This is a genomic window from Streptomyces orinoci, from assembly GCF_003121295.1.
In the GTDB taxonomy this organism is placed as follows: domain Bacteria; phylum Actinomycetota; class Actinomycetes; order Streptomycetales; family Streptomycetaceae; genus Streptomyces; species Streptomyces orinoci.
Map to the genome: position 1 here is coordinate 1 of NZ_PHNC01000038.1, position 55453 is coordinate 55453.

Consider the following 55453-nt stretch of genomic DNA (forward strand, 5'->3'; position numbering starts at 1 on the left):
GTGCGGGACGCGGGCGAGGCGGTGCACCGCACCGTGCAGCTGGTGGCCGACTCGGTGCCCCGGGCCATCGGCGTGCCCGCCGACCGCACTCAGGTGATCACCCCGGGCCATGGCGGCGCCGTCGGCACCCGGGCGCTGAACGCCGCGCTCAAGCAGCGGCTCAACCCCGGGCCCGGCCGCTTCGGCGGCTTCGACCCCGGCGACCGGATCGCCTATGTCCCCGCCCCGGGCCGGATGGTGCCCGGCACCGTGGTCTCCGCCGACGCCGAGGGGCTGCGGCTGGACTGCTCCGGCACCCCGGTGCTGGTCCCGCCCGCCCAGGTGGCCGCCCGGGTGCGGCACGGCTGGGCGGTCACCGCCCACCAGGCGGCCGGGACCCGCTGGCCGGCCGTGGTGGTGGTGCTGCCGGGCGACGCCGCCCAGGCGCTGACCCGGTCCTGGGTCTACACCGCCTTCAGCCGGGGCGAGCGCCATCTGTCGGTGGTGCAGGGCGTGGGCCAGGCCCTGCCGCAGGCGGTGGCCCAGGTGCCGGAACGGGACCGGACCACCCGGCTGCGGTCCCTGCTCCAGGCGCAGAGCCGCCCCGCCGGGTGATCCACCACTCCGGGCCGGGTCAGGTCGCCCGGCCCGGAGCCCGGCCGTCCTCTTCCAGTTCCACCGGCTCCAGCTCGTCGTCGTCCAAGGGATCGACGATGCCGTCGTCCCCGTCGTCGATGGCATCGTCCATACCCTCGTCATCGATGCCGTCGTCGTCCAGATCGTCGAGTTCCTCGTCGAAGACCGCGCTGACATCGAAGCGGCAGATGACCCGCTGCGGATCCGCCTGGTCGAAGGGGGCAGCCAGCCACTCCCCCGGCTCGGCCAGCTCGTCCAGGGCCGCCACCCAGAGCGTGGAATCACCCTCCTCCAGCCCGAACTCCTTGTGCCGGGAGGCGATTTCATCCGGTTCGTACTCGCCGAAGAGCACCCCCAGCGCGGCATGCAGACTGCTGCCGACCAGTCCCGCGCCCCGGGCCGGCTCGGTGTCCAGGTCCGGAGCGTCCGGATCCAGATCGGCCACCCGCTGGGCCTGCGCCAGCAGCCGCTGCGGCTCGGCCACCGCGTAGTCCCGGCGGATCAGCACGCTCAGCGCACTGGGCTCCTCCGGGCCCGCATAGGCGGGCAGGGTGTCATCGCCCGGGATCTCGAAGGGAGTGACCTCGTCATAGGCGTCATAGAGCAGCTCGTCGTACGCCTCGGCTGCCGCGGCCAGCTCGTTGAACGCGGCGTAGACGGCCGGGTCCTCCTCCCCCGACCGGCGCTCCACGGCGTCCAGGTGGCGGTCCAGAGCGGCTTTGACCGCCTCGGCGGCGGCCCGTACCTCAGCGGCGGTTGGCTGCGCAGCATCAGACATAGTGCAGACGCTATCCGTACCGGGGCTGTTCCCGCACAATAGATGCGATGCCGGAATACGAATTCTGTGATGTGTATGTGCCGCGCGGGGTCTCCCGGGGCGCCACCACACGCCTGCTGACCGACCATGCCGAGTACGGACACTGGGAGTTGGACCGACTGCGCCTCTACCCCGACGGCAGCCGCAGAGTGCGGCTGAGACGGCGCATCATCCGTCAGCTGCGCCCCACCTGGTGAGCTTGTCCTGAAATGACGGAGCGGGCCCCGCCTTCGCGGGGCCCGCCGTCGTACGACCTGCCGTGGCGGGTCAGTTCTGCCCGGCGCGCGAGCGGCGGTAGAGCATGGTGCCGCCGAGCAGCAGCCCTGCGCTGGCCGCACCGGCCGCGCCGATCCCGGCCGCACCGGTGTGGGCGAGCTGGGTGGCGCTCTCCACCTCGGGGGCCTGCGGGGCGGCCCGGTGCGCGGCCTTCACCTCGGTGACCGGCACACCGGGCGCGGCCGGGGTGTGGTGGGCCGAGTGCACCGAGTGGTCCGCGGGCGGCGCGTGCTCGCCCTGGGGCGGGTTGTGGTGCTCAGCCGGCGGGTTGTGCTGCCCGGGGTGCCCCGGGTGGTGCTCCTCACCGTGGTCGCAGGGCGGCTGGTGCGGCCGCGGGTGCTCATGACCGCCGTGCTCCCGGTGGATCGTGCCATCGCCGTTGAGGCAGTCGTTGCCCATCGCGGTATTGCCGACGCCGACCACATTCACGGAGTTGCCGCAGGTGTTGACCGGGATGTCCACCGGCACCTGCGCCACATTGCCGGAGGCAACACCGGGCGAGCCCTCGGCCCAGCCCTCGGCCTGGTGGCCGGAGCCCCCTTCGTGACGGCCGTGTCCGTGGTGCCCGTGCCCCCCGTGGTGATGCCCCCCGGAACCGTTGGCGCACTGATTGCCGGATGCCTTGTTGAGCAGGCCGACCACGTTCACGGTGTTGCCGCAGACGTTCACCGGCACCTCCACCGGCACCTGCACGGTGTTCCCGGACGCGATGCCCGGGGAATGCGAGGCGACGCCGTTGGCGCCGTCCGCGTATGCGTACCCCCCCGTGGCGGCGAGCACGCTGCCCGCCGCCGCCATGGTCATCAGGCCCTTCTTGGTGACCTGTCGCATTACTTGCCCCTCCTGTGCTGCTTCTTGCCTATGGCTTGCCTAGCGGATTCCGCGCGGGCCCACAGCTCCGCACGGGAAAGTTCAGTCGAATAGCCTGTCGGCCCCGGGGCGCCTTCCGCGCTCTCCGGAGCCGACCGGGTCACTTCCGCACCGAATACCGGACAATGGGAAATCGGCACGGAACGACGTCACTTGTTGACGCAGACATTGCCAGTGGCGGGGTTCAGCAGCCCGACGACGTTGATGGTGTTCCCGCAGATGTTCACCGGCACCTCGACCGGGACCTGCACGACGTTGCCCGAGGCGACGCCGGGGCTGTGCACGGCAGCGCCCTGCGCACCCGAGTCGGCGGCGGCCAGACCGGCGCCCGCGAGCACCAGTCCTCCGGTGGCTGCCGCGGTGGCGACGACCTTCTTGAGCATGGGATTCCTCCTAGTTGGCATGCGGTCCCAGCCGCGGACCGCACATCTGTAACGACAACAGGGAAACCCGGCTACGTAACCGTCTGCCCGTTCACTCTTTCCGGTTAAGAAAACGCCAACTACGCACAAACCAGCGACAGTTCAGCACTCGTCCAGGAAGCGGTCGAGCACGCGCACCCCGAATTTCAGACCGTCCACTGGTACGCGCTCGTCAACTCCATGGAACATTCCGGCGAAGTCCAGCTCCGGGGGCAGCTTCAGCGGGGCGAAGCCGAAGCCGCGGATGCCCAGGTCGTCGAAGGACTTGGCGTCGGTGCCGCCGGAGAGCATGTACGGCACCGCCCGCGCCACCGGGTCCTCGGCCCGCAGCGCCGTCTGCATGGCGGCCACCAGGTCACCGTCGAAGCCGGTCTCCAGCGCCTTGTCGGCGTGCACATCCTCACGCCTGACCCGGGGGCCCAGGATCCGGTCGAGGTCGGCCAGGAACTCCTCCTCGTACCCGGGCAGGAACCGCCCGTCCACATGCGCCGTGGCCTGCCCCGGGATCACATTGACCTTGTAACCCGAGCCCAGCATGGTCGGGTTGGCGGTGTTGCTGAGGGTGGCCCCGATGAGTTTGGCGATCCCGCCGAGCTTGGCCAGGGTGGCCTCCATGTCGTCCGGGTCCAGCGGGATGCCCAGCGCGTCGGAGAGCTCGTCCAGGAAGGACCGCACGGTCTTGGTCACCCGGATCGGGAACTTGTGCCGGCCCAGCCGGGCGACCGCCTCGCACAGCTCGGTGATGGCGTTGTCGGTGTTGGTCATCGAGCCGTGTCCGGCGGTGCCGTCCACCGTCAGCCGCATCCAGTGCATGCCCTTCTGGGCGGTCTCGATCAGATACAGCCGCAGGTTCTCGTTGACGGTGAAGGAGAAGCCGCCCACCTCGCTGATGGCCTCGGTCACCCCCTCGAACAGACCCGGGTGCCGGTCCACCAGGAAGCGGGCGCCATAGGTGCCGCCGGCCTCCTCGTCCGCCAGGAAGGCCACCACCACATCGCGCGGCGGCTTACGGCCGGAACGCAGCCGCTCGCGGACCACGGCCAGGGTCATGGCGTCCATGTCCTTCATATCCACCGCGCCGCGCCCCCACAGGCAGCCGTCGGCGATCTCGCCGGCGAAGGGGTGGTACGTCCAGTCCTCGGCGTTGGCCGGCACCACATCGGTGTGCCCATGGATCAGCAGGGCCGGGCGGGACGGGTCCTCCCCCTCGATGCGGGCCACCGTGGAGGCCCTGCCGGGATGCGACTCGAAGATCTGCGGCTCCAGGCCCACCTCGGCCAGCTTCTCCGCCACATACTCGGCGGCCGCCCGCTCACCCGGCCCGGAGTGGTCGCCGTAGTTGCTGGTGTCGATCCGGATCAGGTCCCGGCACAGCTCGACGACCTCGTCCTCGGCACTGGGGTGCGCTCCCCGGCGGGCCGGACTCGACTCACTCACGCTTGCCTCCTGCTTGCTCGGTCCGCCGGCCCCTCGCCCCCGTGCCCGGCGGTTTCCCCGCCATCCTCCCCCCGCCGCGGCCCGCGCCCAAGGCGGGGTGATCGAGCACCGGTGGATGTTTGGTATTGTTTCCATGTCGCCGCGGGGAACACCCCGCCGAGACAGACACCTGGTCCGGGTGGCGGAATGGCAGACGCGCTAGCTTGAGGTGCTAGTGCCCTTTATCGGGCGTGGGGGTTCAAGTCCCCCCTCGGACACCACAAAAAGATACACACCAGATGCGGGTTGTGACTTCATGGTCACAGCCCGCTTTTGCGTTTGGCTTCCGTCGGCGCACACGGGACACCCGTGCCGATCCGCGCACCGAAGTGGCACAAGACATTCCGGGTTTCACGCCACAGTACCGCTGAATATCGGCCTTGATCCTCTGCTTTAAGCGTGGCTACAGTCGTGATCAAGCACAGGGAAAGCGTCACGGGGGACGCGAATTATGCCTGGGATCCAGGCAGTTGGGCGATGCACACGCTACCGCCCGCGTTTCCCGTGCAAGGAGTCACCACAGATCCGCCCTTCTCTGAGCTGCTAATTCCGGCGAAAGGGAGGTGAATTCAATGGTGAACGAAAAGCACATGGAAAACGGTGAGCTCCAGGCCTACGAGGCCCCGGAGATGTTCGAGTGCGGCTCCTTCCAGGAGGAGACCGGCATGCTCGGCGCTGTGGGCGGGGAGCCCTACTTCCCCATGCTCCACACCAAGTGGTGGTAGCCGTGGCCTGAAACGCAAAACCCGGTAAGGGGGTCGAAGTGGTCGGTGTCGGGACGCCATATTTCGTGGTCCTGCCGGACCAGGAATCCGCGGCCACGTCGGCCGGCCGGCTTCCGCCGGGCGTTGCGCAGGTCATAACGCACCGGTCCGGCCGGCCCTGGGTGGCCGGCCGGCTGGCCGGGCAGCACATCGTCCAGGCCGAACACGGGGACACCCGGCTCGTGGTCATCGGCCAGTGCTCGGTGACCGAAGCCGAGCTCGGCGCGGCGGCCGCCAGGGTCCAGGACCAGCACCAACTGGACCGGCTGGGCACCGCCTGGGCCGGCAGCTTCCATCTGATCGCCCTGGCCGGCGGCCGGCTGCACATCCAGGGCAGCGCGTCCGGGCTGCGCCGGGTCTTCCATGGGCGCCTCGGCGGCCTGACCTTCGCCGCCGACCGGGCCGATGTGCTGGCCGCCCTGCTCGACGCCCCGTTCGACCGGGCCGCACTGGCCCTGAGCCTGCTGCCCGCCGTTCCCCATCCGCTGACGGACCGGACGCCATGGAGCAATGTCTCGGCGGTTCCGCCCGGCTCACGTCTGACGCTCTCCCCGGACGGGCGGCGGCAGACCATGGCCCGCTGGTGGCAGGCCCCGGAACCGGTGCTCTCCCTGGAAGCGGGGGCGGCCCGGCTGCGCCGGGCGCTGGAGGCAGCCGTGCGGGTGCGCACCGACGGCGGCCGGACGGTCACCACCGATCTCTCCGGTGGCCTGGACTCCACCAGCCTCACCCTGCTGATCGCCCGGGAACGGGCCTCGCTGACCGCCTTCACCATGGAGAACCCGGACCGGGCCGACGAGGACCTGCGCTGGGCCAGGACGGCCGCCGCACATCTGCCGCAGCTGAACCACATCGTCTACCCGGCCCATGAACTCCCCGGCCATCTGGGCGGACTGGTCGGCGCGGACGGCGTCCCGCTGCCCTTGGACGCCCTCCCCGACGAACCCTCCAGCGCGGTGCTCGGCGCGCCCCGGCTGCGCGCCGCCACCGAGCGGGCCACCGCACACGGCTCACAGCTGCATGTGGACGGCTTCGGTGGCGACCAGCTGCTGACCGGTCACCCCGGCTATGAGCACGACCTGCTGCGCAGCCGCCCGCTGCTCGCCGTGCGGCGGCTGCGCGTCCTGCGGGAGATCACCGGATTCCCCGTGGGCCCGGCGCTGCGCGATCTGCTGGACGGCCGCTCCTACCGTCACTGGCTGACGGCCCAGAGCACCGCTCTGGCCCAGGGCCGGCCCCCGGCAGCGGGCCGGTCGGTCTTCGGCTGGGGCGGCTCCGCGCAGCCGCCCCGGTGGCTCACCGCCGAGGCCCGGCAGCTGATCACCCGGACGCTGCGGCGCACCGCCGCCGCGGCGCGGCCGCTGGCGCCGGCCCGGGGGCGCCATGGGGACCTGCTGGAGATCCAGAACGCCGGCCGGACCATCCGCCGGCTCCACCAGATGATGGCCGCGCCGGGCTTCGCCCCGGCCTCGCCCTTCCTGGACGACCAGGTGATACACGCCTGTCTGGCCGTGCGGCCGGAGGAGCGGATCACCCCCTGGGAGTTCAAACCGCTGATCAAGGCGGCCCTGGCGGATGTCATGCCGCCCGAGCTGCTGACCCGGCGGACCAAGGGCGACGGGGGGCAGATCACCGCCGAGGGGTTCGAGGAGCACCGGCGGGACATCGCCGCGGTCTGGGACTCCTCCGTCCTGGCCGGGCTGGGGCTGGTCGATCCGGATCCGCTCCGCGATCTGTTCCGCCGCCCGTACTCCCCCCGCCACCATGACGGAGCCCTGTCGGTGACCTTCGGCTGCGAGTTCTGGCTCCGGGCCGCCCGGCCGGCCGCGGCCGCCATCCGCGACTGAACTGCCGCCGCCCCGGCCGTAGGACGGGCCGGAAGCCGTGGCGCGAGACGACGAGAGCGATGAGAGCAAGGACGATGACACTGAGACTGCGACCCGATGTCTCCACGGCCGACACCGATTACGGAACGGTGCTGCTGGACGGAGCCGACGGCCGCTACTGGCAGCTCAATGGCTCGGCGTCGGTCGCCCTGCGGGTTCTGCTGGAGGGCGGGACGGTGGAGCAGGCGGTCCAGCGGCTGCTGGCCACCTATGACGTGGACGAGCCGCGTGCCCGTGCCGATGTGGAGCGCCTGCTGGCGAAGCTGGCCGGGGCGAAGCTGGTGCTTCGATGAGCGCGGTGGTGCCGCACCGGGTGCGGGTGCGGCTCTCTCCCGGGCGGCGGCTGCTCACCCTGGCCGCGGTGGCGGTGGCCAACCGGCTGGCCCGCCGCCCGCCGGCCGAGATCAAGGCCGTGCTGACCCGGCTGCGCAAGGGCGCCCGCCCCGCTCGTTATGCCGAGGCCCGGGCCGCGCGGGAGGCGGTGGTGGCGGTGAGCCTGCGGTGCGCTTCCGACCAGGGCTGTCTGCCGCGTTCGCTGGCCACGGTGCTGCTGTGCCGGGTCCGCGGCAGCTGGCCGGAGTGGACCGTCGGGGTGCGGGCCCGTCCGCCGTTCGGTGCCCATGCCTGGGTGGAGGCGGAGGGCCGGATGGTGGAGGAGGACGCGGACGCCTCCTATTTCCGCCGAATGCTCTCGGTGCCCCCGGTACGGCGGTAGGGCCGACGGGCCCTCGGCCCGGCCCCGGACGCCCACGGGAACCCCGGCTCAGGCGGGGTTCCCCGGCCCGGCCGCCTCGGCCAGCGCCTTCTCCAGCTGGAACGCCTCGTTCCCCTGCCCGATCCGGGCATGAACCTCCGGCCGCAGGAACTTCAGGGCCACTCCCAGCGCCAGCCCGGCGAGCAGTGCCGCACCCACGATCCCCGGCAGCAGCCAGCGCAGCGGGGAGCCGGCGCCAGAGCCCACCAGGACGTCGAAGTCGCGGACGGTGAGCACGGCGATCACGGCCAGCGCCAGTCCGGCCGTACCGGAGGCGGCCAGCCGCCAGGCCTGGGCGCGGGCGGCGCCCCGGCGGACAAAGAAGACGATCACCGCCGCGGAGGCGGCCGCCATCAGCACGATCACCCCCAGCGCGCTCACATTGCCCAGCCAGGTGGACAGATGCAGCACCGGTGCGGTCGGGTCGCCCGCCGGCCTGTCGTCGGTGACCGCGAAGGCCGCGATCACCAGCAGCGCCACCGCGCTCTGCAGCAGCGAGCCGTACGCCGGCGCCCCGCTGGCCCGGGAGGTGCGGCCGACCGCGGCGGGCAGCAGGCCCTCCCGGCCCATGGCAAAGGCATAGCGGGCCACCACATTGTGGAAGCTGAGCATGGCGGCGAACATCCCGGTGACATAGAAGACGTGCATCACATCGGTGAAGGCAACGCCCAACCGGTCCTCGGTGAGAGCGAAGAGCAGATTCGGGCCCTCCTTCAGGGAGAGGCCGGAGATCCGTCCGGGCCCGGCGGCCACGCTGAGCGCCCAGGCGCTGAGCGCGAAGAAGACCGCCACAAAGACCACCGCGAGATAGGTGACCCGGGCCACCACCACCTGGGGGCGGCTGGTCTCCTCCGAGTAGACCGCGGCCTGTTCGAAGCCGACGAAGGAGGCGACGGTGCCGCAGAAGGCGGTGCCCAGCCCGGGGCCGGAGAGGGTGGCCGGATCGAAGGCGTGCAACGAGACCCCTTCCCGGCCCGGTGAGCCGATTCCGGCCACATCGAAGGCGAGCACCATCACCACCTCGATCAGCAGCAGCACCCCCAGCACCCGCACATTGATGTCGATCTTCAGCCAGCCGAGCACCCCCACCACGGCGGCGGCCAGCAGCGCCGGTATCCACCAGGAGACGGTCAACTCCAGGTGTCTGCGCAGCAGTCCGGAGAGTTCGAAGCCGAACAGGCCGTAGATACAGCACTGCATGGAGCTGTAGGAGACCAGGGCCACCACCGAGGAGGCGGCGCCGGCCGTGCCGCCGAGGCCGCGGGCGATATAGGCGCAGAACGCACCGGCGTTGTGCACATGCCGGCTCATCTCCGCGTAACCGGTGCTGAACAGCAGCAGCACCACCCCGAGGACCACATAGAGCAGCGGCTGTCCCACCACTCCCAGAACCCCGAAGGTGATCGGCATGCCGCCGGTGGTCACCATCAGCGGAGCGCTGGCGGCGACCACCGACATCAGCAGTCCGGGGACCCCGATGCGGCCCGCGCGCAGCCTTCCGCCCTGTCCTTTGAAGGTGCTGATGTCATCCGTGGTGCCCATTGCCATGGCTGGTTCGTCCTTCCGTACGGAAAACTGCGGCCGGGTGCGCCCGGCTCATCCGGTGCCGAGGACCAGGCGGCGTGCGGCCCGCAGGGCCTGGCGCGGGTCCCGGTCGGGGTAGCTCCAGGGGGCCCGGGTGACATACGGGCCGATGCGGCCCAGCAGGGCCGCCGCCTCGGCCGGCCGGCCCTCGTGCAGCTTGGCGTGGGCCAGGTAGTTGAGGTCGATCTGGCGCCGGGGGTGGCAGGCGGCGTCGTCGGCGTCCTCGTCCCACTCCAGCCACCAGTCGAAGGCCGCCTTCATCACCTGGCGGGCCCGCCGGGTCGCCCAGTGCCCGGAGGCGGTGGGGTCGCGGTCGGCCAGTCCGGCCCGGGCCAGCACCCGGTAGCGTTCGGCGTGCGCCACCACCGGCAGCACCGCCAACGCCGAGTCGGCGGGCGCCTGTTCGGCCGCCCAGGCGGCGAAGTCATAGACCTCGTGCAGCGGGTCGTCGCGGTCGTCGCGCTGGTGCTCGGCCAGGCAGGCGGCCATCAGATGATGGGCATGGTGATGGTCCGGGTGCCGGGCGCGCACCTGGTCGAAGGCGCGGGCCCGCTCGTCGTCGGTGCCATGGGACCGGGCCAGGATGAGCAGCGCCAGCCAGGGGGTGGGGTCGCGCGGGGCCATCCGGGCGGCGGCCAGGCAGCGGTCCCGGGCCGCCTCGGGTGCGTCCTGGCCGCGTAACGCCCGGAAGACGGTGCCGCAGGCCAGCAGGGCGGCGGCAGCGGCGCTGTCCGGCTCGGCCAGCTGCCACTCCTGGGCCCAGGCCACGCTGGTGCGGACCTCGCCCAGCACGGTCAGCCTGTGGCCCCGGCGGTCCCAGTCCTCGCCGGTCTCGGCCAGCAGCCGGCGGGCGTCGCTCCAGCGTCCCTTGTGCAGGGCGTCACGGGCGGCGACCAAGGGCAGGTCGTCCAGCGCGGGGTCGAAGCTCGGTTCGCCCTTGCGCCGGGGGCGGCCCAAGGGCGGAGGCGTCATCGTAGAAAGGGGCCCTTCGCGGCGTACGTCCCTGACGGGCGCCGTTCCGGGGCGTCCGTGCGACCGGTGGTGCGATCGGGCCTGCTGCCACGATCACGCACAGCAAAGCGGTAGTCACAGCTTCGCGTCAAGGCCGGGCCCGGGTGCCGCGGCGGCGCTCCCGGGAACGGGCCGCTTTTGTCTGGGTGAACGTCCGAAAGACGGGTACTCGTCCGTCACACAGCCCACGGGGCGGCTATCGTTTTTGTGTCAAGTCTCCGACGACCGGCCGGTCTTGAGGTGCACGACGTGATGGTCTTCGCCTTCGCCGTGAGCGCGGCGTGTTGCCTGGGTGTCGGCTTCGTTCTCCAGCAGAACGCGGCACAGCGGGCCCCGATGAGCGACTTCCTCTCGCTCCGGCTGCTGCTGGACCTGGTGCGGATGCCGCGCTGGGTGGCGGGCATCGCGCTGATGGTGTGCGGCATGGTGCTGGGTGCCATCGCCCTCAACGAGGGCGAGGTCTCGCTGGTGGAGCCGCTGCTGGCGACCAATCTGCTGTTCGCCATGGCGCTCTCCCGCTGGCAGACCAAACAGCCGCTGGGCCGCACCGGCTGGGGCGGCCTGTGGCTGCTGGCGGGCGGGGTCACCGCGTTTATCGTGGCGGGCCGGCCGCACGGCGGCACCTCGGTCACCGATCCGCTGCGGCACTGGCTGATCATCGGGGTGATGGTGGGCCTGGCGATGCTGCTGACCGCGGCGGCCAAACGGCTGCGGATGAGCGCGGAAGCGGCACTGCTGGCGGTGGCCGCGGGCCTGCTGTACGGGGTACAGGACGCGCTCACCCGGGTCAGCGGGGGGCGCTTCGCGCACGGCGGGTGGGGCACCTTCCTGACCAGCTGGCAGCCGTATGGCGTGCTGGTCATCGGTGTCACCGCGCTGGTGCTGGTGCAGAGCGCCTTCGAGACGGCACCGCTGCGGATGTCACTGCCCGCGCTGACCGCCGCCCAGCCACTGGCGGGCATCGCCTGCGGGGTGGGCTTCCTGGGCGACCAGCTGCGCACCACGCCGGGGGCGCTGGCCTGGGAGGTGGCGGGGGTGGTGGCGATCGTGGTGGGCATCGTGCTGATCGGGCGGCATCCGGCCATGCCGGCCGGGGTGGCGGAGGCCCGGATGGAGGACCTCCAGCCCCACTGACAGGGGTCGGGTGCGGCTGCTGGAATGGGGCCATGAGCGATCAGGGCCCCGTGAGGGATCAGAGCTCCGCGAGCGATCAGGGCGAAGGTGGGGTGCTCTCCGCCGACGAGGTGCTGGACATCGTGGACGAGCGGGACCGGGTGGTGGGGCGGGCGCCGCGCGCCGAGGCCTATGCGCGCCGGCTGCGCCACCGCTGTGCGTTCGTCCTGGTACGGGACGCGGCGGACCGCATCTTCGTGCACCGGCGCACCGCGCGGAAGCTGGTCTTTCCTTCCCGGTACGACATGTTCGTGGGCGGGGTGCTCGGAGCCGGCGAATCCTACGACGAGGCGGCCCTGCGCGAGGCGGAGGAGGAGCTCGGCGTCACCGGGCTTCCGGCGCCTACGCCGCTGTTCCGGTTCCTGTACGAGACTCCGGAGCATGCGTGGTGGTCCGGGGTCTACGAGGTCCGCTGCGAGCTTCCGGTACGGCCGCAGGCCGAGGAGGTGGCCTGGCATGCGTTCCTCTCCGAGGAGGAGTTGGCGGTCCGGCTGGGTGAGTGGCCCTGGGTGCCGGATGGGTACGAGGCGTACCGGCGCTTGCGGGAGTGGTACGCGGCTCACCCCTGAGGCGGGGTTCCCCGCGTCGCCGGGAGGGGGCGCCTCCGGCGGTGAACGGCGTCTGCCTGCCCTTGTCATTCGGCCGCGGACCGCGGGGGGCTGATCGCGCAGTTCCCCGCGCCCCTGGGTGGGGTACGCCCCGGCGGCGAAAGCGGCGTCTGCCCGGTGACCCTCACCGATCGGCCGCGGACCGCGGGGAGCTGATCGCGCAGTTCCCCGCGGCCCTGGGTGGGGCCCCCGGCGGTGAAACCGGCGTCTGCCTGGCGATGCTCGTCAATCGGCCGCGAGCCGCGGGGGCTGATCGCGCAGTTCCCCGCGCCCCTGGAGGGGCGCACCCGGTGGCGGACGGGTGCGCCCGGGGCGGGGGTGCCCTCTAGGGGCGCAGGATGAGCTTGCCTCGGGTGTGGCCCTCCGCGCTGCGGCGCTGCGCGTCCGCCGCCCGCGCCAGGGGGTAGGCCTCGGCCACTTCGACGGACAGCACTCCGAGATCGGCCAGCTCGGCGAGGATGGTCAGTTCGGCCGCGTCCGGTCGTACCCAGAGCAGCCGCCCGCCGAGGCGGGACACCTCCGGGTCGGCGATGGAGACCAGCCGGGCGCCCGGCGCGGTCAGCTCCGGGGAGGTGTGGATGACGCCGCCGCCGACCAGGTCCAGCACCGCGTTCACGCCCTGGGGCGCCAGTGCCCGGACCCGCTCCGCCAGGCCGTCCCCGTAGACCACCGGTTCCGCGCCCAGCGAGCGCAGATAGTCGTGGTTGTGCTCACTGGCCGTGCCGATGACCCGGGCGCCGAAGTGCCGGGCCAGCTGGACGGCCATGGAGCCCACCCCGCCGGCCGCGGCGTGCACCAGTACCGTGTCGCCCGAGCCGGCGCCGACCGCCCGCAGCGCCTGGTAGGCGGTGAGGCCGGCCAGCGGAATGCCCGCCGCCTGCTCGAAGGACAGCCGCTCCGGCTTGCGGGCCAGGGTGCGCACCGGCGCGGCCACATACTCGGCATAGGTGCCCTGGGACAGGACGTCCTCCCGGACGTAGCCCATGACCTCGTCACCGACCTGGTACTCGGGCACGTCCGCGCCCAGCCGCACCACCACTCCGGAGACGTCCCAGCCGGGCACCACCGGGAAGACGCTGCGGATCATGCCGTCCAGATAGCCGGCCTGGGCCTTCCAGTCAACGGGGTTCACCGCCGCCGCCTTGACCTGGATCAGGACCGAGTCCGGGCCGACCACCGGCTCCGGCAGCTCGCCGTATTCCAGGACCTCGGGTCCGCCGTGGGCGCGGTAGCTGACCGCCTTCATAGCAAGCTCCTCGGGTAGCTCGGTGGTGCGGGTTACGCGGCCGTTTTCTCAGCGTCCGCCGCCGGTGCGGAGCCCGCCACCGCGACGGTGCGCAGGGTGTGGATCCGGCGCAGCCCCAGCGCGGCCACCACCGAGACCAGCGCGAAGGCGATGCCCGCGATCACAAAGGTGAGGCTGAACTGGCTCTCCGCGGGCAGCTTGGGCGCGCCCGGCGGCAGGTGCTCAATGCTCTTGGAGGCCAGCACCGTGGTGATCATCGCGGAGCCGATGGCGCTGCCGGTGGAGCGGGAGATGGAGTTGATGCCATTGGCGATGCCGGTCTGGTGGTGCGGCACACTGCCGACGATCACGGCCGGCATGGCGGCGTAGCCAAAGCTGATGCCCGCGCCGACCAGCATTCCGGCGGCGATCACCGAGAAGCCGTGCTTGTGGTCCAGGGCGATCCAGGCGAAGCCGGCGGTGCCGACCACCGAGGCCAGCAGCAGCACCAGGCGCGGGCCCTTGGCGCGCACCAGGCGGCCGCCGATGGGCGCGGCCAGCAGCGAGACCAGGGTGCTGGGCAGCAGGTACTCCACCGAGGCGCGCAGCACGGTGGCGTCAAAGCCATAGCCGGCGATCCTGGAGGGCATCTGCACCAGGTAGGAGACGCCGATGAACAGGGCGAAGGAGCCGAAGCCCACCAGCAGACCGGCCAGGTTGGCGAAGAGCACCGGGCCATGGACGAACATCTTCATGTCCACCAGCGGCTCGCGGACCTTGTTCTCCACCAGGGTCCACAGCGCGGCCATCACCACGGCCCCGGCGAAGCAGCCGAGGGTACGGGCCGAGGACCAGCCCCACTCATGTCCCTGGGTGATCGGCAGCAACAGCAGCACCAGAGTGGCGGCCAGGCTGAGCGCCCCCAGCACATCGGTGCGCCCGCCGGTGGTCTCCTTGGTGGCCGGCACCAGGAAGGCCACGGCCAGCAGCGCCAGCGCGGCCAGGCCGGTGGCCAGCCAGAAGGCGCTGCGGTAGTCGGGGTTGTCGCCGGAGGTCAGCAGGCCGGTGGCGACCAGCGCCAGGCCGCTGCCGAAGGCCAGGGTGCCGCTGACCATGGCCATGGCGCCGGGCAGCTTGGCCGGGCGGACCTCCTCGCGCAGCACCGACAGCGCCAGCGGGAAGATCGCGGTGGCGGCGCCCTGCAGGACGCGTCCGACGATCAGCCAGAGCAGCGAGTGGGTCACGGCGGCCAGCACCGAGCCGGCCACCATCACCACCAGCACGCCCACCAGCGTCTTCTTCTTGCCGTGCTGGTCACCGAAGCGGCCCAGCAGCGGGGTGAAGACGGCGGCGGAGAGCAGGGTGGCGGTGGTGACCCAGCTGACATTGGCCGAGCTGGTGCCCAGATCGCGCTGGATCAGGCCAAGGATCGGCACCACCAGGGTCTGCATCATCGAAACGACCATGGCCGCCAGGCTCAGGGCGAAGACGATGACCGTCTCGTTCCCCGGTTTGGTCGCGGGTGCTTGGGACGTCATGGGGCGGGGTTCCTCCGGGTTGCTTCACGACATTGATGCTTGAGGCCATCAAGCAACTGGGCAAAGCTAGCCGCAGATACTTCAGGTAGTCAAGTTAATGATTTAGGCGTTCAAGCTCTTGAGTAGACTGAAGCCATGACGGCCAGCAGCACTGTGACCAAGGCCCGGCTCCTGGAGCTGGTGGCCACCCTCGGCACCGCCCAGTGGCAGGACTTCGCGGCCGCCGCCGCCCGCCATGGCCTGACCTCGGTGCAGGCCAAGCTGCTGGCCCAGCTCAAGGGCCCGGTGCCGATGCGCGGCCTGGCCGAGCTGCTGGTCTGTGACGCCTCCAATGTCACCGGCATCGTGGACCGGCTGGAGGCCCGCGGCCTGGTCCGCCGGGAGACCGACCCCGCCGACCGCCGGGTGAAGAATGTGGTGGCCACCGAGGAGGGCCGGCGGACCATCGAGCGGGTACGGGCCGAGATGCAGGCCACCCACAGCGCGCTGGACGCGCTCACCGAGGAGGAGCGGGCCACCCTCTACACCCTGCTGGAGCGGCTCCGACCGGGCCTGGAGCACCGCGCCTGACATTCCGCCAGGCCTCGGTAGGGTGACCGGATGCCAGCCGAGACTCCATACACCGTCCCCCTCGCCCCCGGCGTCAGCGCCTATGTCCAGCCCGACGGCGGCTGGTGTCTGAACAACGCCGGATTCATCACCGACGGCAACCGCACCCTGCTGATCGACACCGCCGCCACCCTCCCCCGGGCCCGGGCCCTGCGGGAGGCGGTGCTGGCGGCCGGTGCCCCGGCGCCCTCCCTGGTGGTCAACACCCATCACCACGGCGACCACACCTATGGCAACTGCCTCTTCGCCCCCGAGGCCACCATCATCGGCCATCACGCCTGCCGGGAGCAGACCATCGCCGCCGGCCGCCAACTGCACGCGGTCTGGCCGGAGGTGGAGTACGGCGCGGTGGACATCACCCCGCCGACGCTGACCTACTCCGACACCCTCACCCTCCAGATCGGGGACATCGAGGTGCGGTTGATCCACCCCGGCCCCGCGCACACCGTCGGCGACACCATCGTCTGGCTGCCGGAGCAGCGGGTGGTCTTCACCGGCGACCTCGTCTTCAACGGGGGCACCCCGTTCATCATGATGGGTTCGCTGGACGGATCCCTGCGGGCCCTGGAGCGGCTGCGGGAACTGGACGCCCGGGTGGTGGTCCCCGGGCATGGCGCGGTCACCGACGCCGGGGCGTTCGACACCGTGGAGGGCTACCTCCGCCTTCTGCACCGGCTCGCCCGTACGGCGCGCGCCGAGGGCCGCACGCCCCTGGAGGCCGCCCGCGCCGCCGACCTCGGCGAGTACGCCCAACTCCAGGAGAGCGAACGACTGGTGGGCAATCTGCATGGCGTCTACGCGGCGCTGGACGGCGTACCGGTGGATCTGGCCGCCGCCTTCGCGGATATGTCGGCGCTCGCGGGACGCCCGGTGGCCTGCCACGCCTGAGCGTACGGGCGCCGGCGCACGGGCCGGGGAGTACTTGGCCTCAGCGCGCGCCCCGGGGCGTACGAGCGTGACCACCCGCCCCCGCTAAGGCCGCAGCGCCCGCAGCAGCAAGTCCGCCAGATGATCGGCCACTTGGCGCGGGGTGAGACTGCCGTCCGGGCGGTACCAGCTGCTGAGGTGGTGGACCGAACCGAAGTGGTAGTCCACCACCAGGTCCGCCGGGGTGGCCGAGGAGAACACCCCGGTGCGCTGCCCCTCCTCGATCAGCGCCCGGAACCGTTCGTGGTAGCGCCGCCGTTCGGCCCGTACCTGTTTGCGCTTCTCCGGGCCGAGTTGGTGCATCGAGCGGAAGAAGATCTTGGTGTCATCGAGGTTCTCGATGCTGGTGACCACCACATCCGCGGCCGCGTCCCGTAGCCGCCGCTCCACCGGGGCGTCGGCCTCGGCGAAGGCGTCCAGCCGCTCCTGCTGAAGCCGCAGCACCCGCGCATACACCTCGTGCAACAGGTCGTCCTTGGACCCGAAGTAGTGGTACAGCGCCCCCTTGGTGACCCCGGCCGCCGCCACGATCTCCTGTACGGAGGTGCGGTCGTACCCCTGGTCGGCGAAAAGCCGGGTCGCGGCGGCCAACAGCCGCCGCGGCACGGGTCTTTGCCGGCATCCCGTCGTTCCCGGTCCCGTCGTTCCCGGTCCCGTCGCTCCCGATTCCGTCGTTCCGGCCGTCTCGCCCCTCGTCATGGCCCCACCCCTCCACTCGTCCATGGCACCGCGTCCGGCACACGGCCCCCTTGCAGGATCTTGCCAGCTGCCCTGCCACCAGGGCGGGTTGACCCCGCGGCGGGTCCTGGGACCACGCCCCCGGGCCATGGTTCCGGCCACCCGGAAGAAGGCTGGACACGCCCCCTTGACGGCAGGACCATGCGCTTCACAGGAGCACAACCGGAGGGTCGCCATGACGGACATCGGCGTACAGCCGTACTGGGAGCTGGCCTTCGACAAGGACGGGCACATCGATCCGCGCGGGCGGGACGCGCTGCTGCGCGGCGCCGTCGAGCGGGACCTCACCGATCTGGTGGTCTTCTCGCACGGCTGGAACAACGACCACCGCACCGCGACCACCCTCTACACCGCCTTCTTCGCCCCCTTCCCCGCCCTGCTCTCGCACGCCACCGCCGGAGTGCGCGTCGGCTGCACCGGGGTGCTCTGGCCCTCGATGCGGTTCACCGACGAACCGGTTCCGGCCTTCCCGGCCCAGAGCGTGGCCGGCCCCGGACCCGGCCTCTCCCCGGAGACCCGGCAGGCCCTGGCCATGGTCTTCCCCGGCCAGGAGGCCGTGCTCGACCGGATCACCGGCCTGCTCCGCACCCGGCCGCAACAGCCCGCGGCACTGGCGGAGTTCCTGACCCTGGTCCGCACCCTGACCGGCGGCACCCCGCAGGGCGTCCAGGACACCGAGTGCGACCCGTTGGAAGCGGCCGTGTTCCGCCAGGATCCCGCGGCCGTCTGTGAACGCCTGGCCGACGCCCTGGAAGCCACCGGCGCCTCGGTGGCCGAGCTGTTCGGCGGTCTGGGGAGCCGGGTGTGGGGCGGCGCACTGGAGGCCCTGCGGCAGGCCACCTACTGGGAGATGAAGCGCCGCGCGGGAGTGGTGGGACGCCAGGGGCTGGGCCCGGCGCTCAACACCCTGGCCCGCGCAATCCCCGCCCTGCGCATCCACCTCGCGGGCCACAGCTTCGGGGCCCGGCTGGTCTCCTTCGCCCTGCCCGCCCTGGCACCCGGAAATGACTCCATACGCTCGGTCACCCTGCTGCAAGCCGCCTTCTCCCACTATGCATTCACCCCCCGCCTGCCCTTCGCCCCGGACCGCGCCGGAGTGCTCAGCGGGTCCCCGGACCGGGTGCGCGGCCCCCTGGTGTGCTGCCACTCCCGGCACGATCTGGCGCTGGCCGTTCTCTACCCGGTGGTCTCCGACCTGGCCGACGAGGACTCCTCGCTGCTGGTGCCCGACCAGGCGCGCTGGGGGGCGCTGGGCCATGACGGCATCCGCGCCCTGGACGGCTGCCGGGACACCGGCATGGGCGGCGCACTGCCCGGCACCGGCTGTGTGAATGTCGATGTCTCCGATGTGGTGCGGCATGGCGGGCCGCCCGCCGGGGCGCACAGCGATATCTGCCACCCGGAGCTCGCCCGGCTGATCCTGGCCGCCGGAGGGCTTGTGGGCTGAGTCTCCGTGCGCCCGGCGCACGACTACCCCGCCCGGACCGGGGGATCCGAATGGCGATGGCTTACGTCACTTCGATGTCGGTCCGAGTCCGCGTCGCCGGAGGTGGGATGCAGTGGCAGGTTTCAGAGCTCTCGCACGAGAGGTTCGCAATCCAGGGAATACCATCGCTCTGCGACGGACATGCCTGCGCAAGTGCCTGGAGCGCTTCGCCCCCTACGGACACCGGGCGACCTGGCAACACCTGTGCGCCCGGGCCGGTCTGAACCCCGAGGACCGCTCCCCCGACCCGGCCCGGCTGATGGCGGCCCTGGCCGAGCTGGAGGAGGCCCGGGAGGTGTGGCTGGCGTACGAGGCCGCCTATGCGGGGCGGCGCAGGCGGGAGAAGGGCGATGGCATCCGCCAGACCAGTCCGGTGGACGACTGGCACCGCAACACCTGGGGCGGCTGTGACATTGTGCCCTGTGCCAGCCCGGCCCTTCAGCCGGCCGAGCCGCTGGCCGAGGTGCTGCGGAGGGTGATCGCCGCCATGGAGGCACCGCCGGGCGACAGTTGCCCGGTCTGTGCGCAACGGCACATCGAATGGCGCACCGACCTGGAGCGCTACCCGCTGCAGGGGCCGGTGTGCGTGGACTGTGGGATCGTGGTGCCGCCGGCTGTACTCACCCCCGGCGCGCTGTCCCTGGCCCGGCGGCGCGCGGTGGAGGCCCGCTACGCCGTGGCCTGACGAGAGGCGGGCGGGTTCCGGGCCGTACCCCGCCCTTGAACCCGCCCTTGTTTCCCATGACTTGCCGGTTGCGGCCTACAGCTCCACTACGACGGTGCCCAGATGGTCGCCCCGGATCACCTCCAGCAGTGCGGTCACCGCGCGCTCCAGGCCCTGGACGCGCACCAGGGGAAAGACCATCTCGCCGGAGCGCAGCCAGCCGCCGAACCGCCGCAGCCACTCGGGGTGTCCGGTGGCGAAGTCGTCATCGGCGCTGTATCCCCGCATGGTGATCTTCTTCAGCAGGAGCTGGAAGGAGTCCAGCTCCACCGGGCAGGTCCGTCCGGCCCCATCCGGCGCCAACTGTCCGGAGAGCGCCCCCACCAGAACGAAACGCGCCCCCTCGCGGGCGGCGGTGACCGCACAACGCAGCTGCTCGCCGCCGGCGTTGTCCAGGAAGACATCGATCCCCCGGGCGCCGCCGTGGCCAGCTGCTCTGCCAGCGGCTCGGCGGCGCCGCGCACCACGGCCGCGTCATAGCCCAGCTCCGCCACCAGTGCCGCCGCCTTGCGCGGTGAGCCGGTGATGCCGATCACCCGCCCGGCGCCCAGCAGCCGGGCGATCTACCCGATGGCGCCCCGGGTGAGCGCGGCATAGGCGGTCCAGCCGTGCCCCAGCCGGGCCCCCGGGTCCGGCAGGTCCTCCGGCGGCAGCGGTACGCACCGCTCGGGGCCGAGCACGGCGTACTCGCGCCAGCCCAGGAAGTGCGAGACCAGCTCGCCGGGGCGCAGCCCGCTGTCCTCCGGGGCCGAGACCACCTCGCCAATGGCCTCCTCGGCCAGGGTGTCGCCCGGCCGCAGGGCCGGGAAGGGCACGCCCGGGACGTCCTCGGCGCCCTGGGCGATCATCATCCGCAGCGAGGCGGACACCCGGAAGTACCGGTTGCGCACCAGCACCTGCCCGGCCTCCGGCACCGGCAACGGCCGCCGCACCAGCTCGAAATGCTCGGGGCCGGGCAGGCCCTCGGGACGTACGGCCAGCCTGATCTCATGGCAGACGGCGGGAAGCCGGGACATCGGATGCTCCTGGGTCGAGGATCGATCGGACGGTGCCGACCCTCCGCCCCGTCAAACGGGCCGGTTGCCTAGTGCCGTTGGGGCGTTAACGCCCCAACGGCCGCCCGGTTATCCGGAGATCACTTCCACAGCTGGTAGTCGCCGTAATTGCAGGAGTGCATATAGACCTTGTTGTTGCCATCGGCATCGAGGCATTCCTGGGTGGCCTTGTTCTGCAGCACCCAGCCGTGACCGGTGTTGATCTCCTTCCAGCGCTGGTAGTCGTTACCGGTGCACTTCTCGACATAGGCATCGTGGTCCGTATAGCCCGCCAGGCAATAGCCGGGAACCTCACGGAGCTGTTCCAGCCAGGTGCCGTCGCCCTGGTTGATGTCATGCCACTTGGTGTCGCCGAACCAGCACGGGTAGAGGCCCACATCGTTCCACCCGGAGTGGTGGTTCCACATTCCGCCGAGGCAACCGCCGCCGTGCTGGTGGTCCCACTGGACGTCGGAGTCCGCATGGGCGGCGGTGGCCGTGGCCGCCAGTACGGCCGGGACGAGCAGCGCGGCCTTGAGCACGCTCCTGAGCTTCGGTCCGGACAAAACAAATCCCCCGTTTTCATTGCGATATCGGCCGCCGTCACCGACGGCGTTTTGGTATTGCGTTTCAGCTGAGCCGTGAACCGGTTCCCCGGCCCCCGAAGATGTCATCGGGATTGGACAGCGCGCATTTGGCCAGCGACAGGCAGCCACAGCCGATGCAGTCGTCCAAATGGTCACGCAGCCGCTCCAGCCGGCTGATCCGCTCATTGAGTTCGCTCCGCCACAGCTCCGACAGCCGGGCCCAGTCCTCCCGGTTGGGCGTCCGTTCCTCCGGAAGCTGTGCCAGGGCCTCGCGGATGGTGGCCAGCGGAATACCCACCCGCTGCGCGGCCCGGATAAAGGCCACCCGGCGCAGCGCGTCCCGGTGGAAGCGGCGCTGGTTTCCGGCGGTGCGGCGGCTGTTGATCAGTCCCTTGGCCTCGTAGAAGTGCAGGGCGGACACGGCGGTGCCACTGCGGGCGGCAAGCTGGCCCACGGTGAGTTCTTGGACATCGTTGGTAATCTGCGGCACGGTTGAAGACTTTACGTCACCTTGGTTATTGAGGGTTGGACGATCGTGGGAGGCAACTGATGGCGGAGCCCCGGATCTTCACCTCGCCGGACGGTCTGAAGGCCGCCGTGGGCGAGAAGTTCGGCCCCGGCGACTGGCTGCCGGTGGACCAGGACGAGGTGCAGCTGACCCAAGTGGTCACCGTGGAACGGGAGGGCGGCGACAAGCCGGTCTGTGTCGCCGAGTCCCTCTCCCGCTACCTCTGGTGAACCGGCCGGGGGCCATGGCCGGACGCCGTTGGGGCGGCGTCCTGGCGAGACCCTACGCAGGGGTTGAGGGGGGCGGACAGCGTGCTTGGCCTCCTGTGTCAGGTCAGCGCTTCCGCTGCTGCTCCGCGCAGCCGGCCATCCGCAGCACCAACTCCGCGTAGAACTCCCCGATCTCCTCCGGGGTGCGCTTGCCGTCCTCGCGGAACCAGCGGGCCACATCGACGCAGAGGGAAAGCACGGCCACGGTGGTGCCCCGTACATCCGGGACGCTGAACTGCCCCTCGGCCACGCCCGCTTCCAGGATGGAGCGCAGGGTGGCGTCGGTGGCCCGGCGCAGTTCCATGATCTCGGCGTGGTGGTCCTCGCCCAGGGCGCCCAGTTCGTACTGCACCACCCGGGCGGTGGTGTGGTGTTCGGCGTGCCAGCGGACGAAGTCGCGCACCGCCCGGGCCAGCCGCTGGGCCGGGGTGCCGGCGCTGTCGCGGGCCCGGCGCAGCAGCTCCAGGGCGAGCCGGTGGCCAACGGAGCTGATGCGGTAGAGGAGTTCTTCCTTGGTGCGGTAGTGGATATAGAGCGCCGCGGGGCTCATCCCGGCCCGGCCGGCGATGTCCCGGGTGGTGGTGGCGTGATAGCCGCGTTCCGCGAACGCCTGCACACCGGCGGTCAGCAGGCGCCTCGCGGCGTCCGGTGTGACCTCGGCCCACTCCTCGGATCCCATACCTGGCTCCCCTCCCGGGCGGCCACCCTACCCGGGTCCGGCGGGCGGGGTTCGGTCCGCGGTGCGGGCGGGCATGATCCGGGCAAGAACGCCCAGGTAAGGACACCAGGCTAGGGGGGCCTTATGCCACGTACCGGAATGCTGCGCGCCGGATGGGCGCGCCGCCGCCGTACCGTGCCCGGATCGCTGACCACCGCCGCCACCGCCCTCACCGCGATCGTCGCCCTCTACACCGTGCTGGTCGCCTTCGGGAACATCACCGACTTCGATACCAACCGGCAGTTCGTCCGCCATGTCCTGGCGATGGACACCACCTTTCGCAGTGACCATCTGATGTGGCGGGCCATCACCTCCCATGCGCTCCAGGATCTGGCCTATCTGGCCATCATCGCCTGGGAGGTGCTGACCGCGGCCGTCCTGGTCACCGGCACCGTGTACTGGCTGCGCGGCCCGGCCCTACGCCAACGGGCGTGCCGGGTGAGCACGTTGGGGCTGGTGCTGTTTCTGCTGCTGTTCGGCATGGGCTTTATCGCCATCGGCGGTGAGTGGTTCGCCATGTGGCAGTCGGCGAAGTGGAACGGGCTCCAGGCGGCGGAGCGCAATTTCCTGGTGGCCGGTCTGGCATTGATTGTGGTCAACCTGCCCCATCCTCAAGGCTGACCGGGTCCGGGCCGTCCGCGACAGGGAGCGGTGGCGGAGCGGATAGTTCCAGGGCGTGGTGACTCCACCCACGCGTAAACGCGCGGGCTTCCTGCATCGGTGGCTAAGCCGCCGCGCAGAGGGCCAGCCCGGCCCTGTTGAGGACGTTCATGGCGCCGATGTGGTCCGCGTTCGCCGCGAAACCGCACGCCGTGCATTCGAACTTCGCTTGGGTGGCGCGGTTCTCCTTCGCGACATGCCCGCAGTCGGGGCACGTGCGGGAGGTGTTGCGCGCGTCCACCGGGACGACCAGGCGACCGGCACTCTCAGCCTTGTTCGCCAGGATTCCGAGGAACTGCGCCCAACCCGCATCGAGGATGCTGCGGTTGAGTCCGGCCTTCGCGGCAGCACCGTTGGGCAGGAAGCTGCTGGGCTGCTCAGGGTCGGCCTTGGGTGCGGGGCTCTTGGTCATACCCGCCGTGTTGAGCCGCTCGTGCGCGATGACGTCGTGGCCGGTGACCAGTGCGCGGGCGGCCTTGTGGTGGAAGTCGGCGCGCTGCCGCCGGATCTTGCCGTACAGCTTGGCGACCTTCCGGGCGGCGGCCCGGTGACGCTTGGTGCGCTGCCGCGTCCGCTTCGGGAACGTTGCCAGGTGCCGCTGCGCTTCGGCCAGCTCGTCGGCCATCGCTTGAAGGAAGCGCGGGCTGGCGAGGTGTTCGCCGTTGGAGGTGGTCAGGAAGTGCGCGACGCCCATGTCGATACCGACGATCGCCCCGGTGGGCGGCAGTTCCCCGACGGGCACGTTGTCGCAGGACAGGACGATGTACCAGCGGTTGCCCTCACGCTTCACCGAGATCGTCTTGACGCGGCCCTGCACGGGCCGGTGCTGGTGCACGCGGATATGCCCGACACCTTGCAGACGGACGCGGGGCTGCGTGTCGTGGGGGGTGGAGTCCCAGCGGCAGCCGTCGCCGTCCTTGGGGAAGGTGACGGTGTCGAAGTGCCCGACGCCCTTGAATCGCGGATAGCCCGGCGTCTGTCCGGCTTTGACACGGTGGAAGAACGCCTGGAACGCCTTGTCCAGGCGGCGCAGGGTGGCTTGCTGGGAGGAGAACGACCAGCGGCCCTGCCGCTCGGGGTCGAACGCGCGGATCTCCTTGAGCTGGGCGGACTGGTCGCCGTAGCGGACGCTGGTCTTCGAGGTGTGCCGGTAGGCGTCCCTGCGCTCTTGCAGCGCGCCGTTGTAGAGGGAGCAGTGGTCCCGCAGCATCTCGCCGAGTGCGGACCTCTGACGGGCCGTGGGGCGCAGGAGGAACTTGTACGCGCGGATCACGAGCCGTCCCCCTTCTTCCCAGGGCGTTCCCACTGGGTGTTGATGTACTTCTCGACCGTGGCCGCCGGCACGGCGCCGGCCGAGGCCGCGAAGTACGACGACGACCACAGCGTGGGCATCCGCGACTTCAGGTGCGGGAACTCCTCGCGCAGTACGCGGGAGGTGAAGCCCTTGAACTGGTTCGCCACGTACGAGGCCGACGACTTCGGGTCGTGTTTCACGGACAGATGCACATGGTCGGGCATCACCTCAAGGGCGATGATCTCCCACCCGCGTTCGTCTGCCTTCTGCCGGATCAGTTCGTCCAGTCGTTCCGCGACCCGGCCGTCAAGGACCGGACGGCGGTACTTCGGGCACCACACGACGTGGAGCCCGAGGTCGTACACGCCGCCGGAGAATCGGCGAACCTTCCTGGTCACGGTCACACGATCACTATACACGCGCCGCATGTCTAATTGCGACAGAGAAGTGGGCTCAGGTGAACAGTGCGGATCCATGCACCCAGTTGAGGTCAGAGCAGGGATCAGAAGCCATTCCCCACCCCGCTAAAGCGGGGCGCCCCCTGGCTAGGTCCTGATGGCGGCCACCACCCCAATGGGCTCCTGGCAGACAAGGGAGGTGCCGATCCGCTCCTCGAAGGCGAACTCGGCGGCCAGTTCGGCATAGGAGCGCGTCACCGCCACCGGCAGACCGGCCTGCACCCGCCGGGAGAAGCCGATGGGCGCGCCCAGTTCGGCGGTGATGGTGGCGGCCATCTCCTCCTGGCGATCGGCGAGTTGGCCGGCCAGCGCGGCCAGCAGTTCGGCCCGCCGGGCCGGGGCGGTGGCCGACCAGCCGGGCAGGGCGGCCCGCGCGGCCCGTACCGCGGCGTCCACCTCCTCGGCCCCGCCGGCCGGAACGGTGCCGATCACCTGCTCGTCGGCGGGGTTGACCACCTCGATCGTGCCGGTGGCGGCGCCCGGCCGCCAGTCGCCGTCGATGAACATCCCGTCGTGCGCGATCACAACAAACCGCTCCCTCGCTGTGCCGTACAGGTATCCGATCAACCTAGCCCCGGTGCCCCGGCCCCGCCAGGGGACCCGGGACCGACCCGTTGACGCCACCGCGCAAGGAATCCTACGGTCATCCATAGGAATCCAGCGGCGGCGGGAGACAAACGATGACCGGCATGGACCACGAGCAGGCACGCAAAACGGCGGAAAGCCTGGCCTACGCGTCCGGCTTCGGCAACGAGCACAGCAGCGAGGCCGTCCCCGGCGCGCTGCCGCAGGGGCGCAACTCGCCCCAGCGGGCGCCCCTGGGGCTCTACGCGGAACAGCTCAGCGGCAGCGCCTTCACCGAGCCCCGGCACAACAACCGCAGGTCCTGGCTGTATCGCATCCGGCCCTCGGCGGCGCACCCGCCGTTCACCCGGATCGACAACGGCGCCCTGCGCGGCGCACCCTTCACCGAGACCGTCCATGACCCCAACCGGCTGCGCTGGAACCCGCTGCCCGAGCCCCCGGAGGGCACCGACTTCCTGGCCGGGCTGTGGACCCTGGGCGGCAATGGCGATGCCGCCCAGCGCACCGGAATGGCCGTCCACCTCTATGCCGCCAACTCCTCCATGCGCGACCGGGTGTTCGGCGACTCCGACGGTGAACTGCTGATCGTCCCCCAGGCCGGCGGGCTGCTGCTGCGCACCGAACTGGGCCTGCTGCGCGCCGAACCGGGCCAGGTGGCGCTGATCCCGCGCGGGGTGCGCTTCCGGGTGGAGCTGCTGGACCCCCTGGTCCGCGGCTATGTCTGCGAGAACTACGGCCAGCCCTTTGTGCTGCCCGACCTGGGCCCGATCGGGGCCAACGGCCTGGCGAATCCCCGGGACTTCCTGGCTCCGGTGGCCGCCTATGAGGAGACCGAGGGCCCGGTGGAGGTGGTCAACAAGTACTGCGGCAACCTCTGGTCGGCCACCTATGACCACTCCCCGCTGGATGTGGTGGCCTGGCATGGCAACCATGTGCCCTATGTCTACGATCTGCGCCGGTTCAATGTGCTGGGCACCATCAGCTATGACCACCCGGACCCGTCCATCTTCACCGTGCTCACCTCGCCCTCGGACACCCCGGGCCTGGCGGGTGTGGACTTTGTGGTGTTCGCCCCGCGCTGGCTGGTGGGCGAGGACACCTTCCGGCCGCCGTACTTCCACCGCAATGTGATGAGCGAGTACATGGGCCTGATCGAGGGCGCCTATGACGCCAAGGCCGAGGGCTTTGTCCCGGGCGGCGGCTCGCTGCACAACATGATGTCGGCACACGGCCCGGACCGGGAGACCTTCGACAAGGCCAGCGCGGCCGAGCTCAAGCCGCAGAAGGTGGACGACGGGCTTGCCTTTATGTTCGAGACCCGCTGGCCCATCGCCCTCACCCCGCACGCCGCCCGCGCCGAGCACCTGCAGCGGGGCTATGACGGGGTGTGGCAGGGTCTGGAGCGCCACTTCGCGTCCTAGGGAGCCCAGTTGACCGCCTTCGCCCCCGACTCCCTGACCCTCAACCGCAAACTGCCGCTGTGGTACCAGGTGTCACAGTCCTTGCGTGCGTCCATACTCGGGCGCCGGCCGGACGACTCACTGCGCCTGCCCACCGAGGAGGCGCTGGCGGAGCACTACGGGGTCAGCGTGCTGACGATGCGCCAGGCACTCAAGGAGCTGGAGGCGGAGGGGCTGATCACCCGGCACCGCAGAAGGGGCACCTTTATCGAGCCGAGCGCCCGGCGCACCTCACCGGTGCGGCTGCTCGGCTCGGTGGACACCATTGTGGCCCAGCAGTCCGGCGAGCACACCACCGTCCTGGGGCATGGCCCGGCCCCGGTGCCCGCCGAACTGGCCGAGCACTTCCCGGATCTGACCGAGGCGGTCGCCTTCCGCAGACTGCGCTCGGAGGAGGGCTCCGGCGAGCCCACCAACTGGGCCGAGAACCTGGTACGTCCCGAACTGGCCGCACACATCCGGCCGGCCGACCTCGCCCGCTGGCCGATGACCAAGGTGCTGCGCGATGTGGTGGGGGTGCGCATCAGCCGGATCACGGACACCGTGGAGGCGAGGCTGGCCGACCCGGAGACCGTCCGGCTGCTCCAAGTACCGCTGCTCAGCCCGATCCTGCACTACACGGGCATCACCTATGACGAGGACGGCCGGGTGGTGGACGTCGCCCGTATCCGCTACCGAGGTGACCGTTTCTCCTTCACGGTCACCCTGGACGCGCACTGAGCGAATCCGCCGGCAGGGGTGCGGGAGTGGTGCCTGGTACGGGTGGACCGGGGTTTAGGAGCGGCCGCCGAACAGCGAGCGGCGCAGCCGACGCAGCGGAGCGAACAGCGAGACCCGCGCGGTGCCACGGGACTCCGTGCGGGCGTGGTCACGCGTGGTGAGCTCGCGCATCAGCGTGGTGGCGCCCTCCACCTCGCGCTGTGGCAGCGCGGGGCCGCCGAGCACCGCCAGATGACGGTCCAGGCGCGCGCTGGAGGCGCTGCTCCCGTAGTTGATGGCAGGCACTCGCGGCCTGCTGCGCATTGCTATCTGTTCCATGAGACTCCCCACCCGTACGAGGCACCCGGCCAAGGCAGGGTAACCCTATCGCCCCATCGCGTCACCCGCGCATCGGCGGGTCGGATTCACCACCCCGTCAAGGGTGTTGACGCCAATGGCGCGAACCGGCCGTACCCGGGCATCAGTTGAGTCGGACAATAGGGTACGAAGGCGGTGGCAATCACGCTCCGTTGCGGTACATTCACCCGGAATCGCTCTCTCGGGGGGAGGGGTGCTTGCATGAGCGGCGCCTTCGACGGCGGGCGGGTGCTGGCGGGCCGTTACCGGCTGCGCGACCAACTGGGCCGGGGCGGCATGGGCGTGGTATGGCGCGCCTGGGACGAGATTCTGGGCCGCGAGGTGGCGGTCAAGGAGGTAAGGGCGCCGGCCGGACTGCCGGAAGGTGAAGTGCGGCTGCTGTACGCGCGCCTGGAGCGCGAGGCGCGCGCCGCGGCCCGTATCTCCCATCGCAATGTGGTCACCGTGCACGATGTGGTAAGTGAGGACGGCCGGCCCTGGATTGTGATGGAACTGGTGCGGGGCATGTCCTTCGCCGACCTCCTGGAGGCCGAGGGACCGGTCGGCCCCGTCCGGGCCGCCCATGTCGGCGTGGAGGTGCTGGCCGCGCTGCGCGCAGCGCACGCGGTGGGGGTGCTGCACCGGGATGTCAAGCCCGCCAATGTCCTGATGGCGAGCAACGGCCGGGTGGTGCTCACCGACTTCGGCATCGCCGTGGTGGAGGGCAATGCCGCCCTGACCGTCACCGGCCAGCTGGTGGGCTCCCCCGAGTTCCTCGCCCCGGAGCGGGTGCTGGGCCGCCCGCCGGGCCCGGAGTCGGACCTGTGGTCGCTGGGGGTGACGCTCTACGCGGCCGTGGAGGGCCACTCCCCGTTCCGCCAGGACACCCCGTTGAGCACCCTGCGGGCCGTGGTGGACCAGGAGCTGCCGCCCCCGTCCCGGGCCGGGGCGCTGGCCCCCGTCATCGCGGGGCTGCTGCGCAAGGACCCGGCGCGGCGGATGAGCGCGGACGAGGCCGAGCGGATGCTGCACACGGTGGCCGCCGGGGGCACCCCGCACCCGGCCGCCGCCTACACCCCCACCGTCAGCGCGCCCCCGCCGGGCGAGACGGCGGTGCCCGCGGCCCGGGCCGCTCCCCCGCCGCCCGGCCCGGGCGGCACCGGCACCACCGGCGAACAGGGCCGTAACCGGCGGCCGTTGGCCTTTGTGGTGACCGCCGCGGTGCTGGCGCTGCTGGCGATCGCCGCGCTGGCCTGGGCCCTGGCCGACCGGGCCGGTTCGGGCGGCGGCTCCTCGGCGCACGGCGGCGGCAGCAGCACCGGCGAGGACCGGGGAGCGCCGCCGCCCGCCCGGCCCTCGGCCGGGCACACCACCAAGGGCGGCGGCAACCCGGCGCCGCCGCCCTCCGCTTCCCCTTCACCTTCCGGCTACGCGGTTCGGGCCGAGGTGACGCCGGAGCGGGACCACTACTCAGGACCCTGCCCGGTGCCGGACGACCGGGCCCCGTCCTTCACGGCGGCCATCACCGTGGACCGCACCCCGGCCAAGGTGGTCTACCGCTGGATCAGCGGCAGCGGGAAGGTGGCGGACGGCGGGTGGCGGACGGTCTCCCTGGGCGAGTCGGGGGCGGTGAGCGTGCGGTACACGGAGACGGGCCGGGGGGCGGGGGACCCGGGGCACGACTGGATGGCCGTGGAGGTGCGGAGCCCCGGCAAGGTGACGTCCAACCATGTGCGGTTCACGATCACTTGCCGGAGCGCGTCCACGGCCGCGCCCAGCGCCCCCTCCAGTTCTTACTGAGGCGCTCCGTCAGAGTGCGGGGCGTTCGTGGCTGGTCGCGCCCACGTGGCGGAGCCGCATATGAACCCGCCCCGCGCCCCTATGGGGCGCTCACCCCGCCGCTGAGGTGAGTACCGGCAGATACCCTCCCGACTGCCCGGCCGCCGTCGGGTGGTAGGACTCGTCCACCGGCCAGGACACACTGTGCAGCCAGGGGCTGCCGGAACACAGCTCATGACCGGCGAAGGCCGCCGCCACGTCCCCGTAGTCGAAGCCGTGGTCGGCGGCCCGCTTGGCGATCACCGAGTCCAGCAGATCGGCCGCGTCGTTCAGGGCGCGTCTCTTGGTGTCGCTCAGCCCCAGACAGACTCCGCCCAGCCGGTAGAGCCGGGGATAGCCCAGCACCACCACCCGGGCGTCGGGTGCCTTGTCGCCGATGGCGGAGTAGACGTCGTCCAGCCGCCCGGGCAGCTGGTCCTGGATATAGGCGGTGGCCTGGCCGATCCGGTCCAGGCAGGAGCTGTCGCTGCCCAGCACACAGCTCTTCATGGTGTCGCCGAAGCCGGCGTCGTTGCCGCCGATGGTCAGGCTGACCAGCCGGGTGTCCGGACCGAGCGAGCCGATCTGCTGGTCGAGCACATCGCCGGTGCGCGCGCCGGAGCAGGCGACGAAGGCGAAGCCGGAGGGCGCGTGGGCGGCGGCCCAGAGCGCGGGATACGCCCTGGTGCTGCGTTTACAGCTGCCGCTGGCGGAGTCGTAGGAACCGGAGCCCACTCCCGAGGAATAGGAGTCCCCCATGGCCACATAGGCCGGCCCGGAACTCGCCGGGGCGGCCTGGGCGTTGGTGGCGACGCCCAGGGTGACGGTGAGGGTGAGAGCGGCAGCCGATAGAAAACCCGTGATACGGGACAATTGCATGGAAACCTCCCTAGCAGGGTTTCTGCCACCACCGTGGTAGCAGTGACCTCCCCTCTCAGGAAGTGTCCATGTCAAGTTTGCAGGCAGCGGTCACCCCGGTGAGCGTTGGGCGTCACAGAAGAAACACCCATAAGAGCGTTACTGTGTACGGAAGTTGACGACACATCGGAGTGACCTTCCGTTCGCTTGACGGAAACCCTCCGCTTGAGTGCCGGTCCGGCGCGCCGGAGGCTTTTCGCACAGCCTTCACACCTTGACGCGCATCCGCCCATTGCGCGACATTGAAGCCCGGCATCCGGCGCTTCGGGGGGCTAAGTCGCCAATGCAGAGCTTCAGCGATCTCAGTGGACTCAACGGGGGACTCGACAGCGGATTCGACGGCGGACTCGAGGGCATCGACGGCCGGGAGGATCCGGCCGGACCCGCCGGAAGCGGGCAGGGCCGCCGGCCATCAGGGGCGGGAGATTCGCTGCCGGTGGTGGCGGGCGTCGCCATGGCCATCGCCGCGGTGGGCGCCGTCCTGGCGCTGGCCGATATCGGCTTTCCGCTGCGCGCACCCTTCACTCTGTTCTTCCTGCTGGTGGCACCCGCCTGCGCGGTGGCCGCGGCGCTGCGCGGGCTGGACCCGCTGAGCCGGTCGGTGGTGGCCACCGGCGGGGCGGTGGTGGTCGATCTGCTGACCGCCCAGACCATGCTGGCGCTGCACCTGTGGTCAGTCCGGGGTGGGGTGGCCGCCGTGGGCGCGGTCAGTCTGCTGCTCTTTCTGCTGGCCCACGCCCACCGGCAGCTGCGCCGCGGCCGGCGCGGGACCTGCCGGAGCGGGACCTGAGGGCACGGACGTGGACATCCGTGTGCACCGCCCCGGGGAGCTCACGGCGGCCGACCGTGTGGCCTGGGCGGCGCTGCAGGCGCGGGCAGCGGCGGAGGGTTCGCCCCAGCTGGCCAATCCCTTTCTGGCCCCACAGTTCGCGCTGGCGGTCGGCCGCTGCCGGCGCGGAGTACGGATAGCGGTGGTCCGCGAGGAGGGCGCCCCGGTGGCCTTCTTCCCCTACCAGCGCACCGCGTTGGGGGTGGGGCGGGCCGTCGGCCTCGGTGTCTCGGATGCCCAGGGGGTGGTGCACCGGCCCGGATTCCAGTGGGACGCACGGGAGTTGCTGCACTCCTGCGGGCTGTCCATCTGGGAGTTCGACCATCTGGTGGAGGGCCAGAAGCCCTTTGAGGCGGGGGCCACCGGCGCCTTCGCCTCGCCGGTGATGGATGTGGAGCAGGGCTATGACTCCTATCTGGCCGCGCTGCGCCGCCAGTCGCCCAAGTTCACCCGCACCACCCTGGCCAAGGAGCGCAAACTCGCCCGCGAAGTAGGCGAGTTGCGCTATGTGCACGATGAGCGCGACCCGGCCGTACTGGACACCCTGATCGCCTGGAAGTCGGCCCAGTACCGAAGAACCGGGCGCAGCGACCGCTTTGCCCGCCCCTGGATCACCCACCTGGTCACCCAGCTCTTCCACACCCGTGAGGAGTCCTGCCGCGGGCTGCTGTCGGTGCTCTACGCCGGCGGGCGGCCGGTGGCGGCGCACTTCGGGCTGTGTTCGTCCACCGTGCTGTCCTGCTGGTTCCCGGCGTACGACCCGCAGTTCGGCAAGTACTCGCCGGGGCTGGTGCTGCATCTGCGGATGGCCCGGGGGGCCGCCGAGTCCGGGCTGGCGCATCTGGACCTCGGGCGTGGTGACAAGGCGTACAAGGACTCACTCAAGACCCGTGAACTCATCGTCTCCGAAGGGTGGGTGACCAGGCGTCACCCCATAGCGCTCGGCTATCGCGTGCGCCGTGCGCCGGTACGCGCACTGCGCAACACCGTGCTCGCCCGGCCGGCTCTCTTCGAGCCGGCCGACCGGCTGCTCAAGCAGGTGGGACGGCTTCGGCAGAGCGGCTGACCTGCGCGGCCGGCAGACCGCTCCGGGCGCCCGGCGGGGGCGTGCGCCGGAGGCCCGGAGCATGGTGCTTCTGGAACAAAGGCCACCAAAGGAGGAGAGTCCGTCTCAGCTCTTGCCATACGCTCTGAAGCTTCAATACCGTCGTACATCTACCCGCATCGGTCCATCAGTCAAATGCGGCACCGGGGAGGGCTCGCAGGCCGCGATGGTTCCGGAGCGGAGCGCGGCAGGGGGTGCCGCGCTCGTCCCGCCGGTGGCGGGCCGAGTCGCGTGTCGCGTGGGTAGAGAACGTCAACCCGTCCCGCTCGGCGTGGAGTTGACATCCAGGCCGGAGGTGGCGGGTTACCCCCTTTTCGAACCGGACAGACCCTGGGCCGCTCGGGGGCGGGCGGTCCACCGGACGAGAGGGATACCTGACTGATGAGTTCCTTCCTGCGCCCGGCGGCCGATGAGGACCGGACACCGGAGAGCGCGCCTTCCGGCCGGACCCTGGAGTTCGCCGGGCACTACCGGCCGGTGACCGAGCAGTTCGCCATAGCGCCACCGGTGAGCGTGGTCATCCCCGCCATGAACGAGGCGGAGAACCTTCCCTATGTCTTCAAGACCCTGCCGGCCTGGATCCATGAAGTGGTCCTGGTGGACGGCAATTCCACCGATGACACCGTCAAGGTGGCCCGGGAGCTGTGCCCTTCGGTCAAGGTGGTCGAGCAGCGCGGCAAGGGCAAGGGCGACGCCCTGATCACCGGTTTCGCCGCCTGCACCGGCGAGATCATTGTGATGGTGGACGCCGATGGCTCGGCGGACGGCAGCGAGATCGTCAGCTATGTCTCCGCGCTGGTGGGCGGCGCGGACTTCGCCAAGGGCTCGCGGTTCGCCAACGGCGGTGGCACCGACGATATGACGGTGATCCGCAAGCTGGGCAACCGGGTGCTGTGCTCCCTGGTGAACCACAAGTTCGGGGCCCGTTACACCGATCTGTGCTACGGCTACAACGCGTTCTGGAAGCGGGTCCTCGATGACATCGCCCTGGACTGCGCGGGCTTCGAGGTGGAGACGCTGATGAACATCAGAGTGGTCAAGGCCGGCCTGCGCGTCCAGGAGATTCCCAGCCATGAGTTCGTCCGCATCCATGGCACCAGCAATCTGCGCGCGGTACGGGACGGGCTGCGGGTGCTCAAGGTGATCCTGCGCGAGCGCGGCGGGCGCCGGCGGCGTCCGGTGCACCGGCAGCCGGCCCTCGCCCCGGCGGCCAGCAGCGGGGAGGTGTCTTGAGCGGCGGGCCGGGGGTCTCGGTGGTGATCTGCGTCTACACCGAGGAGCGCTGGCAGGACATCCTGGCCGCGGTGGCCTCGGTGGCCGCCCAGTCCCGTCCGGCGCTGGAGACCCTGCTGGTGGTGGACCACCATCCGGCGCTCCGGCGCCGGCTGGCCCGGCACTTCGCGGGTGAGCCGCGGGTGCGGGTGCTGGCCAACTCCGGCCCGCGCGGCCTGTCTTCGGGCCGTAACACCGGGGTGGCGGCGGCCCGGGGGGAGGTGGTCGCCTTCCTGGACGATGACGCGGTGGCCGAGCGGGACTGGCTGCACCACTTCGCCGGCGCCTATGCCGACCCCCGGGTGATGGCGGTGGGCGGGCGCACCCAGCCGGTGTGGGCCTCCCGGCGCCGGCCGGCCTGGTTCCCGGAGGAGTTCGACTGGGTGGTGGGCTGTAGCTACCGGGGTCTGCCGCCGGGCCGGACGGTGGTGCGCAATGTCCTCGGCGGCAATGCCTCCTACCGCAGATCGGCCCTGGTGGCGGTGGGCGGCTTCGCCAGCGGGATCGGGCGGGACGGGCAGCGGCTGCCGCTGGGCGGCGAGGAGACCGAGCTGTGCATCCGGCTGGCCCGGGCGGTGCCGGACGCCGTGCTGCTGATCGACGACCGGGCGGTGATCCACCACCGGGTGCCCCCGGCCCGGGAGCGCTTCGGCTACTTCCGCACCCGCGCCTATGCCGAGGGCCTGTCCAAGGCGCTGGTGGCCCGGAGCGTGGGCGCCCAGGCGGGTCTGGCCGCCGAGCGCCGGTACACCACCCGGGTACTGCCCGCCGGGGTGGCCCGGGGGCTACGGGACGCCCTGCTGGGCCGCCCCGGCGGGGCCGGGCGGGCCGGTGCCATCGTGGCCGGGCTGGCCGCCACCACCGGGGGCTATCTGCTGGGCAGCGTCCGGACCCGCCGCCGGGGCGGCCACTTCACCAGGGGGACGGTATGAGCGAGGCCCCGCTGCCGATCCTGATGTACCACGCGGTGGCGTACGCCCCGGCCCGGGCCGCGCACGGCCTCTCGGTCTCCCCCGACGCCTTCGCCGAACAGATGGCGGTGCTGGCCGGCCTGGGCTTCACCTCGCTCACCGCCGGGGAGCTGGCCGCCGCCTGGCGCACCGGGCGCCCGCTGCCGCCCCGGCCGGTACTGATCACCTTTGACGACGGCTATGAGGGGGTGCATCGCCATGCGCTGCCGGTGCTGGCCGAACACGGCCTGCGCGCCACGCTGTTCGTCACCAGCGGCTGGCTGCGCGGCGAGCATGCCGCCGGCGGCGCGCTGGACCTGATGCTGGACTGGGACCAGGTACGTGAACTGGCCGCGGCCGGCACCGAGATCGGCGGCCATAGCCACACCCATCCGCAACTCGATCAACTCGCCGACGAGGAGCTGGCGTTCGAGGTCCGGCACTGCCGCGACATACTGGCCCAGGAGCTGGGCCGGCCCCCGGTGTCCTTCGCCTACCCCTATGGCTATTCCAGCCGACGGGTGCGGCGGGCGGTCCGGGAAGGCGGGTACCGGGTCTCCCTGGCGGTGGGCAATGCGCTGGCGGCGCCCGGCCAGGGGCCCTATGGACTGCGCCGGGTGACGGTACGCCGCCGCACCACGGCGGCGGACTTCGAGCGGCTGCTCCGGGGCCGGGCGGTGGGCCGGCTGTTCGCCGCCGACCGGGCGCTGACCAAGGGTTATGCGGTGGTCCGCGGTGGCCGCCGGCTGGGCCGTCAGGTGACCGGAAGGGCACGAGGGGCGCGTGACTGACACCTCCGAACGGATCGGGGCAAGAGCACCACGGGCCGGGGAGGGCGGGGCGGAGACCGCCCGGGGACCGAGTCCGCTGTTCCGCAACGCCTTCGCCCTGATGCTCAACACCGGGATCAGCGCCGTCCTGGGGGTGGGCTTCTGGCTGGTGGCGGCCCGCTACTACAGCGAGGACGCGGTGGGCCAGGGCTCGGCGGCGATCGCCGCCATGAAGTTCCTGGCCGGGCTGACCGCGGTCACCCTCACCGGGGCGCTGGCCCGCTTCATCCCGGTGGCCGGGCCCACCACCGGGCGGCTGGTCTTCCGTACCTATGCGGTCAGTTCGCTGCTGGTCGCGGCGGCGGCCGGGGTGTTCCTGCTGACGCTCGGCCTCTGGGGCTCGTCCTACCGGATGCTGCACGGTGTGCTGCCGGAGCTGTTCTTTGTGGCCGCGGTGGTCGCCTGGTCGCTGCTGACCCTCCAGGACGGGGTGCTCACCGGGCTGCGCAGCGCCCCCTGGGTGCCGGTGGGCAATACGGTCTTCTCGGCGGTGAAGCTGGCCCTGCTGGTGGGGCTGGCGGCGAGCCTGCCCGCCGAGGGGGTGTTCGTCTCCTGGGTGGTGTCCATCGCCGTCTCGGTGCTGCCGCTGGGCTGGCTGGTCTTCCGCAGGCTGATCCCGGCCCATGTCCGGGCCACCGAGCACTCCGCCCGGCCGGCCTCGTACCGGGAGATGGGCCGCTTCCTGGCCGGTGACTGCACCGGCTCGCTGTTCTCGCTGGCGGTGGTCTACCTGGTGCCGGTGATGGTGGCCGCCCAGGTCAGCTCGGCCGACAACGCCTACTTCTATATCGCCTCCACCATCGGCGGCACGGTCAATCTGCTTGCCATCAACATGGGCGCCTCGCTGACCGTGGAGGGTTCGCACGACCCCGGCCGGCTGGCCGCCAACTGCCGGGCGGCGCTGCGCCGGATGGCCACCCTGATGATCCCGGTCTGTCTGCTGCTGTTCCTGCTGGCGCCGTACATCCTGCGGGTGTTCGGCCCGGGGTACGCCCAGGCGGGCACCCCGCTGCTGCGCTGGTTCGCGGTGGGGGCGGGGCTGCGGGTGGTGATGGAGACCTATTTCGCGGTGCTGCGGGCGCAGAGCCGGACCGCCGGACTGGCCTATCTCCAGGGGCTGTTGTGTGTTCTGGTGCTGGGGCTGACCCTGTTGCTGCTGCCGCGCATGGGGCTGGTGGGCGAGGGAGTGGCGGAGGTGTCCAGCCTGACGGTGATCGCCCTGATCGCCGCCGTCCGGCTGCGTGGCGTCCTCAGGGCCCCGGCGCCCCATGCCACCGGTACCACAGCGCCCGACGGCGACCTGGCGGACCTGGCGGTGAGCGGCGACCGCCGGGAGCGGCCCCGGCCGGAGGGCCGCCTGGGCCTGCGGGCCGCCCTGGACACGGACACCCTGCCGCTGGGCGTACGAGTGGACTTCGACCACCCCGAACGGCGGCCGGACGTACGGCGGGTGGCGCCCGTCCCGCCGCCCGGCCCCCGGCCGTCCGCTCCCCCGCGCACCCCCTGGTGGCAGGGGCCGGAGGCGGCCGGCTGGCTGTTGCTGCTCGGCGCGCTGGCTCTGTACTGGCTGCCGCTGACCACCGTGGACGAGATCAGCCTGGACGGCATGGGCGGCCTCGGCCTGATCTCGGTACTGCCCACCGCCACCCTGCTGGGCGCGGCACTGCTGATCGCCGCCTTTGTCCGGGCGCTCTGGCTGGACCGGCCGCGCCCCCGCCTGCTGGCCGCCGTACTGCTGGCCACCGTGGTGTCCCTGCACGCGGTGCCCGCCCTGCTGGAGCACCAACCGCGCTTCCCCACCGCCTGGCAGCATCTGGGCTTCCTGGACTTCATCGACCGCCATGGCACCGCCGCCCCCGACCTGGACGCCCGCTGGAGCTGGCCCGGCTTCTTCGCCCTGGTGGCGCTGGCCGGCCGGGCCTGTGGGATGAGCGATCTCTCCGGGGTGCTGCGCTGGTGGCCGCTGGCCGTCCAGCTGCTGTGCCTGGCACCGCTGGCGCTGCTGCTGCGGGCGGTACGGGCCGGGCGGCGCGCCAAGTGGACGGCGCTCTGGCTGTTCGCCCTGTGCGGCTGGGTCGGCCAGGACTACTTCTCCCCTCAGGCCCTCAACTACCTTTTCTATCTGCTCTTTGCCGCCGTGCTGCTGGTCTGGTTCCGCCCGCCGCGCGGCCCGCGTGGCCGGTGGCTGCCCGGCGAACGCCATCCGGCCCCCGCCTCCCGCGCCGACCGCACCGTGCTACTGGCCCTGCTCATCGGCCTGTTCACCGCCTCCACCGTCAGCCACCAGCTGACGCCCTTTGTGATGCTGGGCGTGCTCACCGTCCTGGTGCTGGCCCGCCGGGCCACCTGCCGTGGGCTGCCGCTGCTGTGCGGGGTGCTGCTGGCGGTGTGGATCGGGTTCCTGGCCGAGCCCTACTGGTCCGGCCACTTCCGGGAACTCTTCGGCGGGCTGGGCTCCTTGGGCGGCAATGTCTCCTCCTCGGTCTCCGGCCGCATCCACGGCGGCAGCCGCACCCACAAGCTGGTGCTCTACATCCGGGTGGCGCTGGCCGGCGGGATGCTGGCCTTCGCCGCCCTGGGCTGGTGGCGGCGCCGCCGGGCCGGGATCTCCGACCGTGCCCTGCTGGTGCTGACCTGCGTCCCCTTTCTGGCCTTCGGCATGCAGTCCTACGGCGGCGAAGTGGCCCTGCGGGTCTTTCTGTTCGCCCTGCCCGGCGCCTGTGTGCTGGCCGCCCTGGCCCTGTTCCCCGGCAAGGGCACCGACCGGGCCCGTACCCTGCCCGGCCTGCTGGCCACCTTCTGCGCCGGACTGGTGCTGATCTTCGGCTTTCTGGTGGCCCGTTGGGGCAATGAGCCCTTCGAACGGGTACGGGGCGGCGAGGTCGCCGCCATGAACTATGTCTACGCCCATGACAAGCCGACCGTCCGGCTGCTGTGGCCCAGCAGTGACCCGGTCACCAATGTCACCCCCGCCATGCCCTGGGGCGCCCGGGAGATGGAACGCGTCCTCTACCAGCCGGTCCTGGCCCCCCGCGATCCGGCGGCCCTGGACGACACCGTGGCCGCCCTGCGCAAGGCCGGCCCCGGCTCCTATCTGATGCTGGACACCGGCCAGTCCACCTATCTCGAACTCACCGCCGGCTATGCCCCCGACTGGGACCGGCGCATCCGCCGGGCCCTGGACGCCCGCCCCGAGCTGCGCCGGGTGCTGTCCAATGACGATGCCGCGCTCTACCGGCTGAAGTCCCCGCCGCCGGGTGCCGTCCCCGCGCCCCGTCCCGGCCCGCCGGGTCCTCGGATCACCTGGACCCCCGCCACGGTGGTTGGTGCCCTCGCCGCCGCGTTCCTTCTGGTGCTGCTCACCGCTCGCGAGCTGGCCCGCTTTGCGATGCGGCCGGGGGCGCGTCAACGGCGGTGGCTGCAAAGCTCGTTCTGGTTTGCGATGCCGGTGCTTTTGGTGGTACTCGGGGTGTTGGTGCAGCGCTTGGTGACGCTCTCGTAGGTCGTCGGGTGCGGGCTGTATGTGGCTGGTCGCGCCCACGCGGCGGAGCCGCATGATGCAGACGCCCCGCGCCCCTATGGGGCGCTCCCTCAGCTCGTCCAGCGCACCTCATAGGGGCTCAGCCGGATGTCGTGTCCGTCCACCGTGGCGCTCACCCAGCGGTCCTGGGTGTTGACCACCACCATGGCCCGCTCCGAGGCCAGGGCCTTCACCGGGCCGTAGACGGCGGGGTCACGCAGCCCGGCGCCGGGCGGGAAGGAACGGGCGAACCGGGAGAGCAGGTCGTACATGGGCAAGGGGCCGCCTCCACCGGCTTGTTGGGTGGGGCGCCAGAGACAGCCCGCGCAGTCGGTGCCGGACTGTTCCTCGGGGTTCCAGTAGAAGGCGGTGGCCACCCCGGCCCGGGCCAGTTCGGTCATGGCCACGGCCTGTACGGCCAGCCGGCGCCCCTCCGGCCAGCCCTTGCGCTCGTCCTGGGCGTCGGGGGGTTCGACATACCACTCGGCCCACCAGACGGGCAGCCCGGTGGCCCGTTTCAGCCAGGCGGTGACATCGGCGAACTTGGTGGTGGCCTGGAACTCGTCGGGGATCAGCAGGCTGCCCTGGCGGGTGTAGCTGGAGCCGTCCACCACCACGAAGTCGGCGCCCGCCTTGTGCCGGTTCCAGTAGTCCAGTACGTCCACCGAGCGCTGGTCCAGCACTCCCCAGGGGCCCTGGATGGGCGAGGAGTTGGAGGCCGAGCCCGGGGAGTTGCTGTCCATCACCACATAGGGCCCGCCGACCAGGGCGTCCTTGCGCTCCTTCTTGACCGCCGCATAGACCAGGTTGTACAGCCGGGTGTAGTCCTCGTAGTCCCAGCGTTTGCGGCCGTCGTCGTAGAAGCCCTTGAGCTCGTTCCAGACGATGAAGTGCCGGACCTCCGGATAGCGTTTGGCGATCACTCCGGCCAGGTCGGCGAAGTCCTGGTAGTGGGCGGGGTCGGGGGCGCGTTCCAGGGACTTCTGCGACCAGTCGGTGCTGGGGCCGCCGCCCTTCATCCAGTCGGGGGCGCAGCACAGGGTGAGCACCGGGGTGCCGCCGGTGCGGCGCATCAGCTGTACCCGCCGGTCGAGGTCGGTGAAGTTGTAACTGCCGGGTCTGGGCTCGGGGTTGTCCGCGCCCCAGCCCATGATGTGCTGGTTCTGCGGCAGTCCGGCCCCGGAGAGCAGCTTGGCCGCGGTCTGCCGGGCGCCGTCGTCACCGAGGTCGGCGCTGTACTGGGTGTGGGTGAAGCCCCAGCCCAGGGCGGCGGGTCCGGCGCTGCCGCCGTGCCTGCCCGAAGCGCCGGGATGAGAACCCCCGTTGGTGCCCCAGCCGCCGGCGCCCAGGGCGAACAGCAGGGCCAGGGCGGCCGAAACCGCCCCGAGCAGCACGGTCAGCTGCCAGCGCCCCGGGTGTGCCGTGCGCGGACCCCCCACGTGACGTCCCATCCCCGCAAGGGTAACGGGACCAACTGCCGGGCGCGGGCGCTTCGTCCCACTTTTCACCTGCGGTCAACCCGGTGCCGGGCCCCGCCGGGGCTCAGTCGCCGTAGACGGCCCGCAGGGCGTCCTGGGCGGCGGCCAGCGCGGCCGCCCGGTCCAGGCCCAGCCGCCGGGCGCGCTGGGCATAGGTCTGGGCGGCCGCCGCGGCCTCCCGTTCGGCGGTGTCGCCCGGGGCCGCCACAAAGGTGCCATTGCGGCCCCGGGTCTCGATCACCCCGTCCGTCTCCAGTGCCCGGTATGCCTTGGCCACCGTGTTGGCGGCCAGCCCCAGCTCCCCGGCCAGCCCGCGCACGGTGGGCAGTTTGTGGCCCACCGGCAGCGCCCCGGAGCGGGCCTGCTCGGCGATGCGGGCGCGGATCTGCTCAAAGGGCGGCTCGGGCGCGTTGGGATCGACGGAAAGGGACAGGGGCACGGTGCTACTCCTGGCTGAAGGGCTGACGGAACGGATCGCACCGCCCATTGTGCGGCGTGGCGTCCGTCTCCGCTTGACGCCGCGTCAGAGCTGGAGTTCGGTGCCGCGGGTACGCAGCCAGGTGTCCAGGCCCAGCACCAGTTCGGCGCCGGTGCGGTAGGCGTCCGGGCTGCCCTCGCCCAGCGCCTTGGCCAGGGCCTCGGAGTCCAGCAGCGGGCGTACCGGGGAGTCCTGGTCGGCGGCCACCTTGCGCAGTTCCTCCCGCAGGGCCAGGGCGTAGCGCGGGTCCTGGGTGGTCGGGTAGGGGCTCTTGACCCGGTCGGCCACCACATCGGGCAGCAGGTCGCGGGTGGCGGCGCGCAGCAGCGACTTCTCCCGGCCGTCGAAGGTCTTCATGGACCAGGGTGTGTTGAAGACGTACTCCACCAGCCGGTGGTCGCAGAAGGGCACCCGGACCTCCAGGCCGACGGCCATGCTGGCGCGGTCCTTGCGGTCCAGCAGCATCTGGACGAACCGGGTCAGATGCAGATAGCTGATCTCGCGCATCCGCCGCTGGGTGCCCGTCTCCCCGTCCAGCTGCGGCACTTCGGCCAGGGCCTCGTGGTAGCGGGCCGCGGTATAGCCCGGCACATCCACCTTGGCCAGGATGTCCTTGCCCAGCAGGGCGGTCCGGCCGAGGCTGCCGTCCGGGCTGAAGGTGTCGGCCCCGCCGCCGGCTATCCAGGGAAAGGTGCCGGAGTTGACGGCCGCCGGGTCATGGAACCACTTGTACCCGCCGAACACCTCGTCGGCCGACTCTCCGGACAGGGCGACCGTGGACTGTTCGCGGATGGCCTTGAACAGCAGATAGAGCGAGGTGTCGCCGTCGCCGAAGCCCAGCGGGAGGTCGCGGGCGGCCAGGATGGCGTCCCGGTTGGCCCGGTCCATCAGCGCGGCGGTGTCCAGCACCACATCCCGGTGGTCGGAGCGGACATGCTCGGCCAGGGCGTGGGCGTAGGGACCGTCGGGGGTGGAGCGCAGGGCGTCCGGGCGGAAGCGGTCGGTGTGGCCGGTGAAGTCCACCGAGAAGGAGCGCACCGGTCCCTGCCCGGCCTCGGCCAGGCCCTTGGCGGCCAGCGCGGTGATGGCCGAGGAGTCCAGGCCGCCGGAGAGCAGGGTGCACAGCGGTACATCGGCGATCAGCTGGCGGCCGATGATGTCGTCCAGCAGCTCACGGATGTGCCCCACGGTGGTCTTGGTGTCATCGGTGTGCTCTCTGGCCTCAAGTGCCCAGTAGCGGCGCACCGTCAGCCCGGAGCGGCGGATGCGCGCGGTGTGGCCGGGGCGCAGCTCGTGAATGCCCTTGTAGACGCCGTGCCCGGGGGTCTTGGCGAAGCCCATGATCTCGGCCAGGCCCTCGGCGTCCACCACGGGGCGCACCCGGGGGTGGGCCAGGATGGCCTTCTGCTCGGAGCCGAAGATCACTCCGTCCGGGGTGGGGTGGTAGTACAGCGGCTTGATGCCCATCCGGTCGCGGACCAGCAGGAGTTCCTCGGTGCGCGGGTCCCAGATGGCGAAGGCGTACATGCCGTTGAGGCGTTCGGTGAAGTCCTCGCCCCACTCCAGATAGGCGTGCAGCACCACCTCGGTGTCACTGCTGGTACGGAAGCGATGCCCCCGCGCCGTCAACTCATCCCGAAGCTCACGGTAGTTGTAGACCTCTCCGCTGTAGGTGACGGCCAGCAGGGTACGCCCGTCCCGCTCCACCAGCATCGGCTGCTTGCCGCCCTCGATATCGATGACGGCCAGCCTGCGGTGCCCCAGCGCGGCATGGGTGTCCAGCCATACGCCGCCGGCGTCCGGGCCCCGGCAGACCATGGTGCGCGTCATCGCGTCCAGGGTGTCCTTGGCGGCGGTGAGGTCCTGCTGGTACGAGATCCATCCGGTGATTCCGCACATCTTCGCGGTGTCCCCTCTCGGTTGACCGCCCGGTGTGGCGCCGGGCGCGACTCGCCCCCGTTCCCCGGCCCGCTTGCTGGTTCCGGCGGGCCGTTGGAACCCGACGCTACGCCCAACAAGTTGTATGCACCACCCACGTTTGTCAAAAACCCTTTTTGATCAAGCCAGTCGGCCCCCTACCGTGCCCATATGCCGCTCACCATCCGGGACTTCCGGCCCGCCGACGCCGAGGCCGTCACCGAGGCCCGCCGCACCGCCCAGCCCTTTGCGGTGCTCACCGCCGAGTCCCTGCGCTCCGAGGCCGGGCAGGCCCCGGCCGGACAGCACTTCCGCCTGCTGGTGGCGGAACTGGACGGCCGGGTGGCGGGCATGGCCCGCACCGGCCTCTGCACCGACCGCGCCGAACCGGGCCACGCCTTCCTCCACCCCTGTGTCCACCCGGACTTCACCGGCCGGGGCGCCGGCTCGGCGCTGCTCTCCGCCGCCGAGGGCCATCTGGCCTCGCTCGGCGCCCATACCGTCCTCACCTGGGCCCTGGACGACGGCCACTCCCCCGGCTGGGCCGAGCGCCGCGGCTACCAGCGCCAACCGCGCTCCGGCCACTTCCTCGGCCTGGACCTGACCGGAACCGGCCTGCCGCCGCTCGCCGAACCGCCGCCCGGGGTGGAACTGCGCCCCTTCACCGACTTCGCCGCCGACCCGCGCCCGCTCTACGCGCTGGACCTGGCCGTCTCCCAGGACGAGCCGGGCGACGCGGCCGCCACCACCACCCCCTTCTCCTACCAGGAGTGGCTGGCCCGCTACTGGCACCAGCCGCTCCTGGACCGGAAGTTGTCCATCGCGGCCGTCGCGGACGGCACCCCCGTCGCCTTCACCGCCGCCCTCACCGACCGCCGGGGCCGCTACCTCTCCGGCATGACAGGCACCGCCCGCGCCCACCGCGGCCGCGGTCTGGCCAGGCTGGCCAAGAACCACAGCCTCCACCTGGCGCGGGCCGCGGGCTGCCGCAACGCCTTCACCCAGAACGACGCGGACAACGCGCCCATGCTGGCGGTCAACCGCTGGTTCGGCTACCGCCCCGCGGCCACCGAGCTGCGCTACGCCCGCGAACTGGGCTGAGGAGCTGATCGCGCTCAACTCGACCGCAGCCGTTCCATGAACTCCGCAACGCCGTCCACCCGGCGGTAGGGCTTGAAGGCCGGCGCCAGCTCGCGCACCAGGGCGACGCACCGCGGGGCACCGATCCGGGTGGCCAGGTCGAGCGACTCGCCGGTGACGTCGAGCGCCTGCTCGACGTCGTTGGACTTGAGGTAGCCCTTGGCCTGGTAGGTCAGAAAGATCCCGCGCGTCTTGTCCCTGGCGCGCGGCAGCAGAGTCATTCCTTCGGTGATGCGGGCGCGGGCCTCGTCGGTACGGCCGAGGTCGAGCAGGCACTGGCCCGAGTCGACAGCGAGGTCGGCGGGGCTCATCCACGCGCACCATCCCGGTGCGGGTTCGGTGGCCTCCACGCCCAGTGCGGCCTCGGCCTGCGACAGGTCACGGTAGCAGGCAGTGCGCTCACCGAGGGCCGCGTGGGCCCGGGCCCGACGCAGGAAGAGCAGGGAACGGGCGGTGGGGTGCTGAGTGCCGGAGAGGGCGTATCCGAGCTGGTCAACGGACACCTTCGGCTCACCCAGCCAGTTCGACTGGTAGGCGAAGTCCGAAAGCACCCCGGCGCCGTGGTCGCGGTTGCCTGCCACGTGGGCGGACTGCAAAGCGGCGCCCCAGAGCTTGCCGGCCGCCCAGTGCTGACCATGGTCGAAGCGGTACCAGCCGCAGGTGGTGGCGAGCGAGGCCGCGAGCAAGTGCAGGCGGCGGCCGGTGGCCTCGTTGTAGCGGCCGGCCTCGATCAGCTCGGTCACCGTGGCGAGGTGGGCGTCCATCAGGCGAATGGTGTGCTGGCGCTGTTCGGTCGGCAGGGCCGTCAGCTTTGTGCTGGTCTCCTCCAGCCAGTCCACCAGTTCCGGATCCACCCGCTTGCCGCCGAGTGCCGAAGTGAGGCGTTCCGGTTCGATTCGGGCCCACTGGGCGGCGAGTCCCGCCAAGGAGATGGCGCTGTACGTCATGAAGCTGCGGCGGTCCATGGAGGCTCTCTGTGCGTCGTGGAGTGCTTGGACGGTGTAGGCGGACCCCAGCGGCAGCGGCTCGTCGCGCCCGGGCAGCCAGTAGGGCCAGCCGTACGCCTCCTCCATGTCCGACACCGGCACGTCGAAGGCTTCCGCGATCAACAACTGCGATTCGGGGTTCGGCGTCTTGCGCCAGTTCTCCCACCGGCTGACGGCCGTTTTGTCGGCGCCGGAACGCAGACCATGGCGGCGGGCCGTCCGGTCGAGGACCGCGGCGAGGTCGCCCTGGGACCAGCCGCGCAGGTCGCGCGCGTAGGCGAGGGGGTGCCGGATCGGGTCGTCCACAGCACCAATCCCATCATCGACGGTGACCGCGAGCCTACCGTCCGCAAGGGCGGGACAACCCCGGGACTACCGCCAAAGCCTGTCTGCTGACGGACAGTTGGGCTGTACTCGACGCACACCGAAGAACTTCCTGCACAAAGCGGAAGGAGTCTGCCCATGAAGCGACGCGCCGCGGTCATCGGTCTGGGCCACCAAGCGGTCGAAGACCACCTGCCGGGCCTGCTCGGCTCCGCCCGGGCCGAGCTCGTCGCCATCTGCGACAACAACCCCGACACCCTGCGCGAGCGCCAGGGGACGCTTCATGTACCCGGGTTCACCCGCTCCGGCGATCTACTGGACGCGGTGGAGCCGGACTTCGTCATCATCGCCGTCCCGCACTACGCGGGCCGGTCCGTGGTCGAGCAGTGTGCGAAGCGGGGCGTGCACATGATGAAGGAGAAGCCGTTCGCCATCTCGCCCGCCGAAGCCCGCGAGCTCGCCCATGTCTGCCGGGCAGGCCAGGTCGAGCTGATGGTCACCCTCCAGCGCCGGTTCAACCCGATCTACGCCAGCGTGCTGGGCCTGCTCGACCAGATCGGCACCCCGTTCCTGATCGACGGCCAGTACACCTTTCACACCAACACCCCGGGCGCCGGCTGGCGTGGAGACGTCAAGCAGGCCGGCGGCGGCTGCATCATCGACATGGGCTACCACCTGATCGACCTGCTGCTGTGGTACTTCGGCCTGCCCAGCCGCATCCTCGCCGAGTTCTCCGCCACCGCGGTTCCGGACGCCGGCTACAACGCCGAGGACACCGCCGTCATCCAGCTCGGCTACGGCACCAACATGTACGGCTCGGTCCTGCTGTCACGCTGGGCGGCCCCGAAGACCGAGAAACTGCACGTCGTCGGCACCCGTGGCTCGCTGCTGCTGGCCGAGGGCCAGGTGCAACGTCTCGATCTGGCCGGCGCGGTCGTGGAGCAGCTGACCCGCCCGCACGCCCCCGCGAGCGCCGCCACCGCGCAGATCGACCACTTCTGCCGGGTCCTGGACGGCGAACGCCCCAACACCTCCGGCCCCGAGCAGCACCTCGCCCACGCCGCCTTCATCGCCTCCTGCTACGAGTCCAAGACGGCCGGACGCTACATCGACCCCAAGGAGTTGCTGTGACGACGCTCGCGCTGCTCGGCGGCCATCCTGAAGTGACCGCTTTGGGCCCGCACTTCACCTGGCCACTGATCGACGACAACACCCGCGCCAAGGTCGCCGCCCAACTCGACACCGCCGTCTCCATCCCCGGCCGGTCCGGCATCGTCGCCGAACTGGAGGACGGCCTCAAGGCATACTTCCGCGCCCGCCACGCCATCACCACCAGCTCCGGCACCGCCGCCCTGCACGCCATTTACGCCACCCGCATCAAGGCCGGCGACGAGGTGATCGTGCCCGCCTGGACCTTCCACGCCACCGCCTCACCGCTGTTCCACCTGGGCGCGGTGCCGGTGCTGTGCGAGACCCGGCCAGACGGCAATATCGACCCCGACCACGTCGAGGAGCTGATCACCCCGCGCACCCGCGCGCTGATGGTCACCCACCTGTGGGGCCGTCCCGCCGACATGGGGCGTCTGGCCACGATCGCCGACGCACACGACCTGATTCTGCTGGAGGACGGCTCCCACGCCCACGGCGCCGACATCCATGGGAAGAAGGTCGGCACCTTCGGCCTGGCCTCCGCGTTCTCTCTCAACGGCCCCAAGCCGCTATCCGGCGGCGAAGGCGGGTTCGTGCTGACCAACGACGACGACACGTACTACCGCGTGCTGACGTTCGCCCACTACAACAAACGGTGCAAGTCCGAGATCCCGCCCGGCCATCCGCTCGCCAGGTACGCGGTCACCGGCTCCGGCCTCAAGCTCCGCATCCACCCGCTCGCCGCAGCCCTCGCCTTCGACCAGCTCCACCGCCTGGACGGCTACCTCGCCGGCCGCGCCGAGATCGCCCGCCACCTCACCGAAGAGTTCACCCGGGTCCCCGGCCTGGAGGTCACGCCGGTGACCGAAGGAGTGGTGCCGTCCTGGTACGGGTTGACGCTCACCTACCGGCCCGACGAGCTGGGTGGCCTGCCGATTGAGCGATTCCACGAGGCTCTGCTGGCTGAGGGCGCCAGCGAGTTCGACCGGCCCGGCTCCACCTGCCCTCTGCACGAGCTGCCGCTCTATCAGCACCCCGGCCTGCTGTTCCCCGGCTGCTCGCACCAGCACCGGCAATACCCGCCCGGCTCCTTTCCCATCGCCGAGCACGCCTACCGGCACACGATCAAGCTCCCGGTCTGGCACCGTGAGCAGGATCTCGCACTGGCCGAGCAGTACGTGCGCGCGGCCACCAAGGTGAGCGACCGCCACAAGGAGCTGCTGTCATGACCGTGACCTCCCCCGACTTCCTGGCCGGCCTGGTCAACGGTGCCCAGGCAGACGGCATCACCGGGTTCGTGGCCGGTGCCGTCGTCAACAATGGCGACCGGATCCTGCTCCTGCGGCGCAAGCCGGACGACTTCATGGGCGGCCTGTGGGAGATCCCCTCCGGCAAGGTCGAGAAGGGCGAGACCATCCTCGAAGCCCTCCACCGGGAGACCACCGAAGAGACCGGCCTGACGATCGAGGCGGTCAACGACTACGTCGGCCACTTCGACTACGCCAACAGCCGCGGCGGCACCACCCGCCAGTTCAACTTCGCCGTCACCGTCCGCACGAGCGAACCGGTCGTCCTCGCCGAGCACGACGCCCACCAGTGGGCCCACCCCGGTGACCTGCCCCCGGTCAGCAATGCGGTCCGCCATCTGATCACCCGCTGATCCGGCCCCAGCCGTACGGCCCGCCTCCCAATCAACTGGAGATCCGCCCCCTCCACCGATTCACCGACTTCGCCACCGACCCCCGCCCGCTCTACGCACTGGGCCTGGAGATCTTCCAGGACGAGCCGGGCGACGCGGCCACCACCCCCGTCTCCTACCGGGAGCGGCTGGCCCGCCCCTGGCACCAGCCGCTCCTGACCCGTCCGGCGCCCTGGCGCGAGCGCCCGCGCCACTGCCGGGTGAAGGTCGGCATATGAGATCCCTCGTCCTCCTCATCGCCCTCTCCCTGACGACCTGCCTGCTCACCGCCGGTACCGCCCGTACCGCCCCCGCCGCGACTCGTACCACCTCCGCCTGGCTGCCCTACTGGGGCACCAAGGCGGCCTATGACGACGCCCTCCGGCATGCGGATCAGCTGCACACGGTCAGCCCCTTCTGGTACGAGGCGAGCTCGGCCACCACCATCACCGGCTACTCCGGCGCGGGCGACCGGCAGATCATCGACGGCCTGCACGGCAAGGGGGTCAAGGTCGTCCCCACGGTGGTGGAGACCCCCGACGCCCCCGCCATGGCCGCCCTCCTCGGCGACCCGGCCCAGCGGTCCCGCCACACGGACGCCCTGCTGCGCATCGCGGAGTCCGGCGCGTACCAGGGCCTGGACCTGGACTACGAGCGGATGACGGAGACCAAGGACCCCGGGCTGCTGGAGCGCGTACGGACCGGCTACAACGCGCTGATGGGCGACCTCTGCAAGCGCCTGCACGCCCGCCACCAGCAGTGCGTGGTGACCGTAATGCCGCAGATCTCCGGCCGGCCGCTCGTCTATGACTACCCCTACCTCGGCAAGGTCGCCGACCATCTCCGCATCATGGGCTACAACCTGCACAACGCCCTTGCCCAGCCCGGCCCGTTGTCCTCGGTCACCTGGTACGAGCAGTTTCTCCGCTATGCGGTGGGCACGGTGCCACGCGAGAAGCTGGAGGTCGCGCTGCCCGCCTATGGCTGGGACTGGACGGTCGGCTCCAACACCCGCGCGTCCCATGTCACTTGCCTGGAGGCGGAGACCCTCCGCCGCACCAAGGGCGTGCCCTATGAGTTCGACGCCGCCTCCGCCACCCCGCATTTCGCCTACCCGGATGCGGCCGGCCACCGCCACGAGGTCTGGTACCAGGACGCCCGCGGCACGGCAGCGCACTTGGCGGTGCTGCACAAGTGGGGGGTGCGCGGAACGGGCTTGTGGGCTCTGGGCTTTGAGGAGGCGGGGCTATGGGATGTGCTCAGGGGGTAGGCCGCGTTTTAAGGGCGTGTGCCGAGTTCGGATCTTCAGGTGAGGCTGTGGAGCCAGGAATTGGCGCACCGCTTACGCCCGCAAAAATCTCGGCGAGCGGAAGTGGCAGGCAGAACGGCCGGGGGACAAGGCGCCCGGCCGCTCACCTCATGTCCTGAGCGGTGCGACAATCGCCAAGGGTTTAAACGGGAACCGAGGTGATCCACTCATTGGGGAAACCCGTACCACATGGGTACTGGATGAGCAGGGCACCGTTGCTGCCGCTGTTTCCCGCGATGTTCATGCACAGGCCGCTGCTCTTGCTCTTGAACTCGTAGTATCCGCTGCCGATCTCCTTTGCGGACCACCACTCGTTGCCGGCCGAACTGCAAGGCCACTGAATGATGTGGGCGTATTTCTTCTTGCTGTTCCCGGACACGTTCAGGCACATGCCGCTGTGCACGTTCTTGAACTGGAAGTAGTCACCCTTCTGCGTCCGCGTCCACAGCTCGTTGTTCTGCCGCACGCATGCCCACTGGTCAACCTTCGCGCCCGCGCCGGTCGCCCAGCCGTGGTCCTCCAGGCATTTGTGGGAGCTGTACACCTCCATGAAAAACCGGGTTGGTGCCGCGCTCGCCGGGGCAACAGAGCTGATTCCTGCGATACCGAGCGCTACGAGAGAGGCTGTTGCCGCCGCGCAGACCTTTCGCAAAGGTGACGCCATGGCTTCTCCTGATTCTGGTGACGGGCAGGTTGGCTGTGCTACGGCTGGAGCGATCCGTGTGCCAGTCACCATAGAAGCGCCGGGAGTTACTGTGGTCACGCCCGTGGTTGAGATCGAAGGTAAACCTCTGCAGTATGACTACTTCGGGATCAATCAGATGTGGTATCAAGGGCCCGCGCACCCTCAGTGCCGGGCGTGGCGGATTTTCAGGCGGCCGAAGCCCATGGCTCCGGAGATGCGGATCACCGGGCCGCCGGAGCCGGGGTGCCGGGCGGGCCGGTAGTGCAGGTCCTTCCACCCGGTGCGCAGTCCCCCGACATCGACCACCGCGTCCCGGGGCACCGTGATACTGGCTCTGCCCGTGCCGAGTTGCAGCTCTATGTCCACGACCGAGTCCTCGAAGACCGCCCGGGAGAGATCCAGCCGCACCCTGCCGCAGGCGGAGGTGACCTTGAGGTTCCGGGGTACCTGCCAGGCGCCCCGCCGGGAGATCCGTCCGCTCGCGGCGGCGATGGTGGCCGTGGTTCCCACCCGCTCCGCCGGCAAGGAGGCCAGCGCCCGCCCCAGTTCGCTCTCCGTCTTGGCGGTGAGCGCCTGTTGCAGGCGCTCCTCCATCTCCTCGTGCGAGAGGCGCCCTTCGGTGTACGCCTGCTGGAGGCGCTCCACCGCCCTGTCACGGTCGTCATCGCCGACCAGCGGCGTCCGGTCTTCCGGCAGAGAACTCACCGTCTCACTCTAAGCGTTTGCCGAGGACCCGGCGCCCCCAAGTCCCCGTTGATGCGCGCAGATTGCCGGTTCGGATAGGGAGCGCCCCACCTGTGCCGGGTGTCAGCGGTAACCTGCTCGCATGCCCGGATGGGTTCTGGCGGTTGTCGTTCCGGTCGGCGTGCTGGCCGTTGTCGCCTTCGCCTATGCGCTGTGGTCGATGCTGGGCAGCAACCGGCCGTAGCGCCGCGGTGGTCAGAAGGACCGCGGTCCGGCGTCGGTGGCCCGTACCGGCTCGGAGTAGCCGGTCGGCTGCTTTCCCTTCATAACGACCTCGCAGGCGTACTTGGACTTCACATCCAGGGGCACCAGCACGGCCTTGGGAATGTTGTTGCACAGGGCGTAGTCGATGCTGTCGCGGTAGTTGCCGTAGAGCAGGCGGGCGACGCCGTCGCGGGTGAGGATCCCCTGCTTCGGGGTGGCCGTGAAGTCCACATAGTTGTTGGAGAAGGCGGCCTTGTCACCGATCCTCACCGACCACTCGACCTCCAGACCCTCATAGGTGGTCTTGCAGGTCACCACCGTTCCGCTCTTGGAGCTCACGTCCGCGGGGCAGTTGGCCGTGATCTTGCCCGGCGCCTTGGCCATGTCCAGGGTCTTGCGGCGCAGTTCATAGGCGAGGTTCTCACTGAACGAGGCATCGGCCGCCGGGGACGGCTGCGCCTTGTCCTCGTCCGGCATGGCCGGCGGCTTCTCCAGCCTTTGCGGCAGCACGGGGCCGTCCGGCTTGGGCGTGGCGCTGCCTTCGCTCCCGCCGGAGTCGCTTCCGCACCCGGTGGCCAGCAGGGCAAGTGAACCCGCTATGAGCAGTGGCATGATTTTCGATCTCACGGCCCTCAGCCTACCCGCAGGGATACGCAGCTCAGAGGTGGTGGAAGGCCGGCGCCGGGTGCATCAGGAAGCCATGGTGGGAGATGTTCCAGGCGTAGGCCCCGGCCATGGCGAAGGCCACCCGGTCCCCGGCCCGTAGCGAGGCCACCGGTACCCGGCGGGCCAGGGTGTCACGTGGGGTGCACAGCTGGCCGGTGAGGGTGACCGGTTCGGCCATGGCGGCCGGACGTACCCAGGGGTGCGGCCAGTTGTCCACCGGCAGGACGGTGAATGGCTGGTCGTGGCCGCGAGCGGCGGGGGTGCGCAGATGGTGGGTGCCGCCGCGGAGGACGGCGAATGCCTCGCCGTGGCTGTGCTTGACGTCCAGCACCTCGGTGACATACCAGCCGCAGTAGGCGGTCAGCGAGCGGCCGGGTTCCAGGCGGAGGGTGAAGGAGGGGTGGGCGCGGGCGAGTTGGGCCAGGCCCTTGCCATAGGCGGGCCAGTCGAAGCGGGTGTGCGGGTCGGAGTAGTCCACGGCCATGCCGCCGCCCAGGTTGACCTCGGTGAGGTGCAGGGCGTGGCGGGCGGCGAACTGTCCGGTCCAGTGGAGGACTTGGGCCGAGACGGCCAGCTGGGCCGGGGCGTCCAGGCCGCTGGCCAGGTGGGCGTGAATGCCGCGCAGCCGCAGGGGTCCGCCGCGCAGCAGGGGCAGACAGGCCGTGGCGGCATCGGGGTCCAGGCCGAAGGGGGTGGGGCGGCCGCCCATGGTGAGGGCGGCGTCGCCGGTGCCGGGTACGGGCAGGTTGACCCGGAGCAGGATGTCGAGGGGGGTGGTGGCCAGTTGGGACAGTAGGTGCAGTTCGGTACGGCTCTCCACATGGAAGCGGGCCACTGCCGGGCGGAGGGCCGACCGCAGTTCCTCCTCGGTCTTGCCTGGGCCGCCGAAGGCCAGCGGGAGGGCGGGGACGGTGGCGCGGGCATGGGCCAGTTCGCCGCCGGAGGAGACCTCCAGGCCGGTGAGGTGGGGGGCGAGAGCACGCAAGAGTTGCGGGTCCGGGTTGGCCTTGGCGGCGTAGTAGAGCTCGACGGGGGCGGGGAGGGCGGATCGTATGGCGCGTAGGTGCTCGTCCAGGGCGGCCAGGTCGTAGAGGTAGGCCGGGAGTTGGGTGGCGGGCAGGGCGGCGGCGGTGGCCGCGGCGCGCGGGGTCAGCACGGGGCGGTGCTCCAGTGGGGTGCGGCGAGGACGGACAGCAGTTCCGAGGCCAGTGGTGAGGGGATACGGACATAGTCCGCGTCCCGGTCGGCCTTGCGGGCCCAGCGGGTGAGCAGATTGGCCTTGGCGGGCAGCGGCACCCCGGCGATCAGGGCGCGCAGCTGTGGCGGGTCGCCATGGGCCGCCGCCCGCTGGGCGAGTACGGCGCGTACCGCCGCCCATAGCCGGGGTTCCAGCGTGGGGTGCCGGTCGGCGAGGGCGGCCAGCATCTCGGCGAGGTGGTTGACGATCAGGCAGTAGACCACCCGGTCCCAGCCGCGGGACGGTTGGTAGACCAGGGCGCGGGCCACGGCTTCCGGGAGCGCGGCCAGGGCGGCGGCATGGTGGCCGGGCAGCAGCTTGGTGCCCTCCAGGTCGCGGAAGAGCACCTGCCGGGGCAGGCCCCGGCCGTCCAGGCCCAGTACGACGTTCTGCAGATGGGGCTCCAGGACCACGCCATGGTCGAAGTAGGCGGCCAGCACGGGGGGTACCAGCAGCCGGAGGTAGCGCTGCCACCAGGCGAGTGCCGTCTGGGGGCGGGCGGTGGCGGGCAGCCGGCCCAGCTGGGCTTCGCTGAGCGGGTATTCGTCGGCCACGGCGGCGGCCAGCAGCGGGGTCAGGCCGGGGGTGAGGTGGCCGGCCAGGCCATCGCGGACGATCACCCCGAAGCCCTCGGCGAGTTCGCGGGAGCCCAGGTCCAGGGTGCGGTAGCCCGGTTCGCGCAGCAGGGCGGTGCCGGGGAAGCGGGTGGCCAGGTCGGCGGCCACCGGTTCCAGCAGCCGGGTCAGGGCCACCGCTCCGGCCAGTTCGTATTCGGCGTTCTTGCGCAGGCAGTTGGTGATGCGGACATTGAGGCTGAACTTGAGGAAGTCGCGGCCGTCATAGAGGGTGCGCACCGAGGCGGTCGGGGCGAACTCGCCGCCGCGCGGGCCGAGGTCGAGCACCTCGCCGCCGCGCAGGGCGGCGCGCAGCGCCGGGTGCCCGGCCAGCATGGCGTACTGCCAGGGGTGGACGGGCAGCGGCAGATAGCCGTCGGGGGCCGGGCCCTGGCGGTCCAGGGGCGCCGTCGTTCCGGCCTGGCGTACTCGTTCCCGGCGTACCGCCAGGTGGTGCAGGCGGAAGCGGGCGCGGGCCTCGGGCGCGTAGCGCTGCCAGTCGGCCGGGTCGCCGCCGCGGGCCTTGGGGGTGGGGTGGAAGCGGTGGCCGAGCAGCAGGGACTGTTCGGAGTCCAGATAGGGGTCGCCGGAGGGCCGTTGGGGGTCGTGGGCGGCCAGGGCGGCGCTGACCCCGGCGTGGCTGGCGGCGACCTGGTCCAGGAACTCCTCATTGCATACCCCGGTGCGCAGTTCCAGTTCGCGGTGGATCCGCTCGGCCAGCGCGGGCCAGGGCAGTTCCGCCCAACTGCCGTCGCCGGACTGGGCAGTGACCGGGCCGGTGAAGCGGTGGGAGCCGATCAGGCAGACCCGGCGCAGGGCGATGCTCAGCAGGACGCCGCTGCGCGGCAGCCGCAGCAGCAGCCGCCCGCCGGTGACGGCGGTCTGGTGCTCGGGGCCGGAGACCTCGCGCAGCAGGCAGTTGAGCAGGGTGTGGGCCACCGCCTGGTCGGCGGAGAGGACGGCACCGGTGAGGGACGGGGGGATCATCGCGGCGGCTCCAGCGAGAGCGGGTGGCGGAGGTAATTCGGGCCGTCCACATAGTGTTTGTTGATGTCGGCGGCGCCGGAGCGTTCCTTGCTGAGCAGCGTGCCCGCGGTGATCATCGCCTTGACCGGCAGCCGGTCGGCGTCCAGCACCCGGGTGCGCAGTACGGCGGCGGCGTCGGGCGGGATCCGGCTCAGTGCCCGCTCCAGGCGTTGGCGGATCCGGCGCAGGGCCACCGCCAGGGGTATCCGGCCCAGCCGGTCCAGTTCGAAGGCGAGCGCTCCGGCGCACAGATGCAGGGTGATGGTGGTGAACACATCGGCGACCGGGCCGTCGTCCGCCACCGTGATCCGCCGGTCGCCGAAGGCAAGCAGGGGGGCGGCCCGGTCGCCCAGCCGGGAGAGCAGCCGGGTGGAGTTGATGCGGGGGCCGTCGTTGTCCTTGAGCAGCAGCCGCAGCCGGGTGCGGCCGGCCGGGTCGCGGTCC

At 71.2% G+C, this 55453-nt stretch carries 56 protein-coding genes, 1 tRNA gene and 1 pseudogene (1 of these 58 cut by a window edge); 29 read left to right on the plus strand and 29 right to left on the minus strand.

The features are described 5' to 3' along the window. On the plus strand, nt 1-594 hold a 594-nt coding region (locus CV755_RS32350; RefSeq protein WP_161968779.1), incomplete at its 5' end, for an ATP-binding domain-containing protein. Nucleotides 595-613: 19 nt separating this feature from the next. Here the strand turns inward: CV755_RS32350 and CV755_RS32355 are convergent. Continuing rightward, nucleotides 614-1393 carry a hypothetical protein gene (locus tag CV755_RS32355; protein WP_109284335.1) on the minus strand — a complete coding sequence of 260 codons (780 nt, stop codon included), beginning with the start codon at nt 1391-1393 and terminating at the stop codon, nt 614-616. A gap of 47 nt (nt 1394-1440) precedes the next feature. Between CV755_RS32355 and CV755_RS32360 the strand changes: the two genes are divergently transcribed. Beyond that, nucleotides 1441-1629, plus strand: a complete 189-nt coding sequence (locus CV755_RS32360) for a DUF5703 family protein (protein ID WP_109284337.1) — start codon at nt 1441-1443, stop codon at nt 1627-1629. A 70-nt stretch (nt 1630-1699) separates the two neighbouring features. On the opposite strand, the gene CV755_RS32365 is transcribed toward CV755_RS32360, so the two are convergent. The 3 genes from CV755_RS32365 to CV755_RS32375 all read right to left on the minus strand — a co-directional run bounded on the left by CV755_RS32365 (nt 1700) and on the right by CV755_RS32375 (nt 4437). Further along, the gene (locus tag CV755_RS32365; RefSeq protein ID WP_109284339.1) at nt 1700-2539 is read right to left on the minus strand and encodes a chaplin family protein; all 840 of its coding nucleotides are present in this window, start codon (nt 2537-2539) and stop codon (nt 1700-1702) included. 188 nt (nt 2540-2727) lie between these two features. Further along, entirely contained in the window at nt 2728-2961 is a 234-nt protein-coding gene (gene chpH, locus CV755_RS32370) for a chaplin ChpH (RefSeq protein ID WP_109284341.1), read from the minus strand. Nucleotides 2962-3102: 141 nt separating this feature from the next. After that, nucleotides 3103-4437 carry a M20/M25/M40 family metallo-hydrolase gene (locus tag CV755_RS32375; RefSeq protein WP_109284343.1) on the minus strand — a complete coding sequence of 445 codons (1335 nt, stop codon included), beginning with the start codon at nt 4435-4437 and terminating at the stop codon, nt 3103-3105. Nucleotides 4438-4609: 172 nt separating this feature from the next. On the opposite strand from CV755_RS32375, the gene CV755_RS32380 reads away from it, so the two are divergent. The 5 genes from CV755_RS32380 (at nt 4610) to CV755_RS32395 (ending at nt 7841) form a co-directional block, all read left to right on the plus strand. Beyond that, nucleotides 4610-4697: transfer RNA gene (locus CV755_RS32380), tRNA-Leu, on the plus strand. 351 nt (nt 4698-5048) lie between these two features. Beyond that, on the plus strand, nt 5049-5201 hold the full coding sequence (locus tag CV755_RS34835; protein ID WP_161968780.1) for a hypothetical protein: 153 nt from the start codon (nt 5049-5051) through the stop codon (nt 5199-5201). A 38-nt stretch (nt 5202-5239) separates the two neighbouring features. Then, entirely contained in the window at nt 5240-7087 is a 1848-nt protein-coding gene (locus CV755_RS32385; RefSeq protein ID WP_153068785.1) for an asparagine synthase-related protein, read from the plus strand. 74 nt (nt 7088-7161) lie between these two features. Further along, nucleotides 7162-7419, plus strand: coding sequence for a lasso peptide biosynthesis PqqD family chaperone (locus CV755_RS32390; protein ID WP_109284347.1), 258 nt, complete (start codon nt 7162-7164; stop codon nt 7417-7419). After that, on the plus strand, nt 7416-7841 hold the full coding sequence (locus CV755_RS32395) for a lasso peptide biosynthesis B2 protein (RefSeq protein ID WP_109284349.1): 426 nt from the start codon (nt 7416-7418) through the stop codon (nt 7839-7841). Before CV755_RS32390 ends, CV755_RS32395 begins: the two co-directional genes overlap by 4 nt. Nucleotides 7842-7889: 48 nt before the next feature. Here the strand turns inward: CV755_RS32395 and CV755_RS32400 are convergent, their stop codons facing one another. Together CV755_RS32400 and CV755_RS32405 are read right to left on the minus strand one after the other, a co-directional pair. Beyond that, nucleotides 7890-9428 carry an APC family permease gene (locus CV755_RS32400; protein ID WP_109284351.1) on the minus strand — a complete coding sequence of 513 codons (1539 nt, stop codon included), beginning with the start codon at nt 9426-9428 and terminating at the stop codon, nt 7890-7892. Between the two features lie 48 nt (nt 9429-9476). Next, on the minus strand, nt 9477-10436 hold the full coding sequence (locus CV755_RS32405) for a hypothetical protein (protein WP_109284353.1): 960 nt from the start codon (nt 10434-10436) through the stop codon (nt 9477-9479). Between the two features lie 291 nt (nt 10437-10727). On the opposite strand from CV755_RS32405, the gene CV755_RS32410 reads away from it, so the two are divergent. After that, a complete protein-coding gene (locus CV755_RS32410) occupies nt 10728-11609 on the plus strand; it encodes a DMT family transporter (RefSeq protein ID WP_109284505.1) in 882 nt (293 codons plus the stop codon). 32 nt (nt 11610-11641) lie between these two features. Beyond that, nucleotides 11642-12217, plus strand: a complete 576-nt coding sequence (locus CV755_RS32415; RefSeq protein WP_109284355.1) for an NUDIX hydrolase — start codon at nt 11642-11644, stop codon at nt 12215-12217. Between the two features lie 364 nt (nt 12218-12581). Here CV755_RS32415 and CV755_RS32420 read toward each other — a convergent pair whose 3' ends face one another. Beyond that, nucleotides 12582-13502, minus strand: a complete 921-nt coding sequence (locus CV755_RS32420; RefSeq protein ID WP_109284357.1) for an NADP-dependent oxidoreductase — start codon at nt 13500-13502, stop codon at nt 12582-12584. A 32-nt stretch (nt 13503-13534) separates the two neighbouring features. Continuing rightward, a complete protein-coding gene (locus CV755_RS32425) occupies nt 13535-15019 on the minus strand; it encodes an MFS transporter (RefSeq protein WP_109284359.1) in 1485 nt (494 codons plus the stop codon). Nucleotides 15020-15154: 135 nt separating this feature from the next. Here CV755_RS32425 and CV755_RS32430 point away from each other — a divergent pair, with 135 nt between their 5' ends. Then, nucleotides 15155-15589: a MarR family winged helix-turn-helix transcriptional regulator gene (locus tag CV755_RS32430; RefSeq protein WP_109284361.1), complete on the plus strand. Its 435-nt coding sequence runs from the start codon at nt 15155-15157 to the stop codon at nt 15587-15589. Nucleotides 15590-15619: 30 nt separating this feature from the next. After that, on the plus strand, nt 15620-16516 hold the full coding sequence (locus tag CV755_RS32435) for an MBL fold metallo-hydrolase (protein ID WP_109284363.1): 897 nt from the start codon (nt 15620-15622) through the stop codon (nt 16514-16516). Between the two features lie 84 nt (nt 16517-16600). Here the strand turns inward: CV755_RS32435 and CV755_RS32440 are convergent, their stop codons facing one another. Then, nucleotides 16601-17254, minus strand: a complete 654-nt coding sequence (locus CV755_RS32440; RefSeq protein WP_109284365.1) for a TetR/AcrR family transcriptional regulator — start codon at nt 17252-17254, stop codon at nt 16601-16603. Between the two features lie 214 nt (nt 17255-17468). On the opposite strand from CV755_RS32440, the gene CV755_RS32445 reads away from it, so the two are divergent. Beyond that, nucleotides 17469-18740 carry a serine-threonine protein kinase gene (locus CV755_RS32445; protein ID WP_109284366.1) on the plus strand — a complete coding sequence of 424 codons (1272 nt, stop codon included), beginning with the start codon at nt 17469-17471 and terminating at the stop codon, nt 18738-18740. 112 nt (nt 18741-18852) lie between these two features. After that, entirely contained in the window at nt 18853-19464 is a 612-nt protein-coding gene (locus CV755_RS32450; RefSeq protein WP_109284368.1) for a hypothetical protein, read from the plus strand. Between the two features lie 75 nt (nt 19465-19539). On the opposite strand, the gene CV755_RS37295 is transcribed toward CV755_RS32450, so the two are convergent. The 4 genes from CV755_RS37295 to soxR all read right to left on the minus strand — a co-directional run bounded on the left by CV755_RS37295 (nt 19540) and on the right by soxR (nt 21614). Further along, nucleotides 19540-19911: an MDR/zinc-dependent alcohol dehydrogenase-like family protein gene (locus CV755_RS37295; RefSeq protein WP_422070629.1), complete on the minus strand. Its 372-nt coding sequence runs from the start codon at nt 19909-19911 to the stop codon at nt 19540-19542. A gap of 155 nt (nt 19912-20066) precedes the next feature. After that, on the minus strand, nt 20067-20519 hold the full coding sequence (locus CV755_RS37005) for an MDR/zinc-dependent alcohol dehydrogenase-like family protein (protein ID WP_338323732.1): 453 nt from the start codon (nt 20517-20519) through the stop codon (nt 20067-20069). A gap of 119 nt (nt 20520-20638) precedes the next feature. Continuing rightward, a complete protein-coding gene (locus tag CV755_RS32460) occupies nt 20639-21103 on the minus strand; it encodes an RICIN domain-containing protein (protein WP_161968781.1) in 465 nt (154 codons plus the stop codon). 64 nt (nt 21104-21167) lie between these two features. After that, the gene (gene soxR / locus CV755_RS32465) at nt 21168-21614 is read right to left on the minus strand and encodes a redox-sensitive transcriptional activator SoxR (protein WP_109284372.1); all 447 of its coding nucleotides are present in this window, start codon (nt 21612-21614) and stop codon (nt 21168-21170) included. Nucleotides 21615-21673: 59 nt separating this feature from the next. Between soxR and CV755_RS32470 the strand changes: the two genes are divergently transcribed. Then, nucleotides 21674-21862, plus strand: coding sequence for a hotdog family protein (locus tag CV755_RS32470; protein ID WP_109284374.1), 189 nt, complete (start codon nt 21674-21676; stop codon nt 21860-21862). 103 nt (nt 21863-21965) lie between these two features. Here the strand turns inward: CV755_RS32470 and CV755_RS32475 are convergent, their stop codons facing one another. Further along, nucleotides 21966-22580 carry a TetR/AcrR family transcriptional regulator gene (locus CV755_RS32475; RefSeq protein ID WP_109284376.1) on the minus strand — a complete coding sequence of 205 codons (615 nt, stop codon included), beginning with the start codon at nt 22578-22580 and terminating at the stop codon, nt 21966-21968. A gap of 123 nt (nt 22581-22703) precedes the next feature. Between CV755_RS32475 and CV755_RS32480 the strand changes: the two genes are divergently transcribed. After that, nucleotides 22704-23240: a DUF2165 domain-containing protein gene (locus tag CV755_RS32480; RefSeq protein WP_422070625.1), complete on the plus strand. Its 537-nt coding sequence runs from the start codon at nt 22704-22706 to the stop codon at nt 23238-23240. Between the two features lie 103 nt (nt 23241-23343). Here CV755_RS32480 and CV755_RS32485 read toward each other — a convergent pair whose 3' ends face one another. The 3 genes and pseudogenes from CV755_RS32485 to CV755_RS32495 form a co-directional block, all read right to left on the minus strand. Further along, nucleotides 23344-24552 carry an RNA-guided endonuclease InsQ/TnpB family protein gene (locus CV755_RS32485; protein ID WP_109284379.1) on the minus strand — a complete coding sequence of 403 codons (1209 nt, stop codon included), beginning with the start codon at nt 24550-24552 and terminating at the stop codon, nt 23344-23346. Beyond that, complete coding sequence (tnpA, locus tag CV755_RS32490; RefSeq protein WP_109284507.1) at nt 24549-24971, minus strand: IS200/IS605 family transposase; 423 nt, start codon at nt 24969-24971, stop codon at nt 24549-24551. The genes CV755_RS32485 and tnpA overlap by 4 nt, the downstream gene beginning before the upstream one ends. Nucleotides 24972-25127: 156 nt before the next feature. Then, nucleotides 25128-25556: pseudogene (locus CV755_RS32495) on the minus strand (aldehyde dehydrogenase family protein); the annotation flags it as partial. A gap of 155 nt (nt 25557-25711) precedes the next feature. On the opposite strand from CV755_RS32495, the gene hmgA reads away from it, so the two are divergent. Both hmgA and CV755_RS32505 read left to right on the plus strand, forming a co-directional pair. Further along, the gene (hmgA, locus tag CV755_RS32500; protein ID WP_109284384.1) at nt 25712-27037 is read left to right on the plus strand and encodes a homogentisate 1,2-dioxygenase; all 1326 of its coding nucleotides are present in this window, start codon (nt 25712-25714) and stop codon (nt 27035-27037) included. 9 nt (nt 27038-27046) lie between these two features. Then, nucleotides 27047-27796, plus strand: coding sequence for a GntR family transcriptional regulator (locus CV755_RS32505; RefSeq protein ID WP_109284386.1), 750 nt, complete (start codon nt 27047-27049; stop codon nt 27794-27796). A 54-nt stretch (nt 27797-27850) separates the two neighbouring features. Here the strand turns inward: CV755_RS32505 and CV755_RS32510 are convergent, their stop codons facing one another. Then, nucleotides 27851-28114: a hypothetical protein gene (locus CV755_RS32510; protein WP_109284388.1), complete on the minus strand. Its 264-nt coding sequence runs from the start codon at nt 28112-28114 to the stop codon at nt 27851-27853. Nucleotides 28115-28354: 240 nt separating this feature from the next. Here CV755_RS32510 and CV755_RS32515 point away from each other — a divergent pair, with 240 nt between their 5' ends. Then, nucleotides 28355-29932: a serine/threonine-protein kinase gene (locus CV755_RS32515; protein WP_109284390.1), complete on the plus strand. Its 1578-nt coding sequence runs from the start codon at nt 28355-28357 to the stop codon at nt 29930-29932. Between the two features lie 90 nt (nt 29933-30022). Here the strand turns inward: CV755_RS32515 and CV755_RS32520 are convergent, their stop codons facing one another. Next, nucleotides 30023-30829, minus strand: coding sequence for an SGNH/GDSL hydrolase family protein (locus CV755_RS32520; protein WP_109284392.1), 807 nt, complete (start codon nt 30827-30829; stop codon nt 30023-30025). Between the two features lie 322 nt (nt 30830-31151). On the opposite strand from CV755_RS32520, the gene CV755_RS32525 reads away from it, so the two are divergent. The 6 genes from CV755_RS32525 (at nt 31152) to CV755_RS32550 (ending at nt 39356) form a co-directional block, all read left to right on the plus strand. Then, complete coding sequence (locus CV755_RS32525; protein ID WP_109284509.1) at nt 31152-31658, plus strand: hypothetical protein; 507 nt, start codon at nt 31152-31154, stop codon at nt 31656-31658. A gap of 10 nt (nt 31659-31668) precedes the next feature. Next, nucleotides 31669-32763, plus strand: coding sequence for a GNAT family N-acetyltransferase (locus CV755_RS32530; RefSeq protein WP_109284394.1), 1095 nt, complete (start codon nt 31669-31671; stop codon nt 32761-32763). 420 nt (nt 32764-33183) lie between these two features. Next, on the plus strand, nt 33184-34035 hold the full coding sequence (locus CV755_RS32535) for a glycosyltransferase family 2 protein (protein ID WP_109284396.1): 852 nt from the start codon (nt 33184-33186) through the stop codon (nt 34033-34035). Beyond that, nucleotides 34032-35006 (plus strand): glycosyltransferase family 2 protein, encoded by a 975-nt coding sequence (locus CV755_RS32540; protein ID WP_109284398.1) that lies wholly within the window; start codon nt 34032-34034, stop codon nt 35004-35006. Before CV755_RS32535 ends, CV755_RS32540 begins: the two co-directional genes overlap by 4 nt. Then, nucleotides 35003-35815 (plus strand): polysaccharide deacetylase family protein, encoded by an 813-nt coding sequence (locus CV755_RS32545; protein WP_109284400.1) that lies wholly within the window; start codon nt 35003-35005, stop codon nt 35813-35815. The genes CV755_RS32540 and CV755_RS32545 overlap by 4 nt, the downstream gene beginning before the upstream one ends. Continuing rightward, complete coding sequence (locus tag CV755_RS32550) at nt 35808-39356, plus strand: lipopolysaccharide biosynthesis protein (RefSeq protein ID WP_422070626.1); 3549 nt, start codon at nt 35808-35810, stop codon at nt 39354-39356. Before CV755_RS32545 ends, CV755_RS32550 begins: the two co-directional genes overlap by 8 nt. A gap of 89 nt (nt 39357-39445) precedes the next feature. Here the strand turns inward: CV755_RS32550 and CV755_RS32555 are convergent, their stop codons facing one another. The 3 genes from CV755_RS32555 to asnB all read right to left on the minus strand — a co-directional run bounded on the left by CV755_RS32555 (nt 39446) and on the right by asnB (nt 43229). Next, the gene (locus CV755_RS32555; protein ID WP_109284402.1) at nt 39446-40825 is read right to left on the minus strand and encodes a GH39 family glycosyl hydrolase; all 1380 of its coding nucleotides are present in this window, start codon (nt 40823-40825) and stop codon (nt 39446-39448) included. Nucleotides 40826-40916: 91 nt separating this feature from the next. Beyond that, nucleotides 40917-41339 (minus strand): GntR family transcriptional regulator, encoded by a 423-nt coding sequence (locus CV755_RS32560; RefSeq protein WP_422070627.1) that lies wholly within the window; start codon nt 41337-41339, stop codon nt 40917-40919. Nucleotides 41340-41375: 36 nt separating this feature from the next. Further along, the gene (gene asnB / locus CV755_RS32565; protein WP_109284406.1) at nt 41376-43229 is read right to left on the minus strand and encodes an asparagine synthase (glutamine-hydrolyzing); all 1854 of its coding nucleotides are present in this window, start codon (nt 43227-43229) and stop codon (nt 41376-41378) included. Nucleotides 43230-43418: 189 nt separating this feature from the next. Between asnB and CV755_RS32570 the strand changes: the two genes are divergently transcribed. Further along, nucleotides 43419-44348, plus strand: coding sequence for a GNAT family N-acetyltransferase (locus tag CV755_RS32570; RefSeq protein ID WP_109284408.1), 930 nt, complete (start codon nt 43419-43421; stop codon nt 44346-44348). Nucleotides 44349-44362: 14 nt separating this feature from the next. On the opposite strand, the gene CV755_RS32575 is transcribed toward CV755_RS32570, so the two are convergent. Next, a complete protein-coding gene (locus CV755_RS32575; RefSeq protein ID WP_109284409.1) occupies nt 44363-45679 on the minus strand; it encodes a helix-turn-helix transcriptional regulator in 1317 nt (438 codons plus the stop codon). A 156-nt stretch (nt 45680-45835) separates the two neighbouring features. Here CV755_RS32575 and CV755_RS32580 point away from each other — a divergent pair, with 156 nt between their 5' ends. From CV755_RS32580 to CV755_RS32595, 4 genes are all read left to right on the plus strand, one after another. Further along, nucleotides 45836-46828 carry a Gfo/Idh/MocA family protein gene (locus CV755_RS32580; protein WP_109284411.1) on the plus strand — a complete coding sequence of 331 codons (993 nt, stop codon included), beginning with the start codon at nt 45836-45838 and terminating at the stop codon, nt 46826-46828. Next, nucleotides 46825-48075 (plus strand): DegT/DnrJ/EryC1/StrS family aminotransferase, encoded by a 1251-nt coding sequence (locus CV755_RS32585; protein WP_109284413.1) that lies wholly within the window; start codon nt 46825-46827, stop codon nt 48073-48075. Before CV755_RS32580 ends, CV755_RS32585 begins: the two co-directional genes overlap by 4 nt. After that, complete coding sequence (locus CV755_RS32590; protein ID WP_109284415.1) at nt 48072-48506, plus strand: NUDIX hydrolase; 435 nt, start codon at nt 48072-48074, stop codon at nt 48504-48506. Before CV755_RS32585 ends, CV755_RS32590 begins: the two co-directional genes overlap by 4 nt. 253 nt (nt 48507-48759) lie before the next feature. Beyond that, nucleotides 48760-49794 (plus strand): glycosyl hydrolase family 18 protein, encoded by a 1035-nt coding sequence (locus tag CV755_RS32595; RefSeq protein ID WP_109284416.1) that lies wholly within the window; start codon nt 48760-48762, stop codon nt 49792-49794. A gap of 181 nt (nt 49795-49975) precedes the next feature. Here CV755_RS32595 and CV755_RS32600 read toward each other — a convergent pair whose 3' ends face one another. The 6 genes from CV755_RS32600 to CV755_RS32625 all read right to left on the minus strand — a co-directional run. Further along, nucleotides 49976-50497 (minus strand): RICIN domain-containing protein, encoded by a 522-nt coding sequence (locus CV755_RS32600; RefSeq protein ID WP_161968782.1) that lies wholly within the window; start codon nt 50495-50497, stop codon nt 49976-49978. A gap of 183 nt (nt 50498-50680) precedes the next feature. Next, nucleotides 50681-51223, minus strand: a complete 543-nt coding sequence (locus CV755_RS32605; protein WP_109284420.1) for a DUF1707 SHOCT-like domain-containing protein — start codon at nt 51221-51223, stop codon at nt 50681-50683. Nucleotides 51224-51457: 234 nt separating this feature from the next. After that, entirely contained in the window at nt 51458-52093 is a 636-nt protein-coding gene (locus CV755_RS32610) for a hypothetical protein (protein ID WP_109284422.1), read from the minus strand. A 31-nt stretch (nt 52094-52124) separates the two neighbouring features. Further along, a complete protein-coding gene (locus CV755_RS32615; RefSeq protein ID WP_193553527.1) occupies nt 52125-53288 on the minus strand; it encodes a type III PLP-dependent enzyme in 1164 nt (387 codons plus the stop codon). Continuing rightward, nucleotides 53282-54970, minus strand: coding sequence for an IucA/IucC family protein (locus CV755_RS32620; protein ID WP_109284424.1), 1689 nt, complete (start codon nt 54968-54970; stop codon nt 53282-53284). The genes CV755_RS32615 and CV755_RS32620 overlap by 7 nt, the downstream gene beginning before the upstream one ends. Further along, on the minus strand, nt 54967-55453 hold the 3' end of the coding sequence (locus CV755_RS32625; RefSeq protein WP_109284426.1) for an IucA/IucC family protein. The gene runs 1265 nt beyond the window's last position; the window shows 487 of its 1752 coding nt (coding positions 1266-1752); its start codon lies off the right edge, out of view — the gene reads right to left on this strand; it ends in the stop codon at nt 54967-54969. Before CV755_RS32625 ends, CV755_RS32620 begins: the two co-directional genes overlap by 4 nt.

What these genes read in the sequence shown, in the direction of transcription:
- CV755_RS32355 (WP_109284335.1), bottom strand. Translation starts at nt 1,393, where the DNA reads ATGTCTGATGCTGCGCAGCCAACCGCCGCTGAGGTACGGGCCGCCGCC.
- CV755_RS32360 (WP_109284337.1), top strand. Translation starts at nt 1,441, where the DNA reads ATGCCGGAATACGAATTCTGTGATGTGTATGTGCCGCGCGGGGTCTCC.
- CV755_RS32365 (WP_109284339.1), bottom strand. Translation starts at nt 2,539, where the DNA reads ATGCGACAGGTCACCAAGAAGGGCCTGATGACCATGGCGGCGGCGGGC.
- chpH (WP_109284341.1), bottom strand. Translation starts at nt 2,961, where the DNA reads ATGCTCAAGAAGGTCGTCGCCACCGCGGCAGCCACCGGAGGACTGGTG.
- CV755_RS34835 (WP_161968780.1), top strand. Translation starts at nt 5,049, where the DNA reads ATGGTGAACGAAAAGCACATGGAAAACGGTGAGCTCCAGGCCTACGAG.
- CV755_RS32390 (WP_109284347.1), top strand. Translation starts at nt 7,162, where the DNA reads ATGACACTGAGACTGCGACCCGATGTCTCCACGGCCGACACCGATTAC.
- CV755_RS32395 (WP_109284349.1), top strand. Translation starts at nt 7,416, where the DNA reads ATGAGCGCGGTGGTGCCGCACCGGGTGCGGGTGCGGCTCTCTCCCGGG.
- CV755_RS32400 (WP_109284351.1), bottom strand. Translation starts at nt 9,428, where the DNA reads ATGGCAATGGGCACCACGGATGACATCAGCACCTTCAAAGGACAGGGC.
- CV755_RS32405 (WP_109284353.1), bottom strand. Translation starts at nt 10,436, where the DNA reads ATGACGCCTCCGCCCTTGGGCCGCCCCCGGCGCAAGGGCGAACCGAGC.
- CV755_RS32410 (WP_109284505.1), top strand. Translation starts at nt 10,728, where the DNA reads ATGGTCTTCGCCTTCGCCGTGAGCGCGGCGTGTTGCCTGGGTGTCGGC.
- CV755_RS32415 (WP_109284355.1), top strand. Translation starts at nt 11,642, where the DNA reads ATGAGCGATCAGGGCCCCGTGAGGGATCAGAGCTCCGCGAGCGATCAG.
- CV755_RS32420 (WP_109284357.1), bottom strand. Translation starts at nt 13,502, where the DNA reads ATGAAGGCGGTCAGCTACCGCGCCCACGGCGGACCCGAGGTCCTGGAA.
- CV755_RS32425 (WP_109284359.1), bottom strand. Translation starts at nt 15,019, where the DNA reads ATGACGTCCCAAGCACCCGCGACCAAACCGGGGAACGAGACGGTCATC.
- CV755_RS32430 (WP_109284361.1), top strand. Translation starts at nt 15,155, where the DNA reads ATGACGGCCAGCAGCACTGTGACCAAGGCCCGGCTCCTGGAGCTGGTG.
- CV755_RS32435 (WP_109284363.1), top strand. Translation starts at nt 15,620, where the DNA reads ATGCCAGCCGAGACTCCATACACCGTCCCCCTCGCCCCCGGCGTCAGC.
- CV755_RS32440 (WP_109284365.1), bottom strand. Translation starts at nt 17,254, where the DNA reads ATGACGAGGGGCGAGACGGCCGGAACGACGGAATCGGGAGCGACGGGA.
- CV755_RS32445 (WP_109284366.1), top strand. Translation starts at nt 17,469, where the DNA reads ATGACGGACATCGGCGTACAGCCGTACTGGGAGCTGGCCTTCGACAAG.
- CV755_RS37005 (WP_338323732.1), bottom strand. Translation starts at nt 20,519, where the DNA reads ATGTCCCGGCTTCCCGCCGTCTGCCATGAGATCAGGCTGGCCGTACGT.
- CV755_RS32470 (WP_109284374.1), top strand. Translation starts at nt 21,674, where the DNA reads ATGGCGGAGCCCCGGATCTTCACCTCGCCGGACGGTCTGAAGGCCGCC.
- CV755_RS32475 (WP_109284376.1), bottom strand. Translation starts at nt 22,580, where the DNA reads ATGGGATCCGAGGAGTGGGCCGAGGTCACACCGGACGCCGCGAGGCGC.
- CV755_RS32480 (WP_422070625.1), top strand. Translation starts at nt 22,704, where the DNA reads ATGCCACGTACCGGAATGCTGCGCGCCGGATGGGCGCGCCGCCGCCGT.
- hmgA (WP_109284384.1), top strand. Translation starts at nt 25,712, where the DNA reads ATGACCGGCATGGACCACGAGCAGGCACGCAAAACGGCGGAAAGCCTG.
- CV755_RS32510 (WP_109284388.1), bottom strand. Translation starts at nt 28,114, where the DNA reads ATGGAACAGATAGCAATGCGCAGCAGGCCGCGAGTGCCTGCCATCAAC.
- CV755_RS32515 (WP_109284390.1), top strand. Translation starts at nt 28,355, where the DNA reads ATGAGCGGCGCCTTCGACGGCGGGCGGGTGCTGGCGGGCCGTTACCGG.
- CV755_RS32520 (WP_109284392.1), bottom strand. Translation starts at nt 30,829, where the DNA reads ATGCAATTGTCCCGTATCACGGGTTTTCTATCGGCTGCCGCTCTCACC.
- CV755_RS32525 (WP_109284509.1), top strand. Translation starts at nt 31,152, where the DNA reads ATGCAGAGCTTCAGCGATCTCAGTGGACTCAACGGGGGACTCGACAGC.
- CV755_RS32535 (WP_109284396.1), top strand. Translation starts at nt 33,184, where the DNA reads ATGAGTTCCTTCCTGCGCCCGGCGGCCGATGAGGACCGGACACCGGAG.
- CV755_RS32545 (WP_109284400.1), top strand. Translation starts at nt 35,003, where the DNA reads ATGAGCGAGGCCCCGCTGCCGATCCTGATGTACCACGCGGTGGCGTAC.
- CV755_RS32555 (WP_109284402.1), bottom strand. Translation starts at nt 40,825, where the DNA reads ATGGGACGTCACGTGGGGGGTCCGCGCACGGCACACCCGGGGCGCTGG.
- CV755_RS32560 (WP_422070627.1), bottom strand. Translation starts at nt 41,339, where the DNA reads ATGGGCGGTGCGATCCGTTCCGTCAGCCCTTCAGCCAGGAGTAGCACC.
- asnB (WP_109284406.1), bottom strand. Translation starts at nt 43,229, where the DNA reads ATGTGCGGAATCACCGGATGGATCTCGTACCAGCAGGACCTCACCGCC.
- CV755_RS32570 (WP_109284408.1), top strand. Translation starts at nt 43,419, where the DNA reads ATGCCGCTCACCATCCGGGACTTCCGGCCCGCCGACGCCGAGGCCGTC.
- CV755_RS32580 (WP_109284411.1), top strand. Translation starts at nt 45,836, where the DNA reads ATGAAGCGACGCGCCGCGGTCATCGGTCTGGGCCACCAAGCGGTCGAA.
- CV755_RS32590 (WP_109284415.1), top strand. Translation starts at nt 48,072, where the DNA reads ATGACCGTGACCTCCCCCGACTTCCTGGCCGGCCTGGTCAACGGTGCC.
- CV755_RS32595 (WP_109284416.1), top strand. Translation starts at nt 48,760, where the DNA reads ATGAGATCCCTCGTCCTCCTCATCGCCCTCTCCCTGACGACCTGCCTG.
- CV755_RS32600 (WP_161968782.1), bottom strand. Translation starts at nt 50,497, where the DNA reads ATGGCGTCACCTTTGCGAAAGGTCTGCGCGGCGGCAACAGCCTCTCTC.
- CV755_RS32620 (WP_109284424.1), bottom strand. Translation starts at nt 54,970, where the DNA reads ATGATCCCCCCGTCCCTCACCGGTGCCGTCCTCTCCGCCGACCAGGCG.